This is a genomic window from Afipia sp. GW822-FHT04G07, assembly GCF_058800765.1.
Genome location: NZ_JBXAMP010000001.1, coordinates 3097067 through 3151597, shown reverse-complemented (window position 1 = coordinate 3151597; position 54531 = coordinate 3097067). Strand labels below are relative to the sequence as shown.

The following is a 54531-nucleotide window of genomic DNA, read 5'->3' as shown; positions in this document are numbered from 1 at the left end:
AAACTCGGCAAGCCGGCCGCAGCCTACAACCTCGGCCTTCTGTATCTTGAGGGCCAGATCTTCCCGCAGGACATCAAGCGCGCCGCCGAACTGTTCCGCCAGGCCGCCAACGGTGGCAACCCGGAAGCGCAATACGCACTCGCGACCTTCTACAAGGAAGGCCGCGGGGTGGAGAAAAATGTCGTCGAGGCCGCAAAGCTGATGCGCGCGGCTGCGCTGGCCGACAATCTGGACGCGGAAGTCGAGTATGCCATCGCGCTCTACAACGGCACCGGCACCACCAAGGATATCCCTGCCGCGATCGCGCTGCTGAACCGGGCCGCGCGACACAACAGTCCGATCGCGCAAAACCGCCTCGCGCGGATTCTGGTCGAAGGTCTCGGCGTTCCCGTGGACAAGGTCCAGGGTTTCAAATGGCATCTGATCGCCAAGACCGCCGGCAAAAGCGATCCCGACCTCGATGCTCAGTTCGCCCAGCTTCCTCCGATCGACAAGGCAAAAGCCGAAGACCTCGCCAGAAAGTGGTTTGGCACGAAATAAGCGAGTTCGCTCGAAAATGATCCAAATGTTGTCGGAGTGCGTATTCTGACAACAAAACCGGTGCCGCGTTCGGGCATACGCGCCAAGCGCAGCCGTTATCACCCTTGACGTTCCTGCGCTTTGACGCCAAGCATCCGCAAGGCATCATTCCCTCATCCCGATCCGGTTTCGACCGATCTTTTCAAGCCGAAACGATGATTCATTCAGCGCTTATCAACGTCATGGTCAAAGCCGCGCGCCGCGCGGGCCGCAGCCTTAATCGCGATCTCGGCGAGATCGAGAACCTTCAGGTCTCGCTGAAGGGGCCCGCCAACTTTGTGTCTCTTGCCGACAAGCGCGCGGAGCAGATGCTTTACGAAGACCTGACAAAAGCGCGACCCGGCTACGGTTTTCTCGGCGAGGAAGGCGGCACGCGCGAAGGCACCGACAAATCCAACACATGGATCGTCGATCCGCTCGACGGCACGACCAATTTCCTGCACGGCATTCCGCAATTCGCGATCTCGATCGGCCTTCAGCGCGAAGGCGTCATCATCGCCGGCGTGATCTACAATCCCGCCAATGATGAGCTCTACATGGCCGAGCGCGGCAAGGGTGCCTTCCTGAACGACCAGCGCCTTCGCGTCGCCGCTCGCAAACAACTCAACGAATGCGTGATCGCCTGCGGCCTGCCGCATATCGGGCGCGGCGACCACGAACTGTCACGGCGTGAGATGGCTGAGATGCAGCAGCGCGTCGCGGGCTTGCGGCGCTTCGGCGCGGCCTCGCTCGATCTCGCCTTTGTCGCGGCAGGCCGTCTCGACGGTTATTGGGAACGCAACCTGCAGCCCTGGGACATCGCCGCCGGACTGATCATGGTGCGCGAAGCCGGCGGCGTCGTCAGCGGCATCGAGGGCGGCGATACGGCGATGGCGACCGGCCACGTCGTCTGCGGCAACGAGACAATCCAGCGCGAACTCGTGAAGATTTTGAAGCCGCTATAATCAGCATTGTCATGGCTGGCCCTGTCCCGGCCATCGCTATTCTTCAAGTCGCCTCGCCTTCGATGTAAGCGCGCTGCGAATTCGACGCCGCGACAATCGCCGCATGAGGAAACTGCCGCGCCATCCAAAGCGACTCCAGCCGCAACCCAGTTAGAGAACTGACGCCCTACTCCTTTGCAAAGGTAGCGTAGCGCGGCCGTCAGTGATTTTTCGCCGTGCGCGCGGCGATATGCGAGCCGAGGCGCAGCACCAGACGGTATCGACCCACCCCGAATTGCCGGTGCGCTGCTGCACCACCCAGGCAGTGGCCATCAGGATCGACTGCGCCCACGGCATTATGACCAGTGCGCTCAGGAAAAGCCCACGTCATGACCGTCCCCGCTCGAATTCTGTCACCTGAATGAGAAATACGAACAGGCCCGGCCTCAAGTGTCACACAGGAGGTTCCGCATGGGGGACAAAGCGGGCTGGCATTTTTTTCCGGCCAACCCTGTGCCATATTGATCCCCGACGTTTTCCCGGAGAAGGATTGACCATCCACCATGGCGAAAAATCCCCCACCCAGAACCGCTGACGACATCAGCGCCACCAAGCTGTCGTCGCCCCGAATTTTTCTGGTCCGGATGCTGGTGTTCCTGATCCTGTGCGGATTGCTGGTCGTGGTGCTCTACAAACAGATCTGGCTGGCGTTCCTCGCCAATCCCGGTCTCAACGCGCTGATCGCCGGAGTTCTCGTCATCGGCATCATTCTGGCATTCAGGCAGGTGATCCGGCTCTATCCGGAAATTGCGTGGGTCAACAGTTTTCGCATCTCCGATCCGGGTCTCGCGGTGGATCGCCGCCCGACGCTGCTGGCGCCGATGGCCGCCATGCTGAGCCATCGAAGCGGCCGCATGAGCATCTCGCAGCAGACCATGCGGCATCTGCTCGACTCCATCGCCACGCGGCTTGACGAGGCGCGCGACCTGTCGCGCTACATGACGGGTCTTCTGGTGTTTCTCGGCCTGCTCGGCACGTTCTGGGGTCTGATCGAGACGGTCGGCTCGGTCGGCAAGGTGATCGAGGGGCTGAAAGTCGGCGGCGACGCCGGTTCGGTGTTCGACACGCTGAAGGAAGGTCTCGCCGCGCCACTCAGCGGCATGGGCATTTCGTTCTCGTCCTCGCTGTTCGGTCTTGCCGGCTCACTGATCCTCGGCTTTCTCGACCTGCAATCGAGCCAGGCGCAGAACCGCTTCTACACGGACCTTGAAGACTGGCTTGCGGAAACCGTGCAGGAATACGCCAGCGACGGCCAGACGGCTGGTACAGGCGGGGATTTCAACCCCGCGCTCGACCGGCTGCGCACCGCCGTCGAGGAAATGGGATCGAACCGCGCCTCCACCACGGCGATGGCGAATCTCGCGGAAGCCATTCAGGGCCTCGTGCATCACATGCGCACCGAGCAGCAGTTGATCCGTGAATGGGCCGATGGCCAGGGCGAGCAGAACAAGGAGATCAAGAGTCTCCTGGAACGCCTCGCACGTCAGCCCGAGAACAATTGATCCAAGGATAACAGCTCATGGCGCTTTCGCGATCCCGCCGCAGCGACCCGGGCTTCAACTACTGGCCGGGCTTCGTCGATGCGCTCTCGACACTGGTGCTGGCCATCGTATTCCTGCTGTCGGTATTTCTTGTCGTGCAGTTCTTCCTGTCGCAGGAAGTCACCGGCAAGGACAAGGCGCTGGAGCGGCTGAACGCGCAGATCGCGCAACTCAACGATCTTCTTTCGCTCGAAAAGCTCGGCAAGCTGAACCTCGACGAGCAACTGTCGCAGGTGCGCGCCGGACTCGCGTCGGCCGAAACCGAGCGCGACCGCGTGAAAGGGCTCTACGACGGACTGGCGGGCGCAGGCGCCAGCGCCGCAGGGCGCGCCACCGAACTCGGCAAGGCGCTGGACTCCGAAAAGCAGGTGTCCGCACGCGCGCTGGCCCAGATCGAGGTGCTGAACCAGCAGATCAGCGCGCTGCGCCGGCAACTCGCCGCTCTCGAAGAAGCGCTCGACGTCTCGGAGAAGCGCGACAAGGAATCGCAAGGCAAGATCGCCGATCTCGGCCAGCGGCTGAACGTGGCGCTGGCGCAGCGCGTGCAGGAACTGTCACGCTATCGTTCCGAATTTTTCGGACGGCTGCGCACCATTCTCGGCAACCGGCCGGACATCCGCGTCGTGGGTGACCGCTTCGTATTCCAGTCCGAAGTGTTCTTCGACACCGGGCAGGCGCTGCTGCTGCCCGAAGGCCGCGCCGAACTCGACAAGCTCGCGACGGCGCTGACCGATCTCGACAAGCAGATTCCGCCGGAGATCGCCTGGGTGCTGCGCGTGGACGGTCACACCGACGTGCGGCCGATCGCGAGCCCGCAGTTCAAGTCGAACTGGGAGTTATCATCTGCACGCGCCATCTCGGTGGTGCAGTATCTGGTTTCGCTCGGCGTCCCGGCGCAACGCTTGGTCGCGGCGGGTTTCGCGGAATTTCAGCCGCTCGACCCCGAGAAGACCGAGGAAGCCTACAAGCGCAATCGCCGCATCGAACTGAAGCTCACCGAGCGATGAGCCTGATCGGGACATGAGCGCATCCTTCACGCTGCGGCCCTACAGCGCGAGCGACGAGGACGCAGCGATCAATCTGTGGTTTCGCACATGGACGAAGGCCTATCCCTCGATCGACTTCGCACAGCGGCTGGAAGGATGGCGCGCGCGATGGCGCGATGAGCTTGTGCCGGCCGCGCGGATCGTCGTCGCGGAACAAGGCCAGGCGATGATCGGCTTTGTCACCATCGATACAGCCGGCTATCTCGATCAGCTTGTGGTCGACCCGGATGCGTGGGGATCACATCTCGGCAACGCGCTGGTCGCCGAAGCCAAGTCGATGTCGCCGTCTGGAATCACCCTGCTCGTGAACACCGACAACGCGCGCGCGATCCGCTTCTATGAACGCAACGGCTTCGTTCACACCCACGACGACGTCAATCCGGTATCGGGACGGAAAGTCTATGGAATGGCGTGGAAGCCGTAACGTCGGCGCCTACACGCCCTCGAACTGCAATCGTGCAAGCCGCGCATAAAGGCCGTTGGCGGCGACCAGCGAGGCGTGGGTTCCCTGCTCGACGATGCGGCCGTTCTCCATCACCAGAATGCGGTCGCACGACAGCACGGTGGCGAGACGATGCGCGATCACCAGCGTGGTGCGGTGCTTCATTAATTCTTCCAGCGCGGTCTGCACCAGCGTTTCGCTCTCCGCGTCGAGTGACGACGTCGCTTCATCGAGCAGCAGCAGCGGCGCATCGCGCAGGATCGCACGCGCGATCGCAATGCGCTGGCGCTGACCGCCGGACAAGGTCACGCCGCGCTCGCCGAGTTGAGTATCGAAGCCCAGCGGCAAGCGCGAAATGAATTCGGTGGCGTGAGCGAGATCGGCAGCGCGCGCGACCTCGGCGTCGCTGGCATCGGGGCGGCCGAAACGGATATTTTCGCGGGCGCTGGTTGCGAACACCGCTGAATCCTGCGGCACCAGCGCGATGCGCGACCGCACGGCGGACGGATCGGCCTCGCGGACCGGCACGCCATCGACAGAAATCACGCCGCTCGCGGGATCGTAGAACCGCAGCAGCAGATGAAACAATGTGCTCTTGCCGGCGCCCGACGGTCCGACCACGGCGACTTTCTCGCCGGCCTTCACCGCAAACGACACGCCATCGACAGCAAGATGCTCAGGCCGCGTCGGATAGGAGAACCGCACATCGTCGAAGCTGACATCGCCGCGCGGCGGCATCGGCAGCGCGCGCGGGTTCGCAGGCGCGGCAATATCGGGCTTGATGCGCAGAATCTCGAACAGCCGCTCCGAAGCGCCGGAGGCTTGCGAAATTTCGCCCCACACCTGACTGAGTTCGCCGAGCGCGCCTGCGGCAAACGCCGCATAGAGAATGAACTGGCCAAGACGCCCTGCGCTGATCTGGTGCGTCAGCACGTCATGCGAGCCGATCCAGAGAATCGCGACCACGCTGGTGAAAATCAGGAAGATCACAATCGCGGTCAGGAACGCGCGCGCACGTGTCGAACTCCGCGCCGCGACATAGGCGCGCTCGACTTCCTTGCCGAACCGCGCTTCGGCCAGCCGCTCATTGGTAAAGGCCTGCAATGTACGCATCGCGCCGATCAGTTCGGACGCATAGGACGACGCATCCGCCAGCGTGTCCTGCGCACCGCGCGACAGCTTCTGCACGCGGCGTCCGAACGCCACCAGCGGCAGCACGATCAGCGGAATCACGGCCAGCACGAAACCGGACAATTTCGGACTGGTGATGACCATCATCGCGGACGCGCCAACGAACAGCACGAGATTACGCAGCGCGATCGAGACCGACGCCCCGACAGCGGATTTGATCTGCGTGGTGTCCGCGGTCAGGCGCGACACCAGTTCACCGCTGTGGGCGGTGTCGAAGAACGACGGCGACAGCGATGTCAGATGATTGAACACGTCACGCCGCAAATCGGCGACGATGCGTTCGCCGAGCGTGATGACGAGATAGTAACGCGACGCGCTCGCGGCCGCGAGCACCGCCACTACCGCGATCATCACCGCGAAGTAGCTGTTGATGAGCACGATGCCTTCGGGACTGAAGCCGAAATCGATCATGCGGCGCACGGCGAGCGGCACCACCAGCGTCGCCGCCGATGCGACGATCAGCGCGACCAGCGCTGCGAACGCCTGCCCGCGATAACGCGCCACGTAAGGCGCCAGCGCCATCAGGGGCCGCAGTTTCACGCCGCGGGACTTTTTCCGCGGTGTGCCGGGCGCATCCGGAGAACCGGGCCTGGACGCCTCGTCGGCGGCTGTCTCTTTGGCGGTCACGGGCTCGCGCGGCGGCGCAGACGGCAACCCCGGATTTTCAATACGTTCCACTGCACTCATAATTTCCGCCGCCCGGTTGCTCGCTGGCCCTCAAATAGGCCCCATGGAAGGCGCTGGCAAATGGCGTTGCGAGCTTGTTTCAGCGGCTATCCTGCGATATAGAGCGGCCAAATTCGTCCCGAACATCCCTGATCTGTGGGCGCGCGGCGCCAGAGGATTTGCCATGAAAGCCGAAATTCACCCGGATTATCATACAATTAAGGTCGTGATGACCGACGGGACCGAGTACCTGACCCGCTCGACCTATGGCAAGGAAGGCGACACGCTGAACCTCGACATTGACTCGAAGTCGCACCCGGCCTGGACCGGCGGAACCCAGCAGCTGCTGGACCGTGGCGGACGTGTTTCGCGCTTCCAGAAGAAGTTTTCGGGCTTCCTCAAGAAGGACTGATCCTTCTTCAGAGCCACCTATAAAAAAACGCCCCGGTCAAAGCCGGGGCGTTTTTCGTTTTGAGCCTCGCCAAATTTACCGCTCGAACGCGGCCTTCAGCATGTTCATCTGCGGTACGAGCGGATTGCCGATCGTGACGCGATCGCTGGCCGGCGTATGGATCGTGACGTCGAGCCGGCGCACCTTCGCCTGCAGCGTCATCGAGCGCGCTACCAGTTCCTGCAAGCGCGCGGGCAATTTCTCAAGCATCTCGTCCGGACAAGGATCGGCTGCGGTCAGCTTGACCTTGGTCTTTTCACGATTGGCCTGGTTCAGCGTCATCTCGCCTTCCTTGACGGCGCGATGCAGCAGCAGCCATGACGCCAATTGCATGAGACGCGTCGTCAGCCGCATGCTCTCTGTGGCGTAACTCAGGCTGACCGAGCGCTCGAGCGCCTTGGCCTCTGTGCGGCCCGGACCGTCCAGATAGGCCGCGGTCTCCTCCACCAGATCCATGCCTTCCCGGAACAAGGTCCCGAAGGCAGGTGAATTGGTGATCCTCTCGCTGAGAAGAACGAGATCGGCTTCGGCCTGATCGGACATGGTTAACGCCTCACGCGGTTACGCTGGTTTTTTTATGATGAACAAATCATTGCGCGCCCGCGGCGGGGAGTCCAGCCGCGCGGCGTAACAATGAGGAGATATGGTTTCCAGCGCCATGCCGCGCGAGCCGAAACGCGCGACGCAAAAAAAGAGCCGCGGTTTCCCGCGGCTTTTGAAAGTTGATAACAGGGAGGCGTCAAACAGAGTGGACAGGAGCCACTCGGTGTCCAAACAAGGACAATCCCAGTCATAAACCCGAAAGCTTAATACCCCGTAAATGAACGATTTCCTTTACGGTTCCTTTGCGATTGAGCGGAACCACACCGCTCGTTCACGATTTGAAGAAGGCGTTGGCGGCGTCCCGGCTGGCGCGCTTTTTCGCGGCATCGGCTTCCAGCCGCTCGATCTCCGACGCGAGCATTGCAATGCGGTCTTCGACGTCGCCGACGGAAAGCAGCGACAAATCCTGCCCGATCTCGTGGCTGATTTTCTTGCGCGGTTTGTCGTCATCCTCAGCCGCCATGCTTCCCTCCCGTCGTTCGCCCGATTATAGCTGCCTGCATCTTTCCCTTCCCGCCCCACCGCTGCAAGGACACATCATGGACAAGCTTCCCGCACAGATGACCGTCATCGGTATCACCAAGCCCGGCGGGCCCGAGGTGCTTGTGCCCGAACAGCGGCCGGTGCCGAAGCCGGGACCGAACGAAATCCTGATCAAGGTTGCGGCCGCCGGCGTTAACCGTCCCGACGTGTTGCAGCGCATGGGGCACTATCCCGTTCCGCCCGGCGCCAGCGATCTTCCGGGCCTTGAGGTCGCGGGCGAAGTGATCGCGCTCGGCGACGGCGTCACCAAGCGCAAGATCGGCGAGCAGGTGATGTCGCTCGTCGCCGGCGGCGGCTACGCCGAATACTGTCTCACCCACGAAACCCACGCCATGTCGGTGCCGAAAGGCCTCTCGCTGAAAGAGGCCGGCGCGATCCCCGAAACCCTGATGACGGTCTGGCACAACGTGTTCGAGCGCGGCGGATTGCAGCCCGGTGAAACACTGCTAATTCACGGCGGCTCATCCGGCATCGGCACCATGGCGATCCAGATGGCGAAAGCGCATGGCGCGAAAGTGTTCGTCACCGTCGGCGCGCAGGACAAGGTCGATGCGTGTCTCAAGCTCGGCGCAGATGCGGCGATCAACTACAAGACCGAGGACTTCGTTGCCAAAACCAAGGAGCTGACCGGCGGCGCGGGCGTCAACGTCATCCTCGACATGGTCGGCGGAGACTACATCGACCGCAACTATGACGCGGCCGCGGTCGAAGGCCGGATTGTCCAGATCGCGTTCCTCGGCGGCCCCAAGGCCACACCGAACTTCAGCAAGCTGATGATGAAGCGGCTGCACCATACCGGTTCAACGCTGCGGCCCCGCACCGTGGCTGACAAGGCCGCGATGGTGAGCGCCATCGAGGCCAAGGCGATGCCCTGGCTGGCGGACGGACGGGTCAAGCCCTTGATGGACAGCAGCTTCCCGCTGAAAGACGCCGCAAAAGCCCATGCGCGGATGGAATCCAGCCAACATATTGGCAAAATTGTGCTCACCGTTTAGGGCTGGGAAACCGCTCGAAACCCTTTGATTTGCTTCATATTTGTGGCATTTATCGCGTTCGTATCGGCGGACCGTTCGCGGCCCGCTGCCTTCAACGCGGAGAGCTGACTTTGCGCTCGATCAGAGGCTTCGCGCTGCCAGTGTTCCACATCCGAAGTTCGCTTCGTGTCGCAGCGCTCTCGTTCCTGCTGAGCTTGGTGATATGCGCTTTCGCGCAGCCGTCACATGCGCTCGATGCGATCAGCGTGCGCAGTGACGCGCCTGCGATCGATCTCACCGGCATCCTTGAATTCCAGCGCAGTGACACCGACCGCATTCAGGTCTCGACCGCGCCCGGCACCGACGGCATCGTCCGCCGCATCGAGGTGCGCGCGCGGGAAGGCGGCCAGAACTGGATCGTGTTCGCGCTGACCAATAACACCGACGATCAGCTGGATCGCCTGATCGTCGTGCCGCATTACCGCATCGTGTCGTCGGGACTGCTGTGGCCCGATCTCGGACTGTCACGCATCGCGACCATCACGCCATCGACCGGCGACCGGCCGGAACGTCAGGACAGCGCCACCGCCGACATCTTCCGCATCACGCTCGACCCCGGTGCTGTGATCACCTTCGTCGCCGAACTGCGCACTGACAAGATTCCGCAGCTCTACCTCTGGGAGCCGGAAGCCTACAAGGACAAGGTCAACTCGTTCACGCTCTATCAGGGCATCGTCATCGGCATTTCCGGATTGCTGGCGCTAGTGCTGACCATCCTGTTCGTGGTCAAGGGCAGCATCATGTTCCCGGCCGCCGCGGCGCTCGCCTGGGCGGTGCTGGTCTATATCGGCGTCGATTTCGGATTCTGGGGCAAGGTGTTCGACATGTCGGCCGGCTCGGAGCGCGTGTGGCGCGCGTCGGGCGAGGCGATGCTGGCCGCGACGCTGCTGGTATTTTTGTTCGCCTATCTCAACCTGTCGCGATGGCATGTGCGCTACTCGCATATCACCATGGGCTGGCTGGTATTCCTCGGCGCGCTGGTGGCGCTCGCCTTGTTCGATCCCGCCGTGGCGTCCGGCATCGCGCGCATGTCGCTGGCGCTGATCGCGGTGTTTGGCTTTGCGCTGATCGTCTATCTCTCGACCCACGGTTTCGACCGCGCCGTGCTGCTGATCCCGACCTGGTTCCTTCTGGTGGTCTGGGTGATCGCGGCGGGCATGACCATCGCCGGCGGCGTGACCAACGACATCGTCGGACCCGCGCTGCTCGGCGGCCTGGTGCTGATCGTGATGCTGATCGGCTTCACGGTGATGCAACACGCTTTCGCAGGCGGCGGCGCCACCAACGGCATCGTCTCCGATGTCGAACGCCGTGCGCTGGCGCTGACAGGCTCCGGCGATCTGATCTGGGATTGGGACGTGTCGGCGGACAAGGTCTTCACCAGTCCCGAAACCGAAGTGCTGCTCGGCCTCAAACGCGGCACGCTGGAAGGCCCGGCCGCCAAATGGCTCGAGGTGCTGCATCCGCTCGATCAGGATCGTTTCCGCGCGGCGCTCGACAGCGTGCTCGACCAGCGCCGCGGCCGTCTGGTGCAGGACTTCCGGCTGCGCACGCCCGACGGCCACTTCATGTGGTTCGCGCTCAAGGCGCGCCCGGTGGTCGGCTCCGACGGCGAAGTGTCCCGCGTCGTCGGCACGCTCACCGACGTCACCGAGAACAAGAATTCCGAGGAGCGGCTGCTCCACGATTCGGTCCACGACAATCTCACCGGCCTGCCGAACCGCCAGCTCTTCATCGATCGCCTGAGCGCCGTCTCGACCTTCGCCAAGACGACGCCGAACCTGCGCCCCACCGTGATGGTGATCGACCTCGACCGCTTCAAGCAGGTCAACGATTCCGTCGGCATCGCCGTCGGCGATTCGATCCTGCTGACGCTGGCACGGCGGCTGGCGCGTATTCTCAAGCCACAGGACACGCTGGCGCGCCTGGCCGGCGATCAGTTCGGCCTGATCCTCACCTCGGAGCATGAACCGGCGCGCATCACGGCCTTCGCCGAAACCATCCGCAAGACCATCCGCGCGCCGATCGCCTTCGACGGCCGCGAGATTTTCCTCACTGCATCGATCGGCCTCGCGTTGAGCGATCCGCAGATCCCGCTGACCGAGGAAATCATCAAGGACGCCGAGCTGGCGATGTATCATTCCAAGCGCATCGGCGGCGACCGTATCGACGTCTACAAGCCCGCCATGCGCGCGCGCAAAACCGACCGTCTCGCGCTAGAAGCCGAACTGCGCCGCGCCATCGAGCGTGAGGAAATCACGATCCTCTACCAGCCCATCGTGCGGCTTGAAGATCGCACCATCGCGGGCTTCGAGGCTTTGGCGCGGTGGGATCATCCCAAGCTCGGGCGCATGTCGCCGTCGGAATTCATCTCGATCGCGGAAGAAATCGGCCTGATCGTCGAACTCGGCCTGTTCGTGATGGACACCACCGCCAAGCAGCTTGCCATCTGGCAGCGCACGGTGCGCTCGCGCGAACCGATCTTCGCCAGCGTCAATGTCTCGTCACGCCAGTTGCTGCGCCACGACCTGATCCACGACGTGCGCGGTGTGATGTCACGTTCCGCGGTCGCGCGCGGTTCGCTCAAGCTGGAACTGACGGAATCCCTCGTGATGGAAAATCCGGAACACGCAGCGCAGATGCTGCACCGGATCAAGGAGCTCGGTGTCGGCCTGTCACTGGACGATTTCGGCACCGGCCACTCGTCGCTGGCTTATCTGCAGCGCTTTCCGTTCGATACCATCAAGATCGACCAGTCGTTTGTGCGCACCACCGGACGCGGCGCGCGGCCGGTGCTGCTTAAATCGATCGTCGCACTGGCGCACGATCTCAACATGGAAGTGGTCGCGGAAGGCGCGGAAACCGATTCCGACGCCGTCGAACTGTTTCAACTGGGCTGCGAATATGCCCAAGGCTTCGCCTTCGGCGAACCGATGGATGCCGACGCCACGATACGGCTGCTGACCGGCGAGCAGGTCCCGCAGCCGCGTAACCGCCGGCAGACCGCACGCAACATCACGACGCCCGCACCGGCGGCAGCGCCTGCTGCTGCGCCTGGACCGGAAACGGCGTGAGGCTGGTGCATCCGCGTTATTCCGGGGCGCGAGGGAGACAAGCGAACCCGGAATCCAGCGCAACCAAATCACGTCAATGCTGATGAAGATTCCGGCCCGCGCAAAGAGCGCGTCCCGGAATGACGAAATGTCGGGTCAGACTCTAAGCGTGGCCGGCTTCATTCGACAGCATCGCCAGATCGATGCCAATCTTGTCCAGCGCGCGCTGATACTTGTCCTCGGCGTCGCGCCCGAAAATCAGGTCGGGATCGGCCGGACAATGCAGCCAGCCGTTATGCTGAATCTCGCTCTCCAACTGACCCGGCGCCCAGCCGGCATAACCCAGCGCCAGTATCGCGTGCTTGGGGCCGGCGCCGGCGGCGATAGCCTTGAGGATATCGAGCGTGGCGGTGAGGCAGATGCCGTCGTCGATCGGCAGCGTCGCGTCCTTGATGAAGAAGTCGCTCGAATGAAGCACGAAGCCGCGGCCAGTATCGACCGGCCCGCCTTTCATGACCTTCATGTCCTCGGCAAGCCCCGGCAGCTTGATCCGCTCGGCCTTGTTGATGATGTCGAGTTGAACCAGCAATTGCGGAAAGTCGATGCTGCCGGCCGGGCGATTGACGATAATGCCCATCGCACCTTCGGATGAATGGGCGCAAAGATAGATGACAGAGCGGGCAAAACGCTCGTCGTCCATCACCGGCATGGCAATCAGCAACTGACCGTCGAGATAGCCCGCGCCCGACGTGTCGTCGTCGGCCCAATTCTGGCCCGCAGCAGGCTTTTCGGTCTTCTTGCGTGTGGCCATCATTCGCAAACGACTCTCATGCTGTTCGTCCATCCTGATATTGGGTGCGGATTCTGTCAATCAAGCGGTTCTGGCAGCGGCTTTCGGTCGCGAAAAAGACTGGATCACGGGCAATTCAGTAGTTCACAGGGACCCCGCCCTGTAAGGACATCTGATGGTCACCATGGTTCCCGTTCGCACAGCGTCCAGCATTGCCTTCGCTGCCATCGCCTGCCTCCTTCCGATCCATGCGCATGCGCAGGATGCGTCGCCGTGGATCAGGGACACCTATTCGGCGGTCCGGCTGATCGCAGGTTCGCGCAGCGGCAACGTGCTGCTCGGCGGCATCGGTTTCCAGATGGAGCCGGGCTGGAAAACCTACTGGCGCACGCCCGGAGATTCCGGCGTACCGCCGCGGATCGATTTCTCGAAATCCGACAATGTCGAATCCGTCACTATCCTCTGGCCCGTGCCGATGCAGTTTCCCGATGGCGCGGGAGGCATATCGTTCGGCTACCGCAATCAGGTTCTGTTGCCGCTGCGGATCATCGCAAAGAGTCCTGACAAGCCGGTGACGCTGCGTGCGGCCATCAGCTACGCTGTGTGCGAGAAACTCTGCATCCCGGTGGAAGCCGCAGCCGAACTCGCATTTCGCAGCGTGGCGAGCACCGAAGACAATGCCATCGCCGCGGCGCTGGAGACCGTGCCGAAGCCCGCGAAAGTCGGCGACGCCACGCCACTTTCCATCCGCGAGGTCCGTCGCGAGGACAGGCGTGTGCTGGTCGATGTCGTTGCGCAGGACGACAAGGCTCCGAGCGGCAAGGCTGCAAACGACAAGGCCGCGAACAAGGACATCGAATTGTTCGTCGAAGGCCCGACGCAGGATTGGGCGTTGCCGGTCCCCAAGCTGGTCAAGCGCGAAAGCGGCGGCGTGCAGCGTTTCGGCTTCGACCTCGACGGACTGCCGCCGGGCGCGAACGCCGAGGGCGCGGTGCTGAAATTGACGATCGCCGGACCGGGCAGCGCCTACGAGGTCACCACGGCGTTGCGATAGGAACGAAACAACCGGATCGCACCGCAACACGCGATCCGGCTCGACCCGTCGCAGTCGTTATTCATTCGCAAATCCGGTTCCCACTTTCGCGAAAATCGCGCTAAAGACACTCGATCTATTTCCAAGGAGACGTAACGATGACCATCAAAGTTGGCGACAAGCTGCCCGAATCCAAATTTCGCGTCATGACCGCGGACGGCGTCCAGGTCAAAACCACCGACGACATTTTCAAGGGCAAGAAGGTCGCGCTGTTCGCCGTGCCCGGCGCCTACACCGGCACCTGTCACAAGATGCATATGCCGAGCATTTTCCTCAACGCCTATGCCCTCAAGGACAAGGGCGTCGACACCATCGCTGTCGTTTCGGTCAACGATGCGTTCGTCATGAACGCCTGGAAGCGCGACACCGACCAACGCGACGAGGCGATTTTCCTCGCCGACGGCAACGCCGAATTCACCAAGGCGATCGGCCTGGAGCTCGACGCATCGGGCAACGGCCTTGGCATCCGCTCGAAGCGTTATTCGATGCTGGTGGAAGACGGCAAGGTGACGAAGTTCAATCTCGAAGCCGTTCCGAGCAAGGTTGAAGTCTCCGGCGGCGACACGCTGCTGTCGCAGCTTTGAGAGCCTCGCTTATCCACCAGACATACAACATGCGAGATGTCGTCCCCGCGAAGGCGGGGACGACGCAGAGAAATACCCGCGCAGATCTCTACCGATTTTCCGCAAGCCCATCCCGCGCGAGCTGATCGGCGCGCTCGTTTTCGGCGTGACCGGCATGGCCCTTGATCCAGTGCCAGCGCACTTTATGCTGATGGAGCGCCGCATCGAGCCGCTGCCACAGATCGACATTCTTCACCGGCTTCTTGTCGGAGGTGCGCCAGCCGTTGCGCTTCCAGTTGTGAATCCAGCTGGTGATGCCCTGCCGTACATATTGGCTGTCGGTGGTGAGATCCACCGATGCCGGCTTCTTCAGCGCTTCGAGCGCCGAGATCGCCGCCATCAATTCCATGCGGTTGTTGGTGGAGGGATTCTCGCCGCCCTTCAGTTCCTTCTCGACATCGCCGAAACGAAGGATCGCGCCCCAGCCGCCCGGCCCCGGATTTCCGGAGCAGGCGCCGTCGGTGAAGATAGTCACGTGCGGAAGTTTCGTGTCGCTCACGCGGCGAACCCTGAATGCTCGACGCCATAGTCGCTGATGCTTTTCACGCTCTGATGAAAGCGCAGCTTGCGGACATATTCGAGCGGGTCTTTCGGCTTGACCAGCGCGCCGGGCGGCACGTTGAGCCAGTCCACCAGCCGCGTCAGCAGGAAGCGGATCGACGCCCCCCGCGCCAGCAGCGGCAGCGCATCCTGCTCGGCGGGCGACAGTTTGCGCGCGCGCGTGTAGGCATTGAGGAAGGCGCGCGCCTTGGTGACGTTGAAGGAATGATCGATCTCGAAGCACCAGGCGTTAAGGCAGATCGCGACATCATAGGCCAGTGTGTCGTTGCAGGCGAAATAGAAGTCGATCAGTCCCGAGAGCTTTTCGCCGAGAAACAATGCGTTGTCCGGAAACAGATCGGCATGGATCACGCCCTGCGGCAGATCCTTCGGCCAGTGCCGTTCGAGATGATCGAGTTCGGCGGCGAGCAACGCGCGCAATCCGTGCTGCACGCTGTCGGCGCGCGCGGCAGCCTGATCGAACAATGGCCGCCAGCCGGTCACCGACAGCGCATTGGGACGCGACATCGCAAAATCCGCGCCCGCAAGATGCATCTTCGCGAGCGCCTCGCCCACGGCGGCGCAATGCGCAGCATTCGGCCTGCGCGGCCACACGCCTTCGAGGAAATCGATGATCGCGGCGGGCCGTCCCGCCAGCGTGCCCAGCGCCTCGCCTTTTGCATTCACCACCGGCTGCGGACAGGTGATGCCGTGTCTGGCCAGGTGCGCCATCAGGCCGAGGAAGAACGGCAGGTCCTTCACCGCGACGCGCTTCTCATACAGCGTCAGGAAGAAGTAACTCTTGCTGGTGTGCAGCAGGTAATTGGAATTCTCCACGCCTTCGGCGATGCCCTTGTAGGACAGCAGGTCGCCAATTCCGTAGGTCGAGAGGAAGTCCGCGAGCTCTTCGGCGGTGACGTCGGTGTAGACCGCCATCTAGTAAACCCTATTCCGCTGCGTCGTTCCGCAGCGGGCGAGGCAGCGGGAAGAATTCGTTTTCCTGTGCGGCGGAAACGGTCTCGACGCTCAGCTTGTAGTGAGCGGCGAACGCATCCATGATTTCCTCGACGATGATTTCAGGCGCGGACGCGCCCGCCGTGATGCCGAGCGTCTTGATGCCTTCGAACTTCGACCAGTCGAGTTCGGACGCGCGCTGCACCAGCACGGACACCTTGCAGCCTTCGCGCTCGGCGACTTCGCGCAGGCGCTGCGAGTTCGACGAGTTCGGCGAGCCGACCACGATCATGGCTTCGACCTGAGGTGCTACCTTCTTCACCGCAAGCTGGCGGTTGGTGGTGGCGTAGCAGATGTCTTCCTTGTGCGGACCGTCGATGTCGGGGAAACGCTCCTTGAGCACGGCGACGATTTCCGCGGTGTCGTCGATCGACAGCGTGGTCTGGGTCACGAACGCAAGCTTGGACGCATCCTTGGGCTGGAAGGTACGCGCCGCATCCATGGTCTCGATCAGGACGACCGCACCCTTCGGCAACTGGCCGAGCGTACCGACGACTTCGGGATGGCCGGCATGGCCGATCAGGATGATTTCGCGGCCGCGCTTGAAATGGATCGCCGCCTCGCGGTGAACCTTGGTCACCAGCGGGCAGGTCGCGTCCAGCGTGAAGAAATTGCGCTTGTCGGCCTCGTTCGGAATGGCCTTCGGCACGCCATGGGCGGAAAACACCACCGGCGCGTCGGTCTGGGGGATTTCGTTCAGTTCCGCGACGAAAATCGCCCCTTTTTCGCGCAGGCTTTCCACCACATAGCGGTTATGCACGATTTCGTGACGGACATAGACCGGCGCGCCATAGAGCTTCAGCGCGCGTTCCACCGTGTCGATGGCCCGGACCACGCCGGCGCAGAACCCCCGCGGGGAACAAAGCACGACGGAAAGCAGCGGTTTTTGAGCTTCAGGGGTCATTTTGAGCCGGAATCAAGCGTTTTTGGAGCTATGGATGGGACTTGTTTCGAAGGACTTGGGGCCGTGGTCCCCGTTCTGTCAAGGGCGATCAAAACCATTGAACGGTTTGCCCCTGCCAGACTATATAGGGACGAATTCCCGTCATCACCGATGACCAGACGGCTTTACCCCCCAAAAAATCTGGCGGGCGAAGCGTAAAGGAGATTTGCCATGAGCAATGCACCGCTGATGCCCAAGGCGACTGCCGTGTGGCTGGTTGACAATACCGCCCTGACCTTCGACCAGGTGGCTGAATTTACCAAGATGCACCCGCTCGAAATCCGCGCCATCGCCGACGGCGACGCCGCACAGGGCATCAAGGGCATGGACCCGATCTCGACCGGCCAGCTCTCCCGCGAGGAAATCGAAAAGGGCGAAGCCGACGCGGACTATCGCCTCAAGCTCGGCGAATCCAAGGTCGTGCTGCCGTCGCCGGCGAAAAAGAAGGGCCCGCGCTACACGCCGGTGTCGCGCCGTCACGAGCGCCCAAGCGCCATTCTCTGGCTGGTGCGCAACCATCCCGAGTTGAAAGACAGCCAGATCATGCGCCTCGTCGGCACCACCAAGACGACGATCGCCAGCGTGCGCGACCGCACCCACTGGAACGCCTCGACGCTGACGCCGATGGACCCGGTGACGCTCGGCCTGTGCTCGCAGATCGAACTCGATTTCGAAGTGCAGCGCGCGGCGAAGGAAAAGCCGGCCGCCCAGCAATACGGCGGCGCGACCCTGCTGCCGGCCTCGGAGACCACCCGCAAGGAAGCCGAGCACGAGATCGCGACCACCAGCGAGAAGCAGCGCGACGATATGAACGTGGATGCCGTGTTCGCCAAGCTGAAGACCATCGGCGGCAAGAAGGCCGAGGACGAATAGGCTTTTCGGGCTCATGCCCCAAACGGGTCATGACGCAGCCGCCCGATAAGTGGTACAGGAGTGTGATGCGCAACCGCGGCACACTCCTTTTTCTTGCGGCGGCTTCGATCGCCGCCGCCGCCATGAGCGGCGCTCCCGCCCGCGCCCAGAAAATCGTCGATCCCAAAACCGTCGCGCCGGAGTTTCGCGAGGCCGCCGAAAAGCGCCATGCCGAACAGCTCAAGCTGATCGAATGCAACAACGCCGCGAAGATCGCGAAAATCCAGAAACGCGAGATGGCGCAATACGTCGCCGAATGCTTCGACAAGCCGGCCGAGAAGACGCAGTAATCCAAGTCCCGGCAATCCATATCAACGCGCCTCGCGGCGCTCGACGCGTCCGAGTTGTGAGACACGTTGCACTCCGCGCATGCGCGCGAAGGCGATGGAGCTTCGGGAGGCGCCGGGGTGTTTGCGAGACACCCGTAAGGCGAACCTTGCGATCGGTCCGCCTGCGCGATCTTGCGAGGACCGCGCGCGCCAAATGACTTTGGCGCTGCGCCTCCCGGCGCTCCACCGTCGTCACTTCGCGTTCTCCCGCCGCTCATGAGACGGCGAGATCATCGAAAATAGGAATATATTCTTTTAGGCGTTTGTCAAGGTATAGGAGCGGTTATTGCCGAATTAGACCCTCATTCTCGCGAACCGATGGAGATGGGGCTGACAACTTGGGGCGACGGCGCGGCAAGGGCACGGTACTGGGCAATAAATTTACCGGACCATTCTCCATCGATTGAATTGGCCGGTGCACTATCTGAGGCGCAGGAAAAGCTTTAAAGTCAGGTGTCTTGAAGTTTTCTTTTTCAAAAATTGGCCGAGGCGGCGCGGCTTGTTGCGTGTCGGATGACTTCGTCGGTCCTAAACTAGGATAGCGCGAAAAAATACGATCCTGCACACTAGGAAGAAAAAGAGTTTGGCTTGCACCAAGGAACGTTGCACAAGCGAAGAAGCAAATCGTCGGCCATTGTTTGGCAGTTTTGATGTACGAAATTGCCTTTGGCAACTCCAGTGACGCTTTGTGCAGAACTCCAATTACGTTGCACAACCGATTAGCAGCTTCGGGGTTCGAGTAATGAATCTTGCAATTCAACCCCCCTCCAGAAGAAAAATGCAGTTCACCGTATAAGCATACAGGAAGCTGCTTGTTGGAATTGAATCTGCGATCAGGCCCACCCTTCTTGTTTACATAGCGCCACGTATAGCCAACAATCGGCGCGTCAGCAGGTGGACTCTCCTCTTCGATAAATTTGGTTCGCGAGTTCAATACGTTCAAATGCTCATAAGGAACGGCCGCAACCGAACCATTTGCGACAATCAATGCCGCATCCGGCAAAAGGTAAATCTCTTCCTTTCCGGACTTTAAAGCAGGGAATACCGGCCCTCTACGAATACAGGTTGGACGGTCTAATCCTATCTGGATTCGTTTGCGTCGATTTAAAACCGTCGCTCCGGCGTTCCTTTTCCAATCCGCCGTATTACCCTCTGCTTGCACCCTCCAAACCGAGTTACAGGAAGCCAAGTCGTTAAAAGAATCGACCAGCGCATTTGCTATCTGGCCTGCTGCACCCTGCGGTTCGTAAGTAATTTTCACGGAGCGACGATAGCGGTCGAGCCCAATGGCAAGCGGTATGCATATCGTCGCATACAGAGCACTTAGCGATTGCCAAAGTTGATTTCCGTGAACAAGCGCAAGTACAAAAAGCAATACACTTATAAGCAGAATAAGGGACGCAAATTGAAGCCTGCGATTTGCGGCATTCAAAATTGGCGCTAGTTCACTCGTCGAGAACGCATTTATCCTTTCTGCGGAAGCACTCTCAATCGGAAGGAGCGTTGGCTCGCTAGCTCCGATTGGCATCTCTCCTTCAGATCGAAACGAATGATCGGAAACCGCCGGCGTGTTCGGGCGTGGGCTCGAATGAGGCGTATACTGAGACCACGAGAGACCTGTGCCGGGAATACCGGTGGTTATTCGCGTACCCTTCGATCCAATAGTGTAATGAAATCCACGAGGGCCAAGGGACACCGATGCCCCGCTGCCGCTCAAGTTCAGACGAACGCCCGGCAGTATCTTGAGTGATCGACGAAATCGAAATCCCATCTCGTAGCGCCCCCGCTACGAGAATTGTGGTGGCAATTTTACTCACCTACAAGCGAAAGTTGATCCCGTAGGAACACCAATTCTACTTCCTTTTCGCCCCGCCGTTCTTCGCCGCCTTCCTTGCATCCGCGATCGCGAGCTTGAACTGCTCCGCGGTCAGGCCGCCGGGGACGCGGAAGGTGCCGACCACAAACGCCGGCGTGCCGCGAAAGCCGAACTCTTCCGCCTGCGCATTGTTGCGCTTGAGCACCGCATCGATCTTGCCTTTGTTGGCCGCGAGATCCGCCTTGGCCTTGGCGACATCGACACCGGCCTGTGTCAGCGTGTCGTCGATCACCGCTTCGGTCAGGCGGCCGACCTTGGCCATCAGAGCGCGGTGCGCGGCCTCATACTTGTTCTGATACTTCGTGGCCAGCACCAGCCGCGCGGCATAACCCGATGGATCGCCGAGGATCGGCCAATCCTTCAGCACCCGCCGCACCTTGCCGTCCTCACGCACCACCTGATCGACCACCGGCGAGATCTTCTTGCAGTAAGGACACTGGTAATCGAGGTATTCGACAATCGTAATGTCGCCCTGCGGATTTCCGAGAGCGGGAATCTCGGGGTCGCGCAGCACGGCATCCTTGCTCAACACATCGGAGACGGCAGCCTGCTCCTGCGCCGGCGCGGTGCGCGCAGGCTCGAACGCCAGCACCGTCACGGCCAGCGCCGCGACGGCAAGGACGATATATTTTCGTTTCAACGCAAACATCATGTCACCAGGCTTCCGAATCGCAGAGCTTTCAAATCGCGGCGTTCACAACGGCCGACCGCGACGCTCATGCCTTCTTGAGAAATTCCGTGCGCAGCACCAGACCCTTGATCTTGTCGGTGCGGCCTTCGATCTCGTCCTCGTTATCGGTGAGATGAATGTTCTTCACCACCGTGCCGCGCTTGAGGCCGCTGGACGCACCCTTCACTTTCAGATCCTTGATGACGACGACGGTGTCGCCTTCTTTCAACTCGTTGCCGTTGCTGTCCCTGACCGCCATAACATGTCCTTCGTGATGCGCGGCATCGGCCGCCGAACTCGTGTCCGGACAAGAATGTCAGAACCGGATTACCAGGCAGCATTAGCGCCTATTGTTGAGCATGTCTTCCGCCAGATTGCGGTGGGCGCGCTCGATCCGTGTTTCGCTGGACTGGGTGTTGGCGGCCTGGCGGTCCTTCAGGCAGGCGGCAAACGCCGGCGAACCGGGCCCGGCGGCAGCGTTGGCGCGGCAATAGGCGTCACCGTCATCGGCGGCGATCGGCTGTTTCCGCTCGAACTGGGCGCACCCCGTCAGCAGCAGGGCGACGGTGGCGAAAGCGAGCATCATACGGAATGTTGTCTGCATCAGGTGACCACGAAAAGACTCTCAGATTTCGTCATGGCCGGGCTTGACCCGGCCATCCACGTCTTTGACCGCCACAACGGGCGAAAGCAAGGCGTGGATCACCGGTCGAGCGAAGCGACGCCGTCCTTCGAACGGCTATGCCCCGATGATGACGATTGTGATTGCCTCGCGTTCTGAGGCGCCCTCGCAAACGTCCAAATTCCGGTAAAACAGCGTCTTGAGCCTATGCAAGCTCGAGTTCGCCATCGACCGTAAACGAAAGCGCGACGCCGCCGACCGTCAGCACCATTTTGGCCGGCAGCTTTTCGCTGCCCTTCAGGCGGCCGCCGGCAATCGCCTCGCGCACGGCCTTTTCGATCTCGCGCTGTGAGGTGACGCCGACCTGCTTGAGGAACTTTCGCACGCTGGTGTTGAATACGTCTTCGTTCATTGTCTTTCTCCTAGGTTCGGCCGCTGAGGGCCGTCTTGATTTCGTCCAGCACCGCGGGATCCTCGATGGTCGCGGGCATGGTCCACGGCTCATGGTCGGCGATCTTCTTGATGGTGCCGCGCAGGATCTTGCCGGAGCGCGTCTTCGGCAGCCGCGCCACCGTGATCGCGAGCTTGAACGCCGCGACGGGACCGATCTTGTCGCGCACCAGCGCGACGATTTCCTTTTCGATCTCGGCGACCGGCCGCGTCACGCCCGCTTTCAGCACGAGGAAGCCGCACGGCACCTCGCCCTTCACCGCGTCCTTGATGCCGAGCACCGCGCATTCGGCGACATCCGGATGCGAGGCCAGCACCTCCTCCATGCCGCCGGTGGAGAGCCGATGGCCCGCGACATTGATGATGTCGTCGGTGCGGCCCATGACGAAGACATAGCCGTCCTCGTCCTTGTAGCCGGCATCGGAGGTTTTGTAGTAGCCGGGAAATTCGTTGAAGTAAGCCTCCTTGCAGCGCTCGTCCTGCTTCCACAACGTCGGCAGGTTCGCGGGCGGCAACGGCAGCTTGATGACGATAGAGCCCATGGTGCCCGCGGGAAGCGGCTTCGCCGCTTCATCCACCACGTCAACCTGATAGCCCGGCATCGGCACCGTCGGCGAGCCATGCTTGACCGGCAGCATCCCGAGGCCGACCGGATTGCCGGCGATGCACCAGCCGGTTTCGGTCTGCCACCAGTGATCTACCACCGGCACCTTCAATTGCTGTTCGGCCCACTCCACTGTGGGCGGATCGGCGCGCTCGCCCGCGAGAAACAGCGTGCGAAATTTCGACAGATCGTATTTGCGGATGAAGTCGCCGTTCGGATCTTCCTTCTTGATGGCGCGAAACGCCGTCGGCGCGGTGAAGAACGCCACCGCCTTGTGCTGCGAGATCACGCGCCAGAACGCGCCGGCGTCCGGCGTGCCGATCGGCTTGCCCTCGTACATGATCGAGGTCGCGCCATGAAACAACGGGCCATAGATGATGTAGCTGTGGCCGACCACCCAGCCGATGTCGGAGCCGCACCACCATACCTCGCCCGGCTTGACGCCGTAGAGATTGAACATCGACCATTTCAGCGCGACCAGATGTCCGCCGTTGTCGCGCACCACGCCCTTGGGCTTTCCAGTCGTCCCGGAGGTGTAGAGGATGTAGAGCGGGTCGGTCGCCAGCACCGGCACGCAGGGCGCGGATTTCTTCGCCTTGATCGCGGCGTCGCGCAGCTCGTTCCAGTCGTGATCGCGGCCGCTGACCAGATCGCAGGTCTGCTGCGGGCGCTGCAGGATGATGCAGGCCTGCGGCTTCACGCTTGACAGGTTGATCGCTTCATCGAGCAGCGGCTTGTACTGCACGATGCGGCCGGGCTCGAGGCCGCAGCTTGCGGAGAGAATGAGCTTCGGCTCGGCATCTTCGATGCGGGTGGCGAGTTCTTTCGCCGCGAAGCCGCCGAACACCACCGAATGAATCGCGCCAATGCGTGCGCAGGCCAGCATCGCCACCATCGCCTGCGGCACCATCGGCATGTAAAGAATGACGCGGTCGCCCTTCACCACGCCGAAATCCTGCATCACCGCAGCCAGGGTCTGCACCTCGTGCAGCAATTCCGCATAGGTGAATTTCGTGATCGTGTTGGACAGCGGCGAGTCATGAATCAGCGCGACCTGATCCGCACGGCCGCCGGCGACATGACGGTCGAGCGCATTGTAGCAGGTGTTGACCACCGCGCCTGCGAACCAGTGGCCGTAAAGACCCTGCGACGGATCGAAGATTTTCTTCGCCGGCTCGATCCAGTCGATCTCGCGCGCCGCTTCGGCCCAGAATCCTTCGGGATCGCGCATCGAACGCGCGTGGACTTCCGCATAGCGGCTGGTGGAAATGGTGGTCATTCTTGATGGTCTCCCGGAGCGTATTTCTCAATCATAATACAAAAATCGATTTTCAATTCTTTATTTGGCCTTCTCCTTCAGCGGCATCTGCGCGCCCATGCGTTCGATCTCGCGTGCAAGGTCCTTGCGATGCGTGACCGCGATCTCCAGGTCCGGATCGAGCCGGGCGGCCGTCGTGAAGTCCGCGAGTGCGCGCGGGCGATTGCCCTTCGCCCGCAACACCGTGCCGCGATTGTTGTAGGCAAGCGCTAGCTTACTGTTGAGCTCGATGGCCTTGCTGAAATCGGCCAGGGCGGAATCCAGATCATCCTTGAGCTGATAGGCGGTGCCGCGGTTCAGGTAGAATTTCGCCAGCGGCTTCAGGCGAATGGCATTGCTGTAGTCTTCAATCGCCTTCTCATAAGCATTGTTGCGCGCATAAGTCTCTCCGCGGCTATCGTAAAGCTCGGCCGAGGCGGGATCGAGACGAATGGCTTCGCTCTGGTCGTCGATGGCAAGATCGTAGCGCCGGGTTTTCTTGAAGACTGCGGCGCGCGCCGTGAATAACTTTACATCCTTGGGATTCAAACGAATCGCTTCCGTGTAGTCGCGCACGGCAAGACGCGGCTCCTGCCTTGACGCGAATGCCGACGCACGCAACGAAAACAACCTCGCGCTGCTCGGATCGAGCCGGATCGCCGCATCGTAGTCGTCGATCGCCTTCTCGTATTGCTTTGCGCCGACGTTGGCATCGCCACGGACCACAAACGCCTCGATATTCCGCGGATCGAGGCGAATGATCTCGTCGCCATCCTCGCGGGCGCGGTCGAAATCACCCTTCGCATGATTGGCGCGGGCACGGGCGATCAAGGCGGCAACATGCTCCGCGATGATGGCGCTGTTGGCCATCGGCGCGGTGGCTGGCGTGGTCTCGGGCTTTTTCTGATCTGGCTCCGTCGTCTCGGCGATCTGGATTACCGCCTGCTGCGTGACGCGCCAGTTCTCCTGCCACGCGATTGTCGCGGCCGGGTGCGTCCCCGACAGCATGGCCGCCGTCACCGCCAGAGACTTCACGACACCGGCAAGACAGAGACTCAAGGCATCACCTCAGGCAACCGCCGTCAGCGGTACGGATTGCTTCCGCCGTTGCGCAGACAGCAACAGCAAAACAAAGCCTTTGTATTGAGAGTTCCTTCGCGGTCAACCCGCCTGAATTCAGATGGAACATTCGGTCCGGTCGTCGGCGATGGGTATGGAAACCCCGCGGCCGTACAGACCGTTCTGTCCCGTCCGGACATGATTTGTTGCATTGCGATGACGCCGCCCGACACAGCTCTCGACGGCAGATCCTGAGGCGCAAGGATAATAGTCAACGCGCCGGGCTTCCTCTAGAACCCTCCTGCCATCAGCCGGCCAACGGCGATCAGGAACAAGGTCCGCACAGGCGGTCCGAAACGAGGAGACTTACCCAAGATGTCCAAGCGACCCGCTTCCGCGCAGCCTCCCTCAGGCGCCCGCGTCACACGCCGCTCCGTTCTTGCGGGCGGCGCAGCCGCATTCGCCGCCGTGCCTTTCCTGACGCGCACGTCGAAAGCCGCCGCATGGCCGGACCGCCCCGTCAAATTCGTCGTCCCCTTCTCGGCGGGCGGCACCACCGACATTCTCGGCCGGCTGGTCGCGCAGAAGCTCTCCGAAGAATACGGCCAGCAGTTCATCATCGAAAACAAGACCGGCGCCGGCGGCAACATCGCGGCTGATTTCGTCGCGAAGTCCGAACCGGATGGCTACACCTTCATCGTGGGCACGCCCGGCACTCACGCGATCAACAAGTATGTTCAGAAGAACATGCCTTACGATCCGATCAAGGACATCCAGCCGGTCACCATTATCGCGCGCGTGCCGAACCTGTTCTCGGTCACTCCGGAAGTGCCGGCGAAATCCGTCGCCGAGTTCCTGGCGCTCGCGAAAGCCAGCCCCGGCAAATATCTCTATGGAACGCCCGGCCTCGGCAGCACCGCCCATCTGTCCACCGAACTGCTGAAATCGATGACCGGCATCGACATCGTGCACGTTCCCTACAAGGGCAGCGCTCCCGCGCTGACCGATCTTGTGGCGGGCCGCGTCCATCTAATGATCGACAATCTGCCGGCGGTGCTTCCGTTCGCCGAAGCAGGATCGGTGCGGCCACTCGCGATCAGCACTGCGGAGCGCTGGCCGTTGCTGCCCAACATTCCCCCGATCGCAGAGACCGTAAAGGGCTATGACGCGGCCTCGTGGTTCACCGTCGCCGCTCCAGCGAAGGTGCCGAAGGATATCGTGATGAAGCTCAACGCGAGCATCATCAAGTACATCAAGTCGGCCGACGGAATCGAGCGTATCCGGAAACTGGGCGGCGAGCCGATCGGCAACACGCCCGAGGAAATGCAGGCGTTCGTCATCGCGGAGACCGAGAAGTGGGGCAAGGTCGCGGAGTTCGCCAAGCTCAAGCCTGAATAACCAGACCATCCCCGACGCCGTGGCGGATTGTGGTCCGCTGCGGCGGCGGGGAACATTTCACCGATCCTGCCATTGTCGAGTTCATGCCGCGCCCGATACGAACCAAGGATGCCGGACAGAACCCAAGAACATCCGCGACACAGCCGCGCCAGGAAAAGCAGCCGCGTCAGGTCTGGCTGATCTTGACCGGCGCCGGTCTCGCGGCGGCGCTCGCCGCAACCGCTTTCCTTCTGTCCTACCGGATCGAGCCGCCGCCCGACGATGCGCGCGTGGTGACCGATGAACTGCGGCTGACTTACGCGAGCATCCCCTGCGTGGTGTTCAACAAGCTGGACCGCGAACTGATCGCCAACCGCACCGAGGTCAACGACCCGTCGAAGCCGCTTCAGCTCTTCACATATGCGGCCGAGAAAACCATCGCCGACGTCAAGGCCGACACGAAATGGACACGCGACACAGCCTGCGGCTACGTGACGGGATTCGACCAGATCGTGACGCGCTGGATGCGCCTTGTCGGCTACCGGTCCCGCTGGGGAGACGACGGACAATGGCGCTGGTAGCAAGTCTCTTTTCAACCTGCTCCGATTGTAACACATTCCAGCTTCATACTGCGTTTCAGCCAGCTCCGTTTCCAGTGCAGCGATTCCAGGGATTCCCGTTTTGACCGCGACCACCGACAAATCCGCCAAACCGTCCCTGCTTGCGGCGAACGGCTTCGCCGCGCCATTGCGTCATGCGGTGTTCCGGCGGATCTGGCTGGCGAGCCTGCTGTCCAATCTCGGCCTGATGATCAACGGCGTCGGCGCGGCATGGGCGATGACGCAGATGACATCGTCCGCCGACATGGTGGCGCTGGTGCAGACCGCGCTGATGCTGCCGATCATGCTGCTGTCGCTCGCCGCAGGCGCCATCGCCGACATGTACGACCGGCGCATCGTCGGCCTCGCTGCACTGACGCTCGGCCTCGTCGGCGCGGTGACGCTCGCCGTTCTCGCCCATCTCGATGCCATTACACCCAACAGTCTGCTGCTGTTCTGCTTCATGATCGGCAGCGGCATGGCGCTGTTCGGACCGGCGTGGCAGGCGTCCGTCAGCGAGCAGGTCCCCGCCGATACGTTGCCCGCAGCGGTCGCGCTGAACGGCATCAGCTACAACATTGCGCGCAGTTTCGGCCCGGCGCTGGGCGGCGTCATCGTGGCGGCTGCCGGCGCCGTCGCGGCCTTTGTCTCCAACGTGCTGTTGTACGTTCCTCTTCTCATCGTGCTGTATCTCTGGCGGCGCACGCTCGAGCCGTCGCGGCTTCCGCCCGAACGGCTGCGCCGGGCCGTCGTCTCCGGCGTGCGCTACATCATTCACTCGCCATCGATCCGCATCGTGCTGTATCGCACGCTGATCACCGGCATCGCGGGCGGCTCGGTGCTGGCGCTGCTGCCTTTGGTGGCGCGCGACATCCTTCACGGCAGCGCGCAGACCTACGGCATCATGCTGGGATGCTTCGGCATGGGCGGCGTGCTCGGGGCCGTCAATATTTCAAGCATCCGCGCCCGTCTCTCCGGCGAGGCTGCGGTCCGGCTGTGCGCGCTGGCGATGGGTGTCGCCATCGGCGTGCTGGCGCTCAGCCGCTGGCCGGTGCTGACCGGCGCGGCGCTGGTCGTCGCCGGCGTGTCGTGGATGATCGCGGTCACGCTGTTCAATATCGGCGTTCAGCTCGCAACACCGCGCTGGGTAGCGGGCCGCGCGCTGGCCGCCTATCAGGCGGCGATTGCCGGCGGCGTGGCAATCGGAAGCTGGCTGTGGGGATACCTCGCCAACATTATCGGCGTGAATCACGCGCTGCTGGTGGCGGGCGCGGTGATGTTCGTCTCGCCGGTGCTGGCGATCTGGCTGCGGATGCCCTCGACCGACGGCGCCAATACCGATCCGGTCGATGCGCTTGCCGAACCGGAAGTGAACCTTCTGATCTCGTCGCGCAGCGGGCCGATCGTCGTCGAGGTCGAATATCGCGTGAGTCAGGAAAAGGCACGGGCGTTCTACACCGTCATGCTGCAGGTGCAGGCGACGCGACAGCGCAACGGCGCCTACGGCTGGTCGATCGCGCGCGACATCGCAGACCCTGAACTCTGGATCGAACGTTATCACTGTCCGACCTGGCTCGATTATCTGCGCCAACGCAACCGCTCGACGCAATCCGAGCGCGAACTGCACCTGAAGGCCATCGGATTTCACTTAGGCCCGGAGCCGATCAAGATTCATCGCCTGCTGGAACGGCCGCTGGGGTCGGTGCGGTGGAAAGACGAGACTCCCGACCGCGCCAAATCGGACGACGTGTCGATTGCAGCATCGACCGGCAGCGGCGTTTGATCGGGCATCAACATCGTCATTGCGAGCGAAGCGAAGCAATCCAACCTTTGGAAGAAAATACTGGATTGCTTGGTCGCAAATGCTCCTCGCAATGACGAATGGAACCCAAAATTATCAGTCGTCCGACGGCGGCGTGCTGTCCTCGTGCCAGCGGTTCGCGCGATCGAACATGCGCCAGTGGATGGCTTCGGTCTCCGCGAATTTTTCCGGGCTCAGCCAAGGCTTCAGCGCCTTGAGAGTTTTCTCCCACTGGGCGCGATCCGGTTTCGGCACATCGCCGAACAGCTTCGACAACTCACTCGAAACAATGCCTTTCGGCGAAACAAACTGATTCATGATCGTCGCCCCGCACGCGCACGCTACAGTCACGCAAGCTTCATATTTGAAACCATCTCGCGGCGTGATGCGAGAACGATTCCAAAGAGAGCACCAAACGCCTGTTGATAACTTGATTCGGTCAGCTTTATTGACCGATTGAGTCCGCGGTGAGTCCGCCGCGATGCGGAACCACGCGGCCACGCGACTCTGCGATCATATCAGCCATGACCGCGACCCCGGCGCGACGTGCGGCTATACATCGGAAGGCAATTTCAGAAACGGGTCCAATACGATGATCGATTTCACCGCGCTGATGGCGGGCATGACGACCGACGGCGACACCAGTTCGGTCACGGCGACCGAAGACTGGCTTCAGGGCCGCACCATCTATGGCGGTCTCTCCGCCGCCTTCTGCCTTGAAAGCGTGTCGCAGCAGTTCGGCGATCTGCCGCCGCTGCGTTCCGCGCAGTTTTCCTTTGTCGGACCGGCGGCGGGAACCGTGACGGTCCGCCCGACGGTCCTGCGCAGGGGCAAGTCGACAGTGTTCGTGGGCGTCGAGCTTTTCGGCGAAGCCGGGCTCGCGACACGGGCGACCCTCTGCTACGGCGCGGCCCGCGAATCGTCGGTCGCATTCGGCAGTCTGGCCGCGCCGCCCGTAACCGAGCCGGCCGATTGTCCGTCGTTCTTCCGCCCGATCCCCGGCCTGAACTTCATCCAGCATTTCGAAGGACGGTTCGCCGGCGGCAATGTTCCGTTCAGCCAAGGCAAGCATCCGGGGTTTTCGATATGGCTACGCCATCGCGACGCGGCCAAGCCCGCCTCCATGGCGGCCCTCGTCGCCCTGACCGATGCGCCGCCGCCCGCCGCTCTTGTGCTGGTGAAATCTTCGGGGCCGATCAGCACGATGACCTGGTCGATCGATCTTCTGACCGACAGGCTTGAGACAAGGGACGGCTGGTGGCTTCTGGAAACAAAAGCCGAAAGCGTCATCGGCGGTTATTCGAGCCAGGCGACCACATTGTGGAATGCGGATCGTCAGCCGGTGCTGGTCAGCCGGCAGAACGTGGCGGTGTTCATGTGAAGGGAATTCGATGGACGATTGCAGCTTCGTGCATCGCGGCCGCCACGATGGCGGCGATGCTGCCGTCCGTCACGCTCGCGCAGACGCCGCAGCAGATGGCGGAGTATCGCCGGAAACTGGCGGACTACACCGACGCCCGCCAGCAGTTCGATGAGGAAGCCTCAGCCTATTGGAACGCGATCGGCGACAAGCGGCGCGCACGCAACGCCAAGCGGCGCAACGGCGAAGCCATCGTCGCCGCAGACTATGTCCTGACCCAGCCGCCGGTTTACAGCGGACCGCCGAAGCCGGTCGATCCATCGCCGGCCGAAAAGCCGCCGACGGCGCGCAAGCCGCTGCCCGTGGTTGCGGATTTTCTCAGCAACGCCCGGGAGCATTTCCAGTTCGCACCGCGCAAGCCCGCGACCGAAATCGAATTCAAGCGCGCCTATGCGAAGGTAGCGTCGAGCTTCGGCCTGACCAGGGATCAGGCGGTCCGCATTTACAGCTTCGAGTCCGGCGGCAACGGCAAATATGACGTGCAGGCCGGGCTGGAAGGTTCGGGTGGCCGCGCGATCTCAACTGCTCTCGGCTACAACCAGCTTCTCACCACCAACACCATCGGCATCCTGACCGAACACGGCGGCCTCATCCTGAAGGCGCTGCGGGACAAGGCTAATCAGGCAACCGGGCCGCAAAAGGCCGAACTGGAGCGCAAGATCACAGTCGTCCAGCACATGGTCGCGCTCTGCAAGACCGTCCCGAACCAATGGAGCGCGCACGAAAAGCTCGGCGTCACGCCGCGCGGTATCGCGGTTCACGCGCTCAATCTCGATCTCGATGTCGGGCCGCTGCTGCAAACACTGAAGCTGATGGACTCGGTGAACTTCGCCAAACGCAAAGGCTACATGACATCGCTCAGCGCCGCGGAGCTTGAGATGATGAACCTCACCGGCGACGGCAACGGCTTCGACATGGTGTCGATGCCGCAGGCGATGCGCACCGTCGTACCGACATCGAATTTCTTCCAGCGCAACGGCTATGAGCGCAACCCGGTGGCGATCCGCAACAACGTCGTGGCCAAACTGCTGGCGGCGACCAACGCCCGGATGGACAACCAGATCGGCTTGCAAGGCGCCAAGGATCTGGCGGCGGCGTTCTGATGCAGCCGCTCTTGCACGCAAAGCCTCTCATAGAAGAACCCTTGTAGCGAGAGACGTACCTGCAATAGTCTGGTCGCGCATCACAGGGAGAAGCAAAGCGATGGCTGGGAAATTTGTACTGAGCAAAGGCGCGAGCGGAAAATTTCATTTTGTTCTGAAAGCGGGAAACGGCGAGACAATCCTGACAAGCGAGCATTATGAAGCCAAGGCTTCTGCCGAGAATGGTATTTCGTCGGTCAAGGAAAACGCGCCGAAAGACGAGCGCTATGAAAAGAAGAACGCCAAAAACGGCAGCCCAATGTTCAATCTCAAGGCCTCGAACGGTCAGGTGATCGGAACGAGCGAGACCTACTCATCGGAAACTGCGAGAGATGGCGGGATCGCATCTGTGAAAACAACCGCGCCCGGCGCCCCTACCGACGATAAGACCTGAGTTCGACAGGGCGTCCTGCATCGGTCACCGAACAGGACGCCTCCGCTCTACACGCCATCCAGAATAATGACTGTCGGCTTCTTCGGCAGCGTGTCGCGCGAAATGGTGAGCGACCGCTCGGGCCGAATGTCCATCTCGAACTGTCCATTCATCCGCCCGATGAAATCGCTCAACGGCGTCGCGAAGCGGTGCATCGGCAGCACGACCGAGGAGCGCAGCCGCCGCGTGATCTCCGACATGCCGTCGAGCGACAGCGTATATGTGCCGTCGATCGGCACCATCACGATGTCGAGACGGCCGATCGCGGCGTAGCGTGTCTCGTCCAGCGGGTGATGCAGATGGCCGAGGTGACCGATGCAAAGACCGGCGACCTCGAAAATGAAAATCGAGTTGCCGTCTTTTTGCAAAGCCTCGGAATCGAAACGGTAGGCGCGGATGTCGGTGGTCACGTTCCGGATCAGCACATCGCCAATGGTGAGCGCATGGTGCGCCGGCTTGCCATCCTCACCCCAGCCGCGCAGCACATGGGCGATGCGCGGATCCGGATTGAGCGTGTAGTGCGTGGAGTGCGCCCGGTTCATGGTCACGACGTTCGGCGATTTTCCGGCGGTGTAGGCGCCGCTGAAATCAGTCGCGATGGTCACATTGCCCGGCGTTTCGATGATGTAGGTCGAATGACCGGCATAGGTGATCGTCACCTCGCTTGTCGCCGCCGCCATCCGTGACAGGCTGGCGAACATGACGCGCGGCAACGACTGCGCGATGGCAAGGCATTCGCTCGGCGGCAGCCTGTCCTGCGCCATGCCGGAAACGGGCAACAGGACGATGCCCGACAAAGCCATGACGAACGCGATGAACAGGCGCAATCGATACATCGGGCTTCCCGTCTACCCGGGGCATTGTCCCCGAACAGCCGATTGTCTCAAGGCACGATCATGTGCGCAACGATGAAGGCGTCAAGTCACATGCAGCAAAAACGGAATTGACGAAAATCCCGCGCGGGGCCTACAATTTTCCATGCCCCAGGGTCAGCCGCCGCCTGCCTGTCCGCACTGTCATAAGCCGATGAGGCTGATGCTCGACAGGAATTCGTCCGGCCGGAAATACAAGTGCATCGATTGCGATGGCGATGATCCTATCCGGTCATCCGACATAGGCGCCCTTCTGCGGGCCAAAGAGTTGCAGCCGCCCAAGGGCAAGTAGCTACGCTAATTCATGAAAATCACCGGTTTTTGGGAACGAAGACGTCACGGTCTGCGTTGGACACGCGGCTCCGGGGTAAACTGGAATGAACTCTCCTGACTTGGCTGCGGCACCGCAAGACCGTGCGACCTTCGTGCTGGTGGTCGAAGATGAATTTCTTGTCCGGTTTTCAATCGCCGACGAACTTCGCGCCGCCGGCATGACGGTGATCGAGGCCGCCAATGCCACCGAAGCGTGGACCTATCTCGCATCAGGCGGCCGGGCGGACCTCGTATTCTCCGATATCCAGATGCCCGGCGAGATGAACGGCATCGACCTCGCCCGCCGGCTTCGCGACGAGTATCCAGCAATCCTGCTCATTCTCACGTCCGGCAATATCCCGGCGGAGCGCGTGGACGAACTGGCTCCTTTTATCCGCAAGCCCTACCGTTCTGCCGCAGTGATGTCAGTGATCGCTGAAACCCTGAAACGGAACCGATGACCACGACCGACAAGCAATGCGTCATGATCGTCGAATCCGACGTGCTTATTCGTCAGCCGTTGGCGGAGTATCTTCGCGAATGCGGTTACCGGGTGATTGAGGCGACCAACGACGCCGAAGCGCGGGAGTTTCTTGCGAAGGGCGTTGCGCAGGTCGGTGCGGTTCTGGCCGATGTGAACGCCTCGGGCGAAGCGCGGTTCTCGCTCGCGACCTGGATCCGGCAGAACTATCCGGGAACTCACGTCATCCTTGCCGGCACCATGGCGACGGCCGCCGAGAAAGCAGGCGATCTTTGCCAGGATGGTCCGGCGCTATCCAAGCCCTACGATCACCGCCTGGTTCTCGATCACATCAAACGCCTGCTTGCCGCGCGGGACCGCGAATAGACCAGCTATCGCAGCCGACTCAGCAGCTCAGATCAAACTGAATGACTGACGGTTTGAGGTGAATGGTGCCCAGGGGCGGGATCGAACCACCGACACTGCGATTTTCAGTCGCATGCTCTACCAACTGAGCTACCTGGGCGCCGCCCCGAACGCTGCCCGGGGAGAGCGCCGGTTTATAGTGAGGCTAGGCTTCCCTGTCCAGCCACCGGCGGATTTTCTAGGGCCGCGGCACACAGCCCGGCGTACCCTCAAAAACCTCCCGGATTCAAGACCTTCCGGCCGGGCCATAATGCGCTGAAACGGTCTTATTCCGGCTCGTCTTCGTTGTCGCTCTCGCGCGCCGGAATGGCATAGGAGCCCGAGAGCCAGCGGTTCAGGTCGACGTCCCGGCAACGTTCCGAGCAAAACGGCTTGGACGCTTCGACCGGCGGCTTGCCGCAGATCGGACAGGGTCTGGCGCCAGACGCGCGTTTGGCGCCGTCAACTGGCATTCAACCAGCCGAAGCGAATGGGGAAGCCTTCACCGCCCATCAGCGCGGTGGTTTCATAAAGCGGCAGACCGACGACGTTGGTGTAGGAACCGACCATCTTCACCACGAACGATCCCGCGATGCCCTGCACCGCGTAGCCGCCGGCCTTGCCGCGCCATTCGCCGGAACCGATGTAGGCCTGAATGTCGTCCTCGCTCAGCCGCTTGAAGCGCACCCGCGTTTCCACCAGCCGCTGACGGAATGTTTCCTTCGGCGTCACCAGGCAGATCGCGGTGTAGACGCGATGATTGCGGCCGGACAGGAGGCGCAGGCATTGCGATGCCTCGTCCACCAGTTCCGCTTTCGGCAGGATGCGGCGGCCGACCGCGACCACCGTGTCGGCGGCGAGGATGAAAGCTCCGCGCAGTTCATCGTCGAGTTGCACGGACTTCAGCGCCGCATCGGCCTTGGCGCGCGCCAGACGATTGGCGCAGGCGCGCGGCAGCTCACCGCGTTTCGGCGTCTCGTCGACATCGGCGGGGCGCAGCGCATCGGGCTCGACGCCCGCCTGATTCAGCAGGCTGAGACGCCGCGGCGAACCGGAGGCGAGAACGAATTTTGGGCGGCCTAACATGCGGGATTTGTCAATTTCGGTCAGGGGTCAATGGGCGCGGAAACTATCCGAAGGCACCCCTCGCGACAACAGCGGCACGCTGTGTCCGGAGGTGATTTTGCGTGATTTTTAGCTACTCGTTCTTGATGGCCGCTGGCGCAAAGCGCTCGCGGATACGCTGCCGCAGGCTTTCCCGGACGTGCCGGTAAGCGTCGAGTTGCAATTCACGGCGGCCTTCGACACCGACCGGGTCCGGCGTCGGCCAGTACTCCACCTCGGTCGCCGATGTCGTGGTCAGTTGAAGCGCCTTGTGATGCGCCTCCGGGGACAGCGTCACGATCAGATCGAAATTCAGACCTTCCCAGTCCTCCAGATCCTCGACGGTCCACGGCTTGTGGTTTGAAATATCGAGGCCGATTTCCTTCATCACGGCGACGGCGAACGGATCGAGTTCGGCCTTGCTGACGCCCGCCGACTGCACATACATCCCGCGCGGAACGAGATGGCGCAGCAGCGCCGCCGCCGTCGGAGAGCGGACGCTGTTTTGTCCGCACATAAAGAGGACCGCCTGCGGAGAACGCGCCATCCGTCAGGCGCTTCCGCTGATGACAGGAAGGACGTGACGCCTCATGTGCTGCCCTCGCCCTTCCAGTGCAGAACCGAAATCAAGGTGAACAGCCGGCGCGCGGTCTCGAAATCGACGCGGACCTTGCCATCGAGGCGTTCCATCAATGTGCGTGAGCCTTCGTCATGGATGCCGCGGCGGCCCATGTCGATGGCTTCGATCTTGTCCGGCGTCGCGGTGCGGATGGCCTGATAGTAGCTGTCGCAGATCATGAAGTAGTCCTTCACGATGCGGCGGAAAGGCGTCAGCGACAGCAGATGCACCACGCATGGCGTGCCGTCCTCGCGCCGGATATCGAACATCAGGCGGTTACCGGTGATGCCGATATGCAGCGTGAAAGGCCCCGCGTGCGCACCGTCCGGCGCGAAGAGGTTCTTCTCGACCAGATCGTAGATCGCGATGGCGCGCTCATGCTCGATGTCGGGTCCCGAGCGCCCAATGGATTCTTCATCGAGCGTCACCGCGACAACGCGGTTTTGAGCATCGCCGTCTGGTGGCGGCTTGCTCATGACAGATTGAGCCTCAGCCCGACCGAGCGCGCGTGAGCATCGAGGCCCTCGGCCTTGCCCAGCGTCATCGCCGCCGGGCCGAGCGCGCGAAGCTGATCCGGTCCGCACTTGAGGATCGAGGTCCGCTTCATGAAATCCAGCACGCCGAGGCCCGACGAGAACCGCGCCGAGCGCGCGGTCGGCAAAACGTGGTTCGATCCGCCGACATAGTCGCCGATCGCTTCCGGCGTGTGCGCGCCGAGAAAGATCGCGCCGGCATTACGAATGCGGGCGCTGAGATGTTCGGGATCGGCGGTGATGATCTCGAGATGTTCGGCCGCGATGGTGTTGGCGAGCGCGATGGAATCATCCAGCGCCTTGACCAAAATGATCGCGCCGAAATCATTCCACGAGGCGCGCGCGATGTCCGCGCGAGGCAACGTGGTGAGTTGGGCCTCGACGGCGCGCGCCACATCGTTCGCCAATGTCTCGTCGTCGGTAATGAGGATCGATTGCGCGTTGACGTCGTGCTCCGCCTGCGCCAGCAGATCCGCCGCGATCCAGTTGGCGTTCGCTGTGCGATCCGCGATCACCAGCACTTCGGACGGACCGGCGATCATGTCGATTCCAACTTTGCCGAACACCAACCGCTTGGCGGCGGCCACATACGCATTGCCGGGGCCGACGATCTTCGCCACCGGCTTGATGGTCGCGGTGCCGTAAGCCAGCGCCGCCACGGCCTGCGCGCCGCCGACGCGATAGATTTCCGACACGTCGCCGAGTTGAGCGGCTGCCAGCACCAGCGGATTGAGCTTGCCGTCGGGAGACGGCACGACCATCACCACGCGCTCGACGCCCGCAACCTTCGCGGGCACCGCATTCATGAGCACCGATGACGGATAGGCCGCGGTGCCGCCCGGCACGTAAAGCCCGACGGCTTCGATGGCGCTCCAGCGCCAGCCGAGTTCGACGCCTGCGGCGTCGGTGAACCGTTCGTCCTTCGGCAACTGGCGCTTGTGAAACACCTCGATGCGATCGCGCGCGAACTTCAAGGCGTCGAGCGTCGCCGCGTCACAGGCTTTCACCGCCGCGTCGATTTCCGCGGGCGTAATCCGCAAGCCCCCGGCCTGAACGTCCAGCCGGTCGAATTTCTTCGTCGCCGCGATCAGCGCCGTGTCACCATGCTTCGCCACGTCATCGACAATGGCACGCGCCGCCGCGTCGATGTCGGCGGAGACTTCCCGCTTCATGTCGAGAAAGGCATCGAAGCGCTGGGCAAAGTCGGCGCTGTGGCTGCTAAGGCGGATCGGCATTCCAGGGTCCGGCAAATTTTTAAAAGACATCGTGATTGGCGCGATGCCACATCACGGTCAACCCTTAACATCCTCGGGGTGAATTCGCGAGCGGGACCGCGCCGATTGGTTGCTAAATGGCTGTGTCCGCAGCCAGATTACGCGCGGCGTCCGGATCGGCGGTCAGACTGTCCGGACCGAGATCGGCCAGTTCGCATTCGAGGCACTCGACCTCAAGCCGCAGCACGCCACCGCTGGCGAACAGCAACAGCACCTGGCCGCCCGGCTTCCTGCCCGGATCAAACTCTATCCCAAGCAGCGTCAGCGCCAGTTCCGTCGCAGCCATATCGATATCGCGCGATTTGCAGGACAGCACGCGGTCGAAACGGAGCGCCGAGATCAGCCTCCGCGGGGTGCATTCGCCGGCAAGGATCTGCTCGCAGTCCGGCCGCCGCATCCCGATGACAAGGCGGTTCTCGGCCGGCCGCCACAGGATGTCGCCCGCGACCACCGCCGCGTCCTGGACATGCGCCGAAATCACGGCGAGATCGTCTTCGTCCAGAGCGGCCAGCTTGCGCTGCGAGGATTCACGCTGAGACACTTTGTTCTGAGACATTGGGCCCCGCCTTGCGTTTTAGTGAGGCATGATCTTTTCCGAAAACCGGCTTTCGCCTTTCGGGATCATGCCTGCGTTTACCCGCTGATGCGCTCGATGGTCGCTCCGCAGGCAGACAGTTTTTCCTCGAGCCGCTCAAAGCCACGGTCGAGATGATAGATACGGTTGACCATGGTTTCGCCTTCGGCCGCGAGGCCGGCGATCACCAGAGAGACCGACGCGCGCAGGTCGGTCGCCATCACCGGCGCGCCGCGCAATTTGGAGATGCCTTCGATGATGGCGGTCTCGCCGTCGAGCGAAATACGCGCGCCGAAGCGCGCCAGTTCCTGCACATGCATGAAGCGATTTTCGAAAATCGTCTCGGTGATGTGCGACGAGCCTTTCGCGCACGCCATCAGCGCCATCAACTGAGCCTGCAAGTCGGTTGGGAAACCGGGAAACGGCGCAGTTGAAACGATGACCGGATTGATGCCGGCGCCGTTGCGCGTGACGCGGATACCTTCGTTGTTCGGCGTGATGGTCGCGCCCGCCTGAATCAGCACATCGAGCGCCGATTGCAGCAGTTCGGGCCGTGCGCCCGCGAGCTGAACGTCGCCGCCTGTCATCGCCACCGCCATGGCATAGGTGCCGGTCTCGATCCGGTCCGGCAGCACGGTGTGCCGCGCGCCGTGCAGCTTGGCCACGCCTTCGATAACGATGCGCGTGGTGCCCGCGCCGGAAATCTCCGCGCCCATCTTGTTCAGACAGTCGGCGACATCGACAATCTCGGGCTCGCACGCAGCATTGTTGATGACCGTCGTGCCCTTCGCGAGCGTTGCCGCCATCAGCGCAACGTGCGTGCCGCTGACCGTGACCTTCGGGAAATCGATCTCCGCGCCGACCAGACCGCCGGGCGCTTTCGCGATCACATAGCCGCCGTCGATCTGAATATCCGCGCCGAGCTTTTCCAGCGCCATGATTAGCAGGTCGACAGGCCGCGTGCCGATGGCGCAGCCGCCGGGCAGCGACACCTTGGCCTCGCCCATCCGCGCCAGCAGCGGCGCAATCACCCAGAAACTCGCGCGCATGGTCGAGACCAGTTCGTAAGGCGCGGTGGTGTCGATGATGTTCGCCGCGGAAATATGCAGCGTCTGGCCCTGATACTCGTGGTCGCCGGGGCGCTTGCCGGCCGACATGATGTCGATGCCATGGTTGCCGAGGATGCGCTGGACCTGCGCGACATCGGCCAGACGCGGCACGTTGTCCAGGATCAGGGTCTCGTCGGTCAGCAGGCTGGCGATCATCAACGGCAACGCCGCGTTCTTGGCGCCCGAAATCGGAATGGTGCCGTTGAGCTTGTTACCGCCGACAATACGAATGCGATCCATGCCAAACCTGCTTTGTTCCGGAATGTCGGCTTTTAGCGCGTTTCAGCGGGAGTGGAAACCGCGCGCCAGGACGCCCCGAAAACCCGGCACATCAGCTTAATAACTCAAAAATCGCTCGAATTGTGTCGGTTTGACCGGCAATTGGCGATCAGGCGCCGGCCTTGTGGATGTCCGGCATTTCCAGGATCGGCTTCGGGTAGCCATGCCTGGCCACAGTGAGCATGGCGCGGCCGACCTCCTCGGTCGTGGTCACGTATTGCGGCGCGACCCGATGCAGCAGCGTCAGCAGCGGCGATGTCACGGTGTAGATCGCCTGAACCCACGGCGTCTTGGAGCGTACGCCATGGAGCGGCTGGATCGCGCCGGGACGGAACATGTAGGCGGCCTTGAACGGCAGCTTGAGCAAATCGTTCTCGGTCTTGCCCTTCACACGCGCCCACATCATGGAGCCCTGCTCGGTGCTGTCGGTGCTGGCACCGGTCACATAGACAAAGGTCATGCCGGGATTGAGCCGCGCCAGCGGCCGCGCCGCCGCCAGCGCGATGTCGTAGGTGAGATGACGATAACGCGCTTCGTCGAGCCCCAGCGACGATACGCCAAGGCAGAAGAAGCAGGCGTCATAACCCGTCATCTCGTTTTCGATCGCGGAGAAATCCAGAAAGTCCTTGTGCACGATCTCGCGCAGCTTCGGACTTTGCTGCCCCGTCGCGCTGCGGCCGACGGTCAGCACCTCCACCACCGCGGGATCAAGCAGGCATTCGCGCAGCACGCCCTGCCCGACCATGCCGGTCGCACCGAAAACAATGACTTTCATCGATGCTCCAAATATCCGCCCGCGTTATGCCGGCCGGAAACGCCTGATGCTGAGAACAATCAGGAAGATGAAGAAGACCAGCGTTGCGCCTTGCGCGATCGCGAACGGCGGCTCCGTTCCCTTGGGAGCCAGTACATTCAGCAACGCGACCTTGAGGAACGACTGCGCGATCAGGACAAAGACGTTAAACCAGAGCGCGAGCAACGCCGTCACGATGTAGACCGGACGCCAGATACCGACCAGATTCTTGCCGTAGAGCGCGTAGACCGCGACAGCCAGCAGGATCAGCGAAATGATGGCAACCATGTGCGACGGCAGCAGCGTGGTGAACGGAAACAGAAAACCGGTCGCGCTGGTCAGGATCGTGGTGATCAGAAACAACGCCGTCCAGCACGGCAGCTTGTTCGATGCGAGAAGTCCGCCCGCGACAACGAAACCGAGGGCGATAGCAATCATACTGAGTACAAGGTGGAAGACCGTAAAACCCGCCAAAGACATGCCTAAAATCATGATGCGCCCCTTTTAAGAACCCGTCCAAAGGCTACAGCATAGGCGCGGCCGTGCAACAAAAGTTCCATTTCCGCGCCACAACTTGCGGCGAATTTCCGGGCGCGGCAGCCATGCCATGCGCTAGCGGTTGAGAAAATCCACCAGCTTCGGAATGACCTGCCCGGGCGCCTCTTCCATCAGCCAGTGGCCTGAACCTTTGACGATCACGCCTTCGACGTCGGTCGCGACCAATTTGCCCTGCTCGATCAGAAACGCCCCGCCGGCCTTTTCGCCGGAGAGCACCAGCATCGGCATCGGCAATTTCGTCTTTGCAAGGCCAGCGAAGTCGTCCGCGTCCTTCTCGAAAGCGCGAAACACCTCGAAGCCCGCGCGCATATGGCCCGGCTGCGCGTAGGACTTGGCGTAGAATTTCCGGTCCTTCTCCGGCACCGACTTCGTGGGGTCGGCGGCGAAATCATTCCAGAAATGCTCGAAGTAAATCCGCTCGCGGCCCCTCACCAGCGCCAGCGGCGTCTTGCCGTAGAAATGGAAGTGCCACAGGTCGCGCAGCAGCCAGACGTTTTTCCAATCGCCGACGCCCGGCAGGAAGGCATCCATCAGCACAATGCGGTCGACCTCGGCCGGGAATTGCGCGGCATAGGCATAGGCGACCATCAATCCGATGTCGTGGCCGACGATTTTCACCTTGGCATAGCCGAGATTTTTGACCAGTGCGTGAATGTCCTGCGCCATTTGCTTCTTGGTATAGCCGCTCTCCGGCACACCGGATTTGCCGAAGCCGCGCAGGTCCGGCGCAATCACGGTGTGGTTCTTCACCAGCCCCGGAAACAGCGGCCGCCACATGTGGCTGGTTTCGGCGTAGCCATGCAGCAGCACCACGGGATCGCCCTTGCCCGCCACGAGATAATGCAGCTTCACGCCGTTGACCTCGGCGAAGCGGCTCTGCGGCGCCTGCGCGACCGCGTTGCCCGGCAGCGCGACCAGAACTGACACCGCTATTGTGACAGCGCAGACCGCGCCGCGAATGATCCGCCGGATATGCATCCTGAAATTCCTTCGAGCCGATATGAACTGATGAAAACGGACTGGATTTAGCAAGCTTGGATAATAGGCAACGGGCTCAGTCATAGCGCGGGATCGGACCGTTGTGCGGCGTCTTTCGCCTGGACAGATCGAACATCACCTTATCGATATAACACCAGCCCCAGCCTTCCGGGGGATCATAGCCTTCGATGACCGGATGCTGCGTGGCGTGAAAATGTTTCGTCGCATGTTTGTTGGGCGATTCGTCGCAGCAGCCGACATGGCCGCAGGTCCGGCAAATCCGCAGATGCAGCCACTCGCTGCCGGTCGCGAGACATTCCTCACATCCCAATGCGCTCGGCGTGACGTCACGAATTTCCGCAATATGCTTGCAAGGCATGGTGATGGCCTTTCGGCGAGAGCTTGCAGGCTAGACGGACACAGCCGGCTTGTCGCTGAGAAATCCGTGCAACGCGGCGACCACCTGCGCACCTTCGCCGATCGCGCCGCCGACGCGCTTGACCGAACCGGCGCGCACATCGCCCACAGCGAACACGCCGGGCACCGACGTCTCCAGTCCCGACACAGGCTTGCCATCCTCGCACTGTGCGCCGGTCAGCACAAAGCCAGTGCGGTCGAGGGCGACGCCGCATCCCTTCAGCCATGCGGTTGCGGGGTCCGCGCCGACGAACAGAAACACATTGCGGATGTCGCCTGACGCTTCGATGCCGGTCCGGCGGTTGCGCCAGCGGACGCGGGTCAGCCCTCCATCGGGCGTGCCTTCCAGCCCGGCGATCTCGGTGTGAATCATCAGTTCGATGTTGGGCGTCGCCATGATGCGGTCGATGAGATAGCGCGACATGCTGTCGGCAAGTCCGCCGCTTCGGATCATCATGCGCACCTTGCTGGCGTGGCCCGACAGGAAGACCGCGGCCTGCCCCGCGGAATTGCCGCCGCCAACCAGAATAACCTCCTGTTGCGCGCAGAGCCGGCCTTCGATCGGCGACGCCCAATACCAGACGCCACGCCCCTCGAATTTGTCGAGGTTCTCGATCTCCGGCCGCCGGTAGCGTGCGCCGCTGGCAACCACGACGGATTTCGAACGCAGGAAATGACCGCATGCGGTCGAAAGACCGAATGCGCCGTCGCTTTTGGTGCAATCGAGCGATCTGGCCTCGACCGGGATCATCATGTCCGCGCCGAACTTCTGCGCCTGATTGTAGGCGCGCCCGGCGAGCGCCTGTCCCGAGATGCCTGTCGGAAATCCAAGATAGTTTTCGATCCGCGCACTGGCGCCGGCCTGACCGCCGAAATGGCGTGCGTCGAGCACCGCCACCGACAATCCTTCGGACGCCGCATACACCGCGGTCGCAAGGCCCGCGGGACCGCCGCCGACGATAGCGACATCGTAGATCTTGTCCTGTTCGGCGCCGCCGATCATCCCCATCGCATAGGCAAGTTCGGTCTCGGAGGGATTACGCAGCACCCTGCCGTCCGGACACACCACCAGCGGCAGATCGGCGGGCGACGGCGAATAGCGCGCGATCAGATCGGCGGCATCCTTGTCCGACGCAGGGTCGAGCACATGATGCGGATTGCCGTTGCGGGAGAGAAAGCCCTGCAAGCGTACGACACCGCCCAATGACGGCGAGCCGATCAGCACCGGCCCGCCGACGCCGCCCTGAATCAAGCTGACGCGGCGCAGAATCAGCGCACGCATGATGCGCTCGCCGAGATCGGCTTCGGCCACCAGCAGCGCGCGCAGGCTTTCGGAAGGAATCAGCAGTGTTTCCACGTCGCCCTCGGCGGTGCCGTCCACCAATGCCTGGCGGCCCGAGAGTTGTCCGACCTCAGCCAGAAACTGTCCCGGCCCCTGCTCGATCACCGGCGTGACATGACCCATGCCGTCGCGCTGCGTGATGGCGACATTGCCGGACAGAACCACGAACATCCCGGGACCCGGCTTGCCGGTCTCGAACATTCGATCGCCGTCCTTGTAGCGGCGGACCTCACCGAACCGACGCATCCGGCCGATCTCGGCCTCCGTCAGCGTCGGGAAGGTCTGCTCGTAGCGCGGAAACGCCTGCGCCGCTGATGTCAGTGGCGGTGCGTGCGCAGGTGCTGCTGCCGGGTCTGTCGCCATTTTGCTCGCACCTCGTCACTCGTCAAAAACACGGCGACAATCTTCCTGCAAAACCGATGCAAGAGAGCCGCCATTCTCAGACTAGATCGTGCGCGCGCGGGGATAATCAAGAATGGGAGAGTCGAGGCCGGCACCGGACCTTAACGCCGTATGCAGGCATTCTCACTCGTCGTCGCGCGAATCGGCCGCCGCCTCCGGCGTCTCAGCACGCGCACGGGCGTCATCCTCCGGTGTGACGATCGCCATTCCGGCGCGGCCGCGTGCCTGCGATTTGCGGCGCTTCAGATTGTCACGCAGCGCCGATTTCAGCCGCTCCTCACGGGCGGTTTTGGCGTTGCGCCCCGTTTTGCCGGAATCGTCCGTCATGGCAGGCCCGCTGGTGTTCCCTTGACCGGATGTTCGGCCGAGGATTACTGCAATCATACGCGACAGGGCAATCGGCAGGTCACGTCATAAGGAAAATCTCATGACAGGTGATGCACAGGGTCTCGCGCCTGCGGCGCAGGAGACGCTCAAGAGCTGGCATCGTTTCGTCGAAACCAAGAGCACCGACGTGCTGCGGCCGCTGTTCGCGGACACCACGGTGTTTCGCTCGCCATTCGTCCATCTTCCCATCCCGGGACGTCCCGCGAGCCTGCTGATCCTCACCACCGTCGTGCAGATTTTCGAGAATTTCCGTTACCACCGCACATTCGTCTCCGGTTCGCACGATGTGGCGCTGGAATTCAGCGCCAATATCGGAGAACTGGACCTGAAAGGCGTCGATCTGGTGAAATTCGATTCCGCCGGCAAGATCATCGAATTCGAGGTGATGATTCGTCCTTTCAAGGCCTTGCAGGCCCTCAGCACCGAAATGAGCGCCCGGATCGGCCCTGAATTGGCGAAATACAAGACCGCCGCCCCGGCCTGAGTTCCGCGAGGCATCTACGGGCCGGAGAACGACGCTCCGCGCTTGCGCCGCCAGTGGCCTTATGGCAAAGGAACGCGCGCCTTTAGAGGCTTTTCAGCTGATTCACGTACATGGTACGTTTCTGGCTCCTTTTGGTCTGGCGCACGCTGCCGTAGCTCAGTGGTAGAGCACTCCATTGGTAATGGAGAGGTCGACAGTTCAATCCTGTCTGGCAGCACCAGCCCTCCCCCATGACCACCGCAGGCGGCCCGCCAGATTTTTGGCACCAAATCGCCATTGGTCCTAAGAATTTTAACCATGCATCCTGATACTGCGCCCGCACGTCTTTTTACGGATTCGTCGATGCGGGGGGCACTATGGGTTTGCGGCTTGATTTCGGGAAAAAACTGTTTCGTTTCAAAGTGCCGAGCCTGACGCTCGGCGTGCGGGGAAGTCTTTTCCTGGCCTTCGCGGTGATCGCCGGCATGGCGATCGCGATCAGCGCCGGCGCCAGCCTGCTGCTCGGCCAGCTCGGCGGCATGATGACCGAACTCAGCGGACGTGACATTCCCCGCCTGACAGCCAGCCTTCAACTGTCGGGGCTGAGCCAGAGCCTGGCCTCTCGCGGTCCCGCGATGCTCGCATCGGAAGATGAAGCCACGCTTCAGACGCGCACCAAGGACCTGAAGGAGGCCCAGGCCGCCGCGCTGACGAAATTGAAAGAAATCAAGGACCTCAACGCCGACCCGACCGTCGTCGCCGCGCTGGAGGAAAACGTCAAGATGCTCGACGACACCATCGGCAGCTTGCGCGCGGCAGCCAATGAGCGGCTCGACCTCGCCGGGCAACATGCCCGGCAATTCGAGGCCGCCCGGAAGGCTCACGCCGCCGTCGTTACCATGATCAATTCCAGCACCGATAAAGCGAAAGCCGTCGTCAACACCGCGCTGACAAGCGCAAGCGTCGATGGCAGCGATGCTCTGAAAGCCATGCAGGGCGTCGATATGCTGGCCAGCCTGCTCGCAGACGTCAATTTTGCCGCAAGCAACATCAGCGCCGCGGCCAATGCCACCAGCGCCGAGACGCTCAGCGATCACGAATATGCGTTCTCGGTGACCTCCGACGGCATCGACACTTCTCTTGCTTCGCTTGGCAGCCGCGGCGATGGCGACAAGCTGAAGGAAGCCATAGCCCAGTTGATGGCGTTCGGCGACAAGAAGACAGGCGTCTTCAAGCTGCGGCAGAAAGAACTCGACGCTGCCGACTACGGCCGCCTGATCCTGGAAGAAACCGGCAAGCTCAATCGCGGCCTCGAAATGAGCATCAAACGGCTCGTGGATGACGTGCAGGTCTCCACCGATGCCGGAGCGGCCAAGGCGCGCAACACCATATCGCTGGCAACCATGGTCATGCTCGCGCTCGGCGCCCTCACGCTGGTCGGATCGGCGCTGTTCGTCTGGCTCTATGTCGGCCGCAATATCCTGGGCCGCATCGGCAACCTGCAGGACGTGATGCGGCGGCTGTCCGAAGGCGACCTTGAAGCCGAAGTCCGCCGCAGCCGCCAGCAGGATGAAATCGCCGTCATGGCGCGTTCGCTGGAGGTGTTTCGCGAAAGCATGATCCGCTCGCGCACGCTGAGCGGCGAACAGGATCAGGACCGCGCCGCCAAGGCTGAACGCGCCTCGCGCGTCGAAATGCAGATCGTCCACTTCGAAAACAAGGTCCGCGCCGCGCTCGACACCTTGATGACGTCCGCGAACGTCATGCAGTCGACCGCGGAAAGCATGTCCACCAGCGCCGAACATTCGAGCGCGCTGGTGAGCACCGTCGCGTCCGCCGCCGAGGAAACTTCGGTCAACGTGCAGACGGTTTCGGCCGGCACCGAAGAACTGTCGTCGTCCATCCAGGAGATCAGCCGTCAGGTGACCAACTCGGCCAAGATCGCCGCGCACGCCGTCAGCGAAGCGGGCAAGACCGACACGACGATGCAAGGCCTCGCCGACAATGCGAATCGCATCAGCAGCGTCGTCGACCTGATTCAGGAAATCGCATCGCAAACCAATCTGCTCGCGCTCAACGCCACCATTGAAGCGGCGCGCGCGGGAGAAGCCGGCCGCGGATTCGCGGTGGTCGCATCCGAAGTGAAGAGCCTCGCCGAACAGACGGCGAAGGCGACCGACGAAATCCGGGCGCAGATCTCAAGCATGCAGAACGTCACGGCGTCTGCCGTCGGCGCAATCCGCAGCATCGGCTCCACCATCGGCGAGATCAACGAGGTCACCACCGCCATCGCCGCAGCCGTCGAGGAGCAAGGCGCCGCGACCCGCGAGATCGCCCGCAACATCCAGCACGCCGCCAGCGGCACATCAGAAGTATCGAGCAACATCATCGGCGTCAGTCAGGCCTCGATCGAGGCTGGAACCGCGGCCGGCGAAGTGCTCAACGCGTCGGGCGAGTTGCGCCGCGAAGCCGATACGCTGCGCGGGGAAGTGGACGCCTTCCTGCTCAATATCCGGGCGGCGTAATTTCATCAGGCTACAATTGCGTTTACGCGCTATGCCGCCCGGCATGGCTGCGATCCATGGAAGATCTGGGCCCAGATTGACTCTTCTGGGCCCTCATGATCCTTGCTAATCTTGGACACCAGAGGAAATCGCGAATGCCTTCAAGGCATGCGGCTTCCTCATCGATAAAGACAGCGACGTCTTCACTGCAAAGGGTCAGCGCATGAGCATAGTGCCGGGTTCGGATGTGAACGGTCGCGTGCCGGTCGGCAGGGATGCACTGACAGAGCCGCGCAGCGACTGGACGCGCGCGGAAGCGCAGGCGATCTACGACCTTCCGTTCGCGGATCTGATCTTTCAGGCGCAGAGCATTCATCGCCGCAACTTCGATCCCAATCACGTCGAAACCGCGAGCCTCCTGAGCATCAAGACCGGCGGCTGTCCGGAAGATTGCGGCTACTGCTCGCAGAGCGCCAAATACGACACCGGCCTCAAGGCGACCAAGCTGATGGATCACGACAGCGTGGTCGCCACCGCGAAGCGCGCCAAGGAAGCCGGCGCTGAACGCTTCTGCATGGCAGCCGCATGGCGCAATCCGAAGGACAAGGATCTCGACACGGTCTGCGACATGGTCAGCGCCGTGAAAGACCTCGGCATGGAAACATGCGTCACGCTCGGCATGCTGACCGACAGCCAAGCGAAGCGGCTGCACGACGCCGGCCTCGATTTCTACAACCACAACGTCGACACATCGCCGGAGTTCTACGGCAAGATCATCACCACCCGCACGATGCAGGATCGCATCGATACGCTGGCGCACGCGCGCGAAGCCGGCCTCAAGGTTTGCTGCGGCGGCATCATCGGCATGGGCGAGCAGGTCGATGACCGGCTCGGCATGCTGGCTCTGCTGGCGAACCTTCCCGAGCATCCCGAGAGCGTTCCGATCAACATGTGGAACGAGGTCAAGGGCGTGCCGGTCAACGACACCGCCGAGCGGCCCGATCCGATCGCGCTGGTGCGCATGATCGCGGTCGCGCGCATCATGATGCCGCGAAGCGTCGTTCGCCTGTCGGCCGGCCGTCAGTACATGACCGACGAGTTGCAGGCGCTGTGCTTTGTCGCCGGCGCGAACTCGATCTTCATCGGCGACGTGCTGCTGACCACGAAGAATCCGCAGACCGAACGCGACGCGAACCTGCTGGATCGCCTCGGCATCAAGTCGAAGCTCGACGATGCGAAGCGCCACGTGCACGCCGATGCGACGCCGGCTGCCGCCACCGTCCCGGTGAGCGGCGCAGCGGCATCCTGAAGCCGTTTCAAACAGCAAAGACATGGTTGCCTGCATGGCAACCATGCCCGGACAACCCTCAAAACGCAGGTTTCAGCCGCGCAGGACACTAGCGCGGCCGGTTTTGCCGCGTTAAGCCGGAATGGAAAAACGCGATTGCGAGACGATGCATAACAAGACCGCCACATTGACCACGGCCCCCGATGGCCTGCGTTATCCCTTCGAGACGCCGCCCAAGCCGGACGAGGCGATCGAGGTCGCGCCGGGTTTGATCTGGGTCCGGCTGACGCTGCCGTTCCGTCTCAACCACGTGAACATCTATCTGATCGCCGATGGCGACGGCTGGACCATGGTCGATACCGGCATCGGCAACGACGCGACCATCGCCGCCTGGACAGCGCTGTTCGAAGGTCCGCTCAAGGGATTCAACATCACGCGGCTGATCGTGACCCACGCGCATCCCGATCATGTCGGTTTGGCTGGATGGATCGTCGAGCGTTTCAATTGCCCGCTTCACATGTCGCAGGTCGAATACCTGCAGGCGGCCTATCACCAGCATCGCGGCTCGCCGGAACGGAAGCTGGCGCAGCGGCTGTTCTTTCGCCGTCACGGTATGGATGAGGAGATCACCGAAGCACTGCTCGGCAAGGGCCAGGATTACCTGACGCGCGTCTCGATTCTGCCTGCCTCATTTTATCGCCTGTCTGACGGCGACGAGATCACGATCGGTGCGCGGACGTTCAAGGTCATCACCGGCGGCGGCCATGCATTCGAGCAGGTCATGCTGTTTTGCGAAGCCGATAATATTTTCCTTTCGGCGGATCAGGTGCTGAGCAAGATCTCGCCGAATGTCAGCGTATGGGCTGTCGAGCCGGCGGCGAATTCGCTGGGCGACTATCTCGCCTCGCTGGCGGAGTTGACCGGCCTGTTGCCGGATGACGTTCTCGTGCTGCCCGGACACGGCGTTCCGTTCTACGGCGTCAAGACACGCATCAAGCAGCTTGCGGATCATCACGAAGAGCGTTGCCAGCTCATCGCCAACGCCTGCCGCACGTCACCGAAGACCTCGGCCGAACTGGTGCCGGTCGTGTTCCACAAGCACGTGCTCGATGCGCACCAGACCGGCTTCGCCGCCGGCGAACTGATCGCGCATGTCAATCATATGCTGGCCCATGACCGCCTGACGTCCCATGTCGGCGCCGATGGCGTGGTGCGCTTCACGGCGACCTGATTTCACGACGCCAAACCTTGAGATGAGTGCCCCGATTGGCCGGATTGATCCTGGTCAACGCCACCATCAGCCGCATATGAGACCGGCGAAAACGGCCTCGACATTAAAGCTGGAAAAGCTCTAAAAAGGCCCACGCACGACAGAAGACCCCCTGGAAGACCCCTTGGGCCGGCTGCCGTAATCCGGGTTCCCGTCAGGGTTTTTGTGATGGATTACAACAAGTTCTTCGGTGACGCCCTCGGGCGACTTCATGACGAGCGGCGGTATCGCGTTTTCGCCGACCTAGAGCGGATCGCCGGCCGCTACCCGCATGCGGTGTGGCACTCCCCCAAGGGCCAGCGCAACATCGTGATGTGGTGCTCCAACGACTATCTCGGGATGGGTCAACATCCCAAGGTGGTGGGCGCGATGGTCGAGACCGCGACGCGCGTCGGCACCGGCGCTGGCGGCACGCGCAACATCGCTGGCAACAACCATTCCCTGATCCAGCTTGAGCAGGAGCTTGCAGATCTGCACGGCAAGGAAGCCGCGCTGGTTTTCACCTCGGGCTACGTGTCCAATCAGACCGGCATCGCAACACTCGCCAAGCTGATCCCGAACTGCCTGATCCTGTCGGACGCGCTGAACCATAATTCGATGATCGAGGGCATCCGCCAGTCCGGCACCCAGTACATCGTATTCCGCCACAACGACGTCGCGCATCTCGAGGAATTGCTGCGCGCCAATCCGGATCGCCCGACGCTGATCGTTTGCGAAAGCCTCTATTCGATGGACGGCGACATCGCGCCCCTCGGAAAGATCTGCGATCTCGCGGAGCGTTACGGCGCCATGACCTATGTCGACGAGGTTCATGCGGTCGGCATGTACGGTCCGCGCGGCGGCGGCATTGCCGAGCGTGACGGCGTGATGCACCGGGTCGACATTCTCGAAGGCACGCTGGCAAAGGCGTTCGGCTGCCTCGGCGGCTACATCGCGGGCAGCGCCAAAATGGTCGATGCCGTGCGCTCGTATGCGCCGGGCTTCATCTTCACGACGGCGCTTCCGCCTGCGATCTGCTCGGCCGCGACTGCCGCCATCAAGCATTTGAAGTCATCGTCGTGGGAGCGCGAGCGTCATCAGGACCGCGCGGCGCGACTCAAGGCGATTCTGACGGCGGCCGGATTGCCGGTGATGTCGAGCGACACGCACATCGTGCCGTTGTTCGTCGGCGATCCCGAGCGCTGCAAGAAGGCGTGCGACCTGCTGCTGGAAGAGCACGGCATCTACATTCAGCCGATCAACTATCCCACTGTGCCCAAGGGCTCGGAGCGCCTTCGCATCACACCGTCGCCGTATCATGACGACGTTTTGATCGATAAACTCGCCGACGCGCTGGTGCAGGTCTGGGAGCGGCTCGATCTGCCGCTGCACGCCAAGTCCATGGCAGCAGAGTAATCGGCTGCGGCAGCAATCTGCTGAATCACAATCTGCGAAAATCCGAAAAGACGACGCCGCATCCGCCGGATGCAGCGCCGTCTTCACATCAGACCGCGCGGGCTTCGAGCCGTGCGGGGGCATCCGACAGCACAATCCGCATCAGGTCCGCGGCGTTCCTGGCGCCAAGTTTGTCCATGATCCGCGCGCGATGAACTTCGATGGTGCGCGGGCTGATGCCGAGCCGCCTGCCCGCCTCCTTGTTTGAAGCCCCGTGCGCGACCTCCGCCAGAACGTCCCGCTCGCGCCGGGTGAGCAGATCGCGGCCCGGAAAATCGGCGAGACCGTCGATGTGTCCCGCGGTCGACCGGCGATAGGCGGCAACGCCCTCACGGACACGGTCGATCATGATGCTCGCGGAGAATGGCTTTTCGAGAAAATCCCGCGCCCCGAGTTTCATGGCTTCCACGGCCATCGCAATGTCCGACTGACCGGACATCACAAAGACCGGCGGCGCGAACCGTGCATCGGAAAGATGCTTCAAAACGGTAAGGCCGGAACTGCCCGGCAAATGAAGGTCGAGAATCACGCAGCATGGCGCAGTGCTTCGCAGGGTTTCCAGAAAGGAATCTCCGTCCCCGAACGCCTCCGATGCAAATCCCTCGATCCTCAGGAGCAGCGACAGCGCATCCCGCACCGAGGCATCGTCATCGACAATGGCGATCGGGGCGTCCCGGGCAATAAAAGGCAGCATGTGACCCATCGGCCTGCTCCTTGATAGCAATATCGTCGTAACACAACTTTTACGTGTATATGCTGATTCGCTGAATTCGCCAAGATCATGTTCGTCTGGCGCACGGCAGCCGAGCCGGATGCACAGGCAACCGGTCCGGGCTAAGGTCGCAGCGGGCCGGTAAGGCCGAGGGATCAATTCGATGCTGCATGACTGGGGCGTGATCGCAGTCGCGTTCGGCTACATCGGACTTCTGTTCGTGGTGGCGAGCTACGGCGAACGGCTGACGCACATCCAGCGTGGCCGCCTCGGCACCTTTATCTATCCGCTGTCGCTTGCGATTTATTGCACGTCCTGGACGTTCTTCGGCTCGGTCGGGCTCGCGACGCGAACCAGCGTCGAATTTCTCGCGATCTATGTCGGCCCGATCCTGATGATCGCATTCTGCACGCCGTTGCTGATGCGCGTCATCCAGCTGGCCAAATCGCAGAACATCACCTCGATCGCCGACTTCATTGCCGCGCGTTACGGCAAGAGCCAGGCCGTCGCCGGGACCGCCGCCGCCATCGCCATCATCGGCTCGGTGCCTTACATCGCCCTGCAATTGAAAGCGGTTGCGTCGTCGCTGGAAACCATCCTCAATCAGGATCAGGACGTTTCCAGTATTCCATACATCGGCGACATCGCCTTCATCGTCACCGTCACGCTGGCCGCCTTCGCAGTGCTGTTCGGCACGCGCCAGACCGACGCCACCGAACACCAGCACGGGTTGATGCTGGCGGTCGCGACGGAATCGCTGGTCAAGCTGGTGGCCTTCATCGCGGCGGGCGTCTTCGTCACGTTTTTCATGTTCGGCCCGTCCGATTTGTGGGACCGCGCCATGAAGACGCCGGAGGCGGTCCGCGCCATCGAGGCCACACCGTCGATCGGTAATTTTCTCGCCATGACGCTGCTGTCGTTTCTGGCGATCCTGCTGCTGCCCCGGCAATTCCACGTCAGCGTCGTGGAAAATTCCACCGAGGCCGAAGTCCGCCGCGCGCGCTGGCTGTTTCCGCTCTATCTGGTTCTTATCAACCTGTTCGTGATTCCGATCGCCATCGCAGGCCTCGTCACCTTTCCGTTCGGGGCATCCGACAGCGACATGTACGTGCTGGCGCTGCCGATCTCGGCGGGCGCGACGGCGCTGAGCGTGATCGTGTTCGTCGGCGGGCTGTCCGCCGCCACCGCGATGGTGATCGTGGAATGCGTGGCGCTGGCCATCATGGTGTCGAACGACATCATCGTGCCGCTGGTGTTGAAGCGGCGGCCGGCTTCGCAGGGCGGCAAGGCCAACTTCGGCGGCTTCCTGCTCAAGGTTCGCCGCGTCGCGATCTTCGCCATCATGGCGATGGCGTATCTCTACTATCACGTGCTGGGCAACGCCCAGCTTGCCGCCATCGGCCTGCTGTCGTTCGCAGCCGTCGCACAACTCGCGCCGGCGTTTCTCGGTGGCCTGTTCTGGCGGCGGGCGACGGCGCGCGGCGCGATGGGCGGCATGCTGATCGGCTTCGCGGTGTGGGCCTATACGCTGTTCCTGCCGAGCTTCGCCGACGTCGATCCGCGCGGCACGTTATGGCTCACGCAAGGCCTGTTCGGAATCACCGCACTCCGGCCACAAGCCTTGCTCGGTACCGAAATGGCGCCGCTGATTCACGGCGTCTTCTGGAGCCTGTCGCTCAATCTGCTGGCCTACATCGTGCTGTCGCTGATGCGCCAGCCTACATCGATCGAGCGGGTGCAGGCCGACCTGTTCGTGCCCAACGAACTGGCGCCGATCGCGCCCAACTTCAGGCGCTGGCGCACCACCGTCACCGTGCAGGACCTGCTCAGCACGGTCGCACAGTATCTCGGGCCCGACCGCGCGCTGCAATCGTTCGAGACGTTTGCGGCCACGCATCGCATCAATCTCGAACGCAGCGCGCCCGCGGATTTTCTGCTGCTTCGCCACGCCGAACATCTGATCGCCTCGTCGATCGGGGCCGCCTCGTCGCGGCTCGTGCTGTCGCTGCTGCTGCGCAAGCGTGCGGTCTCCGCCAAGGCCGCATTGAAGCTGCTCGACGACGCTCATACCGCGCTGCATTTCAACCGCGAGATGTTGCAGACCGCGCTCAATCACGTCCGTCAGGGCATCGCCGTCTTCAATCCCGAACTCCAGCTCATCACCTCGAACCGGCAGTTCGGCGAAATTCTCGACCTGCCGGCGCAATACGCGCAAATCGGAATACCGCTCGTCGAGATCCTGGAGTTCATCGGCAGCAATGGACAGGCGGCCTCCAAGGGTGACCACACCATGCTGCAACGGCGGCTCGCCGCCTACACCACCGAAGGTGAGCCCTATCTGGAGCGATTGATCGACCGCAACATGGTGATCGAAGTGCGCGCCAACCGCATGCCGGGCGGCGCGCTGGTCATCACCTTCTCCGACATCACGCCGAGCTTCGAGGCCGCCGAGGCTTTGGAGCGCGCCAATGCGACGCTGGAAAAGCGCGTCCGCGAACGCACCGAGGAACTGACACGGCTGAACAGCGAACTGGCGCTGGCCAAGAGCACCGCCGAGGAAGCCAACATTTCCAAGACCCGCTTCCTCGCAGCGGCCAGTCACGACATTCTGCAGCCGCTCAACGCCGCCAGACTCTACGTCACCAGCATGGTCGAGCGGCAGGCCGGCGGCGAGGATGCGCGCCTCGTCGGCAATATCGACGACTCGCTGGAGGCC

At 62.2% G+C, this 54531-nt stretch carries 56 protein-coding genes, 2 tRNA genes and 2 pseudogenes (2 of these 60 only partly in view); 28 read left to right on the top strand and 32 right to left on the bottom strand.

Going from position 1 to position 54531, the window contains the following annotated elements; genetic code table 11:
* Window positions 1-540 carry the end of a tetratricopeptide repeat protein gene (locus AC1RKJ_RS15430; protein WP_492791797.1) on the top strand. Its footprint begins 570 nt before the window's first position, so 540 of the gene's 1110 nt are visible here — the last part of the coding sequence; the start codon falls outside the window, past its left edge; it ends in the stop codon at window positions 538-540.
* Window positions 541-734: 194 nt separating this feature from the next.
* The gene (locus AC1RKJ_RS15425) at window positions 735-1523 is read left to right on the top strand and encodes an inositol monophosphatase family protein (RefSeq protein WP_492791796.1); all 789 of its coding nucleotides are present in this window, start codon (window positions 735-737) and stop codon (window positions 1521-1523) included.
* A gap of 249 nt (window positions 1524-1772) precedes the next feature.
* On the opposite strand, the pseudogene AC1RKJ_RS15420 reads toward AC1RKJ_RS15425, so the two are convergent.
* Window positions 1773-1859, bottom strand: a pseudogene (locus AC1RKJ_RS15420) (DUF1295 domain-containing protein); the annotation flags it as partial.
* 206 nt (window positions 1860-2065) lie between these two features.
* Between AC1RKJ_RS15420 and AC1RKJ_RS15415 the strand changes: the two are divergent.
* The 3 genes from AC1RKJ_RS15415 to AC1RKJ_RS15405 are packed head-to-tail and all read left to right on the top strand — an operon-like array spanning window position 2066 to window position 4573.
* Entirely contained in the window at window positions 2066-3064 is a 999-nt protein-coding gene (locus AC1RKJ_RS15415; protein ID WP_492791795.1) for a flagellar motor protein MotA, read from the top strand.
* Window positions 3065-3081: 17 nt separating this feature from the next.
* Window positions 3082-4110 (top strand): peptidoglycan -binding protein, encoded by a 1029-nt coding sequence (locus AC1RKJ_RS15410; protein ID WP_492791794.1) that lies wholly within the window; start codon window positions 3082-3084, stop codon window positions 4108-4110.
* 13 nt (window positions 4111-4123) lie between these two features.
* Entirely contained in the window at window positions 4124-4573 is a 450-nt protein-coding gene (locus tag AC1RKJ_RS15405; protein ID WP_492791793.1) for a GNAT family N-acetyltransferase, read from the top strand.
* Window positions 4574-4582: 9 nt separating this feature from the next.
* Here AC1RKJ_RS15405 and AC1RKJ_RS15400 read toward each other — a convergent pair whose 3' ends face one another.
* Window positions 4583-6469, bottom strand: a complete 1887-nt coding sequence (locus AC1RKJ_RS15400) for an ABC transporter transmembrane domain-containing protein (RefSeq protein WP_492791792.1) — start codon at window positions 6467-6469, stop codon at window positions 4583-4585.
* Window positions 6470-6632: 163 nt separating this feature from the next.
* Here AC1RKJ_RS15400 and rpmE point away from each other — a divergent pair, with 163 nt between their 5' ends.
* Entirely contained in the window at window positions 6633-6860 is a 228-nt protein-coding gene (gene rpmE, locus AC1RKJ_RS15395; RefSeq protein ID WP_019199795.1) for a 50S ribosomal protein L31, read from the top strand.
* Between the two features lie 75 nt (window positions 6861-6935).
* Here the strand turns inward: rpmE and rcdA are convergent, their stop codons facing one another.
* Window positions 6936-7442 (bottom strand): protease adaptor protein RcdA, encoded by a 507-nt coding sequence (gene rcdA / locus AC1RKJ_RS15390; RefSeq protein WP_492791791.1) that lies wholly within the window; start codon window positions 7440-7442, stop codon window positions 6936-6938.
* A 331-nt stretch (window positions 7443-7773) separates the two neighbouring features.
* Window positions 7774-7965 carry a DUF1192 domain-containing protein gene (locus AC1RKJ_RS15385; RefSeq protein WP_492791790.1) on the bottom strand — a complete coding sequence of 64 codons (192 nt, stop codon included), beginning with the start codon at window positions 7963-7965 and terminating at the stop codon, window positions 7774-7776.
* Between the two features lie 76 nt (window positions 7966-8041).
* On the opposite strand from AC1RKJ_RS15385, the gene AC1RKJ_RS15380 reads away from it, so the two are divergent.
* Window positions 8042-9040 (top strand): NAD(P)H-quinone oxidoreductase, encoded by a 999-nt coding sequence (locus AC1RKJ_RS15380; RefSeq protein ID WP_492791789.1) that lies wholly within the window; start codon window positions 8042-8044, stop codon window positions 9038-9040.
* Between the two features lie 185 nt (window positions 9041-9225).
* Window positions 9226-12153 (top strand): EAL domain-containing protein, encoded by a 2928-nt coding sequence (locus tag AC1RKJ_RS15375; RefSeq protein ID WP_492792766.1) that lies wholly within the window; start codon window positions 9226-9228, stop codon window positions 12151-12153.
* 142 nt (window positions 12154-12295) lie between these two features.
* On the opposite strand, the gene AC1RKJ_RS15370 is transcribed toward AC1RKJ_RS15375, so the two are convergent.
* On the bottom strand, window positions 12296-12946 hold the full coding sequence (locus AC1RKJ_RS15370; RefSeq protein ID WP_492791788.1) for a YqgE/AlgH family protein: 651 nt from the start codon (window positions 12944-12946) through the stop codon (window positions 12296-12298).
* A gap of 151 nt (window positions 12947-13097) precedes the next feature.
* Between AC1RKJ_RS15370 and AC1RKJ_RS15365 the strand changes: the two genes are divergently transcribed.
* Both AC1RKJ_RS15365 and AC1RKJ_RS15360 read left to right on the top strand, forming a co-directional pair.
* Window positions 13098-13976: a protein-disulfide reductase DsbD domain-containing protein gene (locus AC1RKJ_RS15365; RefSeq protein ID WP_492791787.1), complete on the top strand. Its 879-nt coding sequence runs from the start codon at window positions 13098-13100 to the stop codon at window positions 13974-13976.
* A gap of 137 nt (window positions 13977-14113) precedes the next feature.
* Window positions 14114-14599 (top strand): peroxiredoxin, encoded by a 486-nt coding sequence (locus AC1RKJ_RS15360; protein ID WP_492791786.1) that lies wholly within the window; start codon window positions 14114-14116, stop codon window positions 14597-14599.
* A gap of 88 nt (window positions 14600-14687) precedes the next feature.
* Here the strand turns inward: AC1RKJ_RS15360 and rnhA are convergent, their stop codons facing one another.
* The 3 genes from rnhA to ispH are packed head-to-tail and all read right to left on the bottom strand — an operon-like array spanning window position 14688 to window position 17096.
* Window positions 14688-15137, bottom strand: a complete 450-nt coding sequence (gene rnhA / locus AC1RKJ_RS15355; RefSeq protein ID WP_492791785.1) for a ribonuclease HI — start codon at window positions 15135-15137, stop codon at window positions 14688-14690.
* Entirely contained in the window at window positions 15134-16114 is a 981-nt protein-coding gene (locus AC1RKJ_RS15350) for a homoserine kinase (RefSeq protein WP_492791784.1), read from the bottom strand. The genes rnhA and AC1RKJ_RS15350 overlap by 4 nt, the downstream gene beginning before the upstream one ends.
* 10 nt (window positions 16115-16124) lie before the next feature.
* Window positions 16125-17096 (bottom strand): 4-hydroxy-3-methylbut-2-enyl diphosphate reductase, encoded by a 972-nt coding sequence (gene ispH / locus AC1RKJ_RS15345; protein ID WP_492791783.1) that lies wholly within the window; start codon window positions 17094-17096, stop codon window positions 16125-16127.
* 210 nt (window positions 17097-17306) lie between these two features.
* Between ispH and AC1RKJ_RS15340 the strand changes: the two genes are divergently transcribed.
* Complete coding sequence (locus tag AC1RKJ_RS15340; RefSeq protein ID WP_492791782.1) at window positions 17307-18008, top strand: DUF1013 domain-containing protein; 702 nt, start codon at window positions 17307-17309, stop codon at window positions 18006-18008.
* Window positions 18009-18073: 65 nt separating this feature from the next.
* Window positions 18074-18337 (top strand): hypothetical protein, encoded by a 264-nt coding sequence (locus AC1RKJ_RS15335; protein ID WP_492791781.1) that lies wholly within the window; start codon window positions 18074-18076, stop codon window positions 18335-18337.
* A 322-nt stretch (window positions 18338-18659) separates the two neighbouring features.
* On the opposite strand, the gene AC1RKJ_RS15330 is transcribed toward AC1RKJ_RS15335, so the two are convergent.
* The 4 genes and pseudogenes from AC1RKJ_RS15330 to AC1RKJ_RS15315 form a co-directional block, all read right to left on the bottom strand.
* On the bottom strand, window positions 18660-19904 hold the full coding sequence (locus tag AC1RKJ_RS15330; RefSeq protein ID WP_492792813.1) for a hypothetical protein: 1245 nt from the start codon (window positions 19902-19904) through the stop codon (window positions 18660-18662).
* Between the two features lie 87 nt (window positions 19905-19991).
* Window positions 19992-20147: pseudogene (locus AC1RKJ_RS15325) on the bottom strand (DUF4236 domain-containing protein); the annotation flags it as partial.
* A gap of 82 nt (window positions 20148-20229) precedes the next feature.
* Window positions 20230-20901: a DsbA family protein gene (locus AC1RKJ_RS15320; RefSeq protein WP_492792765.1), complete on the bottom strand. Its 672-nt coding sequence runs from the start codon at window positions 20899-20901 to the stop codon at window positions 20230-20232.
* A 67-nt stretch (window positions 20902-20968) separates the two neighbouring features.
* Window positions 20969-21181 carry an alkylphosphonate utilization protein gene (locus tag AC1RKJ_RS15315; RefSeq protein WP_492278954.1) on the bottom strand — a complete coding sequence of 71 codons (213 nt, stop codon included), beginning with the start codon at window positions 21179-21181 and terminating at the stop codon, window positions 20969-20971.
* A gap of 54 nt (window positions 21182-21235) precedes the next feature.
* Between AC1RKJ_RS15315 and AC1RKJ_RS15310 the strand changes: the two genes are divergently transcribed.
* The gene (locus AC1RKJ_RS15310) at window positions 21236-21703 is read left to right on the top strand and encodes a hypothetical protein (protein WP_492791780.1); all 468 of its coding nucleotides are present in this window, start codon (window positions 21236-21238) and stop codon (window positions 21701-21703) included.
* A gap of 46 nt (window positions 21704-21749) precedes the next feature.
* Here the strand turns inward: AC1RKJ_RS15310 and AC1RKJ_RS15305 are convergent, their stop codons facing one another.
* From AC1RKJ_RS15305 to AC1RKJ_RS15295, 3 genes are read right to left on the bottom strand one after another with little or no spacing between them, the layout of a single operon-like run.
* Window positions 21750-21956, bottom strand: a complete 207-nt coding sequence (locus AC1RKJ_RS15305; RefSeq protein ID WP_492791779.1) for a DUF6494 family protein — start codon at window positions 21954-21956, stop codon at window positions 21750-21752.
* 10 nt (window positions 21957-21966) lie between these two features.
* On the bottom strand, window positions 21967-23877 hold the full coding sequence (locus tag AC1RKJ_RS15300; RefSeq protein WP_492791778.1) for a propionyl-CoA synthetase: 1911 nt from the start codon (window positions 23875-23877) through the stop codon (window positions 21967-21969).
* A 60-nt stretch (window positions 23878-23937) separates the two neighbouring features.
* Window positions 23938-24954, bottom strand: a complete 1017-nt coding sequence (locus AC1RKJ_RS15295; protein WP_492791777.1) for a tetratricopeptide repeat protein — start codon at window positions 24952-24954, stop codon at window positions 23938-23940.
* Between the two features lie 375 nt (window positions 24955-25329).
* Here AC1RKJ_RS15295 and AC1RKJ_RS15290 point away from each other — a divergent pair, with 375 nt between their 5' ends.
* The 3 genes from AC1RKJ_RS15290 to AC1RKJ_RS15280 all read left to right on the top strand — a co-directional run bounded on the left by AC1RKJ_RS15290 (window position 25330) and on the right by AC1RKJ_RS15280 (window position 28713).
* Window positions 25330-26352, top strand: coding sequence for a Bug family tripartite tricarboxylate transporter substrate binding protein (locus tag AC1RKJ_RS15290; RefSeq protein WP_492791776.1), 1023 nt, complete (start codon window positions 25330-25332; stop codon window positions 26350-26352).
* Between the two features lie 83 nt (window positions 26353-26435).
* Complete coding sequence (locus AC1RKJ_RS15285; protein WP_492791775.1) at window positions 26436-26912, top strand: hypothetical protein; 477 nt, start codon at window positions 26436-26438, stop codon at window positions 26910-26912.
* Between the two features lie 100 nt (window positions 26913-27012).
* On the top strand, window positions 27013-28713 hold the full coding sequence (locus AC1RKJ_RS15280; protein WP_492791774.1) for an MFS transporter: 1701 nt from the start codon (window positions 27013-27015) through the stop codon (window positions 28711-28713).
* A 114-nt stretch (window positions 28714-28827) separates the two neighbouring features.
* On the opposite strand, the gene AC1RKJ_RS15275 is transcribed toward AC1RKJ_RS15280, so the two are convergent.
* Complete coding sequence (locus tag AC1RKJ_RS15275; RefSeq protein ID WP_492791773.1) at window positions 28828-29049, bottom strand: hypothetical protein; 222 nt, start codon at window positions 29047-29049, stop codon at window positions 28828-28830.
* A gap of 274 nt (window positions 29050-29323) precedes the next feature.
* Between AC1RKJ_RS15275 and AC1RKJ_RS15270 the strand changes: the two genes are divergently transcribed.
* The 3 genes from AC1RKJ_RS15270 (at window position 29324) to AC1RKJ_RS15260 (ending at window position 31687) form a co-directional block, all read left to right on the top strand.
* Window positions 29324-30112, top strand: coding sequence for a thioesterase family protein (locus AC1RKJ_RS15270; RefSeq protein ID WP_492791772.1), 789 nt, complete (start codon window positions 29324-29326; stop codon window positions 30110-30112).
* A 47-nt stretch (window positions 30113-30159) separates the two neighbouring features.
* On the top strand, window positions 30160-31254 hold the full coding sequence (locus AC1RKJ_RS15265) for a hypothetical protein (RefSeq protein WP_492792764.1): 1095 nt from the start codon (window positions 30160-30162) through the stop codon (window positions 31252-31254).
* Between the two features lie 100 nt (window positions 31255-31354).
* A complete protein-coding gene (locus tag AC1RKJ_RS15260; RefSeq protein WP_492791771.1) occupies window positions 31355-31687 on the top strand; it encodes a YegP family protein in 333 nt (110 codons plus the stop codon).
* A gap of 47 nt (window positions 31688-31734) precedes the next feature.
* Here AC1RKJ_RS15260 and AC1RKJ_RS15255 read toward each other — a convergent pair whose 3' ends face one another.
* On the bottom strand, window positions 31735-32562 hold the full coding sequence (locus AC1RKJ_RS15255) for an MBL fold metallo-hydrolase (RefSeq protein ID WP_492791770.1): 828 nt from the start codon (window positions 32560-32562) through the stop codon (window positions 31735-31737).
* Window positions 32563-32975: 413 nt separating this feature from the next.
* Between AC1RKJ_RS15255 and AC1RKJ_RS15250 the strand changes: the two genes are divergently transcribed.
* Both AC1RKJ_RS15250 and AC1RKJ_RS15245 read left to right on the top strand, forming a co-directional pair.
* Window positions 32976-33371 carry a response regulator gene (locus AC1RKJ_RS15250; RefSeq protein WP_492791769.1) on the top strand — a complete coding sequence of 132 codons (396 nt, stop codon included), beginning with the start codon at window positions 32976-32978 and terminating at the stop codon, window positions 33369-33371.
* Window positions 33368-33757, top strand: coding sequence for a response regulator (locus AC1RKJ_RS15245; RefSeq protein WP_492791768.1), 390 nt, complete (start codon window positions 33368-33370; stop codon window positions 33755-33757). Before AC1RKJ_RS15250 ends, AC1RKJ_RS15245 begins: the two co-directional genes overlap by 4 nt.
* Before the next feature lie 63 nt (window positions 33758-33820).
* Here AC1RKJ_RS15245 and AC1RKJ_RS15240 read toward each other — a convergent pair.
* The 14 genes from AC1RKJ_RS15240 to AC1RKJ_RS15175 all read right to left on the bottom strand — a co-directional run bounded on the left by AC1RKJ_RS15240 (window position 33821) and on the right by AC1RKJ_RS15175 (window position 44084).
* Window positions 33821-33896 (bottom strand) — tRNA-Phe (locus tag AC1RKJ_RS15240).
* Between the two features lie 166 nt (window positions 33897-34062).
* Window positions 34063-34248: a DNA gyrase inhibitor YacG gene (gene yacG / locus AC1RKJ_RS15235; protein WP_492791767.1), complete on the bottom strand. Its 186-nt coding sequence runs from the start codon at window positions 34246-34248 to the stop codon at window positions 34063-34065.
* Window positions 34238-34861, bottom strand: a complete 624-nt coding sequence (locus AC1RKJ_RS15230) for a Maf-like protein (RefSeq protein WP_492791766.1) — start codon at window positions 34859-34861, stop codon at window positions 34238-34240. The genes yacG and AC1RKJ_RS15230 overlap by 11 nt, the downstream gene beginning before the upstream one ends.
* Before the next feature lie 112 nt (window positions 34862-34973).
* A complete protein-coding gene (locus AC1RKJ_RS15225; RefSeq protein WP_492791765.1) occupies window positions 34974-35426 on the bottom strand; it encodes an arsenate-mycothiol transferase ArsC in 453 nt (150 codons plus the stop codon).
* Window positions 35427-35467: 41 nt separating this feature from the next.
* Window positions 35468-35974, bottom strand: coding sequence for a UPF0262 family protein (locus tag AC1RKJ_RS15220; protein ID WP_492791764.1), 507 nt, complete (start codon window positions 35972-35974; stop codon window positions 35468-35470).
* Complete coding sequence (gene hisD, locus AC1RKJ_RS15215) at window positions 35971-37266, bottom strand: histidinol dehydrogenase (protein WP_492791763.1); 1296 nt, start codon at window positions 37264-37266, stop codon at window positions 35971-35973. The genes AC1RKJ_RS15220 and hisD overlap by 4 nt, the downstream gene beginning before the upstream one ends.
* Window positions 37267-37378: 112 nt before the next feature.
* Entirely contained in the window at window positions 37379-37861 is a 483-nt protein-coding gene (locus tag AC1RKJ_RS15210; RefSeq protein ID WP_492791762.1) for a DUF2948 family protein, read from the bottom strand.
* A gap of 77 nt (window positions 37862-37938) precedes the next feature.
* Window positions 37939-39228 carry a UDP-N-acetylglucosamine 1-carboxyvinyltransferase gene (gene murA, locus AC1RKJ_RS15205; RefSeq protein ID WP_492791761.1) on the bottom strand — a complete coding sequence of 430 codons (1290 nt, stop codon included), beginning with the start codon at window positions 39226-39228 and terminating at the stop codon, window positions 37939-37941.
* 148 nt (window positions 39229-39376) lie between these two features.
* Complete coding sequence (locus tag AC1RKJ_RS15200; protein ID WP_492791760.1) at window positions 39377-40042, bottom strand: NAD-dependent epimerase/dehydratase family protein; 666 nt, start codon at window positions 40040-40042, stop codon at window positions 39377-39379.
* Between the two features lie 24 nt (window positions 40043-40066).
* Window positions 40067-40552 carry a hypothetical protein gene (locus AC1RKJ_RS15195; protein WP_492791759.1) on the bottom strand — a complete coding sequence of 162 codons (486 nt, stop codon included), beginning with the start codon at window positions 40550-40552 and terminating at the stop codon, window positions 40067-40069.
* 120 nt (window positions 40553-40672) lie between these two features.
* Window positions 40673-41596 (bottom strand): alpha/beta fold hydrolase, encoded by a 924-nt coding sequence (locus AC1RKJ_RS15190; RefSeq protein ID WP_492791758.1) that lies wholly within the window; start codon window positions 41594-41596, stop codon window positions 40673-40675.
* A gap of 76 nt (window positions 41597-41672) precedes the next feature.
* Complete coding sequence (locus tag AC1RKJ_RS15185; RefSeq protein ID WP_492791757.1) at window positions 41673-41975, bottom strand: UBP-type zinc finger domain-containing protein; 303 nt, start codon at window positions 41973-41975, stop codon at window positions 41673-41675.
* A gap of 30 nt (window positions 41976-42005) precedes the next feature.
* Window positions 42006-43718: an FAD-dependent oxidoreductase gene (locus tag AC1RKJ_RS15180; protein WP_492791756.1), complete on the bottom strand. Its 1713-nt coding sequence runs from the start codon at window positions 43716-43718 to the stop codon at window positions 42006-42008.
* A gap of 162 nt (window positions 43719-43880) precedes the next feature.
* Entirely contained in the window at window positions 43881-44084 is a 204-nt protein-coding gene (locus tag AC1RKJ_RS15175; RefSeq protein WP_492791755.1) for a hypothetical protein, read from the bottom strand.
* A gap of 100 nt (window positions 44085-44184) precedes the next feature.
* On the opposite strand from AC1RKJ_RS15175, the gene AC1RKJ_RS15170 reads away from it, so the two are divergent.
* The 6 genes from AC1RKJ_RS15170 to hemA all read left to right on the top strand — a co-directional run bounded on the left by AC1RKJ_RS15170 (window position 44185) and on the right by hemA (window position 51064).
* Window positions 44185-44628: a nuclear transport factor 2-like protein gene (locus AC1RKJ_RS15170; protein WP_492791754.1), complete on the top strand. Its 444-nt coding sequence runs from the start codon at window positions 44185-44187 to the stop codon at window positions 44626-44628.
* A 145-nt stretch (window positions 44629-44773) separates the two neighbouring features.
* Window positions 44774-44848, top strand: a tRNA-Thr gene (locus AC1RKJ_RS15165).
* A 136-nt stretch (window positions 44849-44984) separates the two neighbouring features.
* Window positions 44985-47132 carry a methyl-accepting chemotaxis protein gene (locus AC1RKJ_RS15160; RefSeq protein ID WP_492791753.1) on the top strand — a complete coding sequence of 716 codons (2148 nt, stop codon included), beginning with the start codon at window positions 44985-44987 and terminating at the stop codon, window positions 47130-47132.
* A 202-nt stretch (window positions 47133-47334) separates the two neighbouring features.
* Window positions 47335-48420, top strand: a complete 1086-nt coding sequence (gene bioB / locus AC1RKJ_RS15155; protein ID WP_492791752.1) for a biotin synthase BioB — start codon at window positions 47335-47337, stop codon at window positions 48418-48420.
* Window positions 48421-48565: 145 nt separating this feature from the next.
* A complete protein-coding gene (locus AC1RKJ_RS15150) occupies window positions 48566-49630 on the top strand; it encodes an MBL fold metallo-hydrolase (RefSeq protein ID WP_492791751.1) in 1065 nt (354 codons plus the stop codon).
* Between the two features lie 207 nt (window positions 49631-49837).
* Window positions 49838-51064, top strand: a complete 1227-nt coding sequence (gene hemA / locus AC1RKJ_RS15145; protein WP_492791750.1) for a 5-aminolevulinate synthase — start codon at window positions 49838-49840, stop codon at window positions 51062-51064.
* Window positions 51065-51152: 88 nt separating this feature from the next.
* On the opposite strand, the gene AC1RKJ_RS15140 is transcribed toward hemA, so the two are convergent.
* Window positions 51153-51806, bottom strand: a complete 654-nt coding sequence (locus AC1RKJ_RS15140; RefSeq protein WP_492791749.1) for a response regulator transcription factor — start codon at window positions 51804-51806, stop codon at window positions 51153-51155.
* A 172-nt stretch (window positions 51807-51978) separates the two neighbouring features.
* Here AC1RKJ_RS15140 and AC1RKJ_RS15135 point away from each other — a divergent pair, with 172 nt between their 5' ends.
* Window positions 51979-54531, top strand: the 5' portion of a protein-coding gene (locus AC1RKJ_RS15135) for a PAS domain-containing hybrid sensor histidine kinase/response regulator (RefSeq protein WP_492791748.1). 957 nt of this gene lie beyond the right edge of the window; the window shows 2553 of its 3510 coding nt (coding positions 1-2553); the start codon lies at window positions 51979-51981; its stop codon lies off the right edge, out of view.

What these genes read in the sequence shown, in the direction of transcription:
- AC1RKJ_RS15185 (WP_492791757.1), bottom strand. Translation starts at nt 41,975, where the DNA reads ATGCCTTGCAAGCATATTGCGGAAATTCGTGACGTCACGCCGAGCGCA.
- AC1RKJ_RS15225 (WP_492791765.1), bottom strand. Translation starts at nt 35,426, where the DNA reads ATGGCGCGTTCTCCGCAGGCGGTCCTCTTTATGTGCGGACAAAACAGC.
- yacG (WP_492791767.1), bottom strand. Translation starts at nt 34,248, where the DNA reads ATGCCAGTTGACGGCGCCAAACGCGCGTCTGGCGCCAGACCCTGTCCG.
- AC1RKJ_RS15370 (WP_492791788.1), bottom strand. Translation starts at nt 12,946, where the DNA reads ATGATGGCCACACGCAAGAAGACCGAAAAGCCTGCTGCGGGCCAGAAT.
- AC1RKJ_RS15365 (WP_492791787.1), top strand. Translation starts at nt 13,098, where the DNA reads ATGGTCACCATGGTTCCCGTTCGCACAGCGTCCAGCATTGCCTTCGCT.
- AC1RKJ_RS15360 (WP_492791786.1), top strand. Translation starts at nt 14,114, where the DNA reads ATGACCATCAAAGTTGGCGACAAGCTGCCCGAATCCAAATTTCGCGTC.
- AC1RKJ_RS15340 (WP_492791782.1), top strand. Translation starts at nt 17,307, where the DNA reads ATGAGCAATGCACCGCTGATGCCCAAGGCGACTGCCGTGTGGCTGGTT.
- AC1RKJ_RS15180 (WP_492791756.1), bottom strand. Translation starts at nt 43,718, where the DNA reads ATGGCGACAGACCCGGCAGCAGCACCTGCGCACGCACCGCCACTGACA.
- AC1RKJ_RS15300 (WP_492791778.1), bottom strand. Translation starts at nt 23,877, where the DNA reads ATGACCACCATTTCCACCAGCCGCTATGCGGAAGTCCACGCGCGTTCG.
- AC1RKJ_RS15175 (WP_492791755.1), bottom strand. Translation starts at nt 44,084, where the DNA reads ATGACGGACGATTCCGGCAAAACGGGGCGCAACGCCAAAACCGCCCGT.
- AC1RKJ_RS15140 (WP_492791749.1), bottom strand. Translation starts at nt 51,806, where the DNA reads ATGGGTCACATGCTGCCTTTTATTGCCCGGGACGCCCCGATCGCCATT.
- AC1RKJ_RS15320 (WP_492792765.1), bottom strand. Translation starts at nt 20,901, where the DNA reads ATGTTTGCGTTGAAACGAAAATATATCGTCCTTGCCGTCGCGGCGCTG.
- AC1RKJ_RS15380 (WP_492791789.1), top strand. Translation starts at nt 8,042, where the DNA reads ATGGACAAGCTTCCCGCACAGATGACCGTCATCGGTATCACCAAGCCC.
- AC1RKJ_RS15210 (WP_492791762.1), bottom strand. Translation starts at nt 37,861, where the DNA reads ATGTCTCAGAACAAAGTGTCTCAGCGTGAATCCTCGCAGCGCAAGCTG.
- AC1RKJ_RS15150 (WP_492791751.1), top strand. Translation starts at nt 48,566, where the DNA reads ATGCATAACAAGACCGCCACATTGACCACGGCCCCCGATGGCCTGCGT.
- bioB (WP_492791752.1), top strand. Translation starts at nt 47,335, where the DNA reads ATGAGCATAGTGCCGGGTTCGGATGTGAACGGTCGCGTGCCGGTCGGC.
- AC1RKJ_RS15220 (WP_492791764.1), bottom strand. Translation starts at nt 35,974, where the DNA reads ATGAGCAAGCCGCCACCAGACGGCGATGCTCAAAACCGCGTTGTCGCG.
- AC1RKJ_RS15265 (WP_492792764.1), top strand. Translation starts at nt 30,160, where the DNA reads ATGGCGGCGATGCTGCCGTCCGTCACGCTCGCGCAGACGCCGCAGCAG.
- hemA (WP_492791750.1), top strand. Translation starts at nt 49,838, where the DNA reads ATGGATTACAACAAGTTCTTCGGTGACGCCCTCGGGCGACTTCATGAC.
- AC1RKJ_RS15230 (WP_492791766.1), bottom strand. Translation starts at nt 34,861, where the DNA reads ATGTTAGGCCGCCCAAAATTCGTTCTCGCCTCCGGTTCGCCGCGGCGT.
- AC1RKJ_RS15425 (WP_492791796.1), top strand. Translation starts at nt 735, where the DNA reads ATGATTCATTCAGCGCTTATCAACGTCATGGTCAAAGCCGCGCGCCGC.
- AC1RKJ_RS15200 (WP_492791760.1), bottom strand. Translation starts at nt 40,042, where the DNA reads ATGAAAGTCATTGTTTTCGGTGCGACCGGCATGGTCGGGCAGGGCGTG.
- AC1RKJ_RS15290 (WP_492791776.1), top strand. Translation starts at nt 25,330, where the DNA reads ATGTCCAAGCGACCCGCTTCCGCGCAGCCTCCCTCAGGCGCCCGCGTC.
- rpmE (WP_019199795.1), top strand. Translation starts at nt 6,633, where the DNA reads ATGAAAGCCGAAATTCACCCGGATTATCATACAATTAAGGTCGTGATG.
- AC1RKJ_RS15275 (WP_492791773.1), bottom strand. Translation starts at nt 29,049, where the DNA reads ATGAATCAGTTTGTTTCGCCGAAAGGCATTGTTTCGAGTGAGTTGTCG.
- AC1RKJ_RS15255 (WP_492791770.1), bottom strand. Translation starts at nt 32,562, where the DNA reads ATGTATCGATTGCGCCTGTTCATCGCGTTCGTCATGGCTTTGTCGGGC.
- rcdA (WP_492791791.1), bottom strand. Translation starts at nt 7,442, where the DNA reads ATGTCCGATCAGGCCGAAGCCGATCTCGTTCTTCTCAGCGAGAGGATC.
- AC1RKJ_RS15195 (WP_492791759.1), bottom strand. Translation starts at nt 40,552, where the DNA reads ATGATTTTAGGCATGTCTTTGGCGGGTTTTACGGTCTTCCACCTTGTA.
- ispH (WP_492791783.1), bottom strand. Translation starts at nt 17,096, where the DNA reads ATGACCCCTGAAGCTCAAAAACCGCTGCTTTCCGTCGTGCTTTGTTCC.
- murA (WP_492791761.1), bottom strand. Translation starts at nt 39,228, where the DNA reads ATGGATCGCATTCGTATTGTCGGCGGTAACAAGCTCAACGGCACCATT.
- AC1RKJ_RS15335 (WP_492791781.1), top strand. Translation starts at nt 18,074, where the DNA reads ATGCGCAACCGCGGCACACTCCTTTTTCTTGCGGCGGCTTCGATCGCC.
- AC1RKJ_RS15330 (WP_492792813.1), bottom strand. Translation starts at nt 19,904, where the DNA reads ATGCCAATCGGAGCTAGCGAGCCAACGCTCCTTCCGATTGAGAGTGCT.
- AC1RKJ_RS15160 (WP_492791753.1), top strand. Translation starts at nt 44,985, where the DNA reads ATGGGTTTGCGGCTTGATTTCGGGAAAAAACTGTTTCGTTTCAAAGTG.
- AC1RKJ_RS15305 (WP_492791779.1), bottom strand. Translation starts at nt 21,956, where the DNA reads ATGAACGAAGACGTATTCAACACCAGCGTGCGAAAGTTCCTCAAGCAG.
- AC1RKJ_RS15190 (WP_492791758.1), bottom strand. Translation starts at nt 41,596, where the DNA reads ATGCATATCCGGCGGATCATTCGCGGCGCGGTCTGCGCTGTCACAATA.
- AC1RKJ_RS15385 (WP_492791790.1), bottom strand. Translation starts at nt 7,965, where the DNA reads ATGGCGGCTGAGGATGACGACAAACCGCGCAAGAAAATCAGCCACGAG.
- AC1RKJ_RS15410 (WP_492791794.1), top strand. Translation starts at nt 3,082, where the DNA reads ATGGCGCTTTCGCGATCCCGCCGCAGCGACCCGGGCTTCAACTACTGG.
- AC1RKJ_RS15400 (WP_492791792.1), bottom strand. Translation starts at nt 6,469, where the DNA reads ATGAGTGCAGTGGAACGTATTGAAAATCCGGGGTTGCCGTCTGCGCCG.
- AC1RKJ_RS15405 (WP_492791793.1), top strand. Translation starts at nt 4,124, where the DNA reads ATGAGCGCATCCTTCACGCTGCGGCCCTACAGCGCGAGCGACGAGGAC.
- AC1RKJ_RS15250 (WP_492791769.1), top strand. Translation starts at nt 32,976, where the DNA reads ATGAACTCTCCTGACTTGGCTGCGGCACCGCAAGACCGTGCGACCTTC.
- AC1RKJ_RS15270 (WP_492791772.1), top strand. Translation starts at nt 29,324, where the DNA reads ATGATCGATTTCACCGCGCTGATGGCGGGCATGACGACCGACGGCGAC.
- AC1RKJ_RS15285 (WP_492791775.1), top strand. Translation starts at nt 26,436, where the DNA reads ATGCCGCGCCCGATACGAACCAAGGATGCCGGACAGAACCCAAGAACA.
- AC1RKJ_RS15415 (WP_492791795.1), top strand. Translation starts at nt 2,066, where the DNA reads ATGGCGAAAAATCCCCCACCCAGAACCGCTGACGACATCAGCGCCACC.
- AC1RKJ_RS15260 (WP_492791771.1), top strand. Translation starts at nt 31,355, where the DNA reads ATGGCTGGGAAATTTGTACTGAGCAAAGGCGCGAGCGGAAAATTTCAT.
- hisD (WP_492791763.1), bottom strand. Translation starts at nt 37,266, where the DNA reads ATGCCGATCCGCCTTAGCAGCCACAGCGCCGACTTTGCCCAGCGCTTC.
- AC1RKJ_RS15315 (WP_492278954.1), bottom strand. Translation starts at nt 21,181, where the DNA reads ATGGCGGTCAGGGACAGCAACGGCAACGAGTTGAAAGAAGGCGACACC.
- AC1RKJ_RS15310 (WP_492791780.1), top strand. Translation starts at nt 21,236, where the DNA reads ATGTCAGAACCGGATTACCAGGCAGCATTAGCGCCTATTGTTGAGCAT.
- AC1RKJ_RS15350 (WP_492791784.1), bottom strand. Translation starts at nt 16,114, where the DNA reads ATGGCGGTCTACACCGACGTCACCGCCGAAGAGCTCGCGGACTTCCTC.
- AC1RKJ_RS15170 (WP_492791754.1), top strand. Translation starts at nt 44,185, where the DNA reads ATGACAGGTGATGCACAGGGTCTCGCGCCTGCGGCGCAGGAGACGCTC.
- AC1RKJ_RS15245 (WP_492791768.1), top strand. Translation starts at nt 33,368, where the DNA reads ATGACCACGACCGACAAGCAATGCGTCATGATCGTCGAATCCGACGTG.